We start from the raw sequence: 55,668 nt of genomic DNA, 5'->3' as shown, positions 1-55,668 counted from the left end.
GCCGCCGCGACGATGACGGTGAAGAACCTGCTCAACCACACCTCCGGGCTGGGTGTCCGGCTGGTCGTGGAGACCGGCGACGGCGACGACGCGCTGGCCGGATTCGTGGCCCGGATGCCGGAGCTGGAGCAGATCGCGCCGGTCGGCGAGCGCGCCTCCTACAGCCAGGCCGCGTACAACCTGCTCGGCCGGGTCGTGGAGAAGGTCACCGGGCTGACCTTCGAGGAGGCCGTGCGCACCCTCGCGCTGGAGCCCGCCGGCCTGCGGCAGACCTTCTACTCGCTCGATCACGTCATCAGCCGGCGCTTCGCCGTGGGGCACAACCCGGGTGAGCAGGAGGGCGAGCTGGTCGTGGCCCGGCAGTGGAAGGACACCCGCGGCAACAACCCGGGCGGCGACATCGCCTCCACCGCCACCGATCTCCTGCGCTGGGGGCGTATGCATCTGCGCAACGGGCGCAACGACGACGGCGTGCAGGCACTGCCCGCGAAAGAGCTGGAGCTGATGAAGCAGCAGACCGTCGAGCTCGTCGGCAGCTCGCTCGGCGACGGGTTCGGCCTGTGCTGGTTCCTGCGCGACATCCCCGCCACCGACGACGGCGGCCCGGTCCGCACCGTCGCACACGGCGGCTCGACCAACGGCCAGTTCGCGGACCTACTGCTGGTGCCCGAGCGCAACTTCGCGATCGCCGTGATGTCCAACGGCCCGGACAGCATCGCCTGCGACCAGGCCATCATCCGCTGGGCGCTCGAGCACTATTTGGGCGTGATCGACCGCGATCCCGAGCCGCTGCCCTACGACGCGGAATCCGATCAGCAGTACGTCGGGCATTACGAGGTCGACGTGATGGACCTGGACATCACCGTCGGCGAGTCCGGCCTGCTGCTGAAGGTCACGCTCAAGCCCGAGATCCGCGCCGCGTCGGAGAAGGAGATCCCGGCGGACTACCCGGCCTTCGAGTTCGGCCTGCTGCCGGGCGAGGGCGAGAACTACATCATCACCAGCGGGGCATTCGTCGGCCAGCGCGGCTTCTTCAGCCGCGCCGAGTCGGGCGCGATCAAGGGCGTCGACCTCGCGGGCCGCATCTTCACCCGGATCGCCGATTGATCAAACCCCACAACTTCACACGCGAAATGCACCGGCTGGCCGAATGTTTCGGACGGCCGGTGCTTTGCGATGGTTCGACCGTCGGTGATCGCCAGTGAAGGACGGCGAATTGCGCGGGGCGACCCGTTAATTCGGCCAGGCAGCGCCGGAAATCAGACCGTGGCAGATCATTTCCGCGCCTATATGCGGCCAGTCGGACATCTGGGGTCGCGATCGAGAGCGCCCGAGTCAATGCGTAGGACAGTGGACTACGCGGCCCGACCTCTCAATTCGGCAGGCAGCGCCGGGCGTCGGTTCATGGCAGATCTTTTCCGCACCGTAGGCGGCCACGCGGGCGAGACGTCGGCGGTCACGATCGAGAGCCCTCGAGTCAATGCATAGGACAGTGGACTTACGCGGGCCAACTCGTTGAGTCGGCAGGGCGGCGCCGGGCATCGATTCTGCGTAGGACAGTGGATTACGCAGATTGATCCGTCATTTCGGCCAGTCTGCGCAAAGCCTTGGCCCTGGGTAGATCTCTTCCGCGGCCGTAGGCGGCACTGTAGTCGGTGTCGTCGAGTTTCCCTCCGAGTGTGGAGAGCAGGGCGCGCAGGCCCGGGTCGCCGTCGTCGAATCGGCCGCGGATCGCCTCGCTCATGCCCAGGGCGACTGCCGCGTTCTCCGGATCCTTCTCCAGCGCAAGCAGTTCGGCCACCTGCTCGGCGGCCTGCGCGAGTGCTTCGGCGTGCCCCTGGGCGAAGGAACCTCGGGCCGCGCGCGGCAGGAGTTCGCGGGCGCCGGCAGCGTCGCGTTGCGCCAGGCGGATCGCCATGCGGGCGCCCGTGATCAGGTCCGCGGCGATGGTCTCGGGGTACGGCAGTCGCCGAACCTGGGTTGCCAGCAGGTCGAGAGTTTCGGCGGCCGCGGTGAAGTCGCCTCGGCGGCGGTGCAATTCGGCCAGGGGCAGCAGCAGGCCTGCGCCCAGCCGGGCCAGCCCGCGCTCGGCCGCCTCGCGCCGGGTCTCCTCGATGTCCGCCGCGGCGCGGTCGTTGTCGCCGCCGCGCATCCGCTCACGCACCGTCGCGGTGCGGGCCTCGGTGATGTCGTCCTCGGTGCCGAGTTCGGCGGCCACCCGCGCCGCGCGTTCGAATAACGCGGTGGCGGCGGCGTGATCGCCATGGAGCGAATGGTCCCGGCCGATTGCGAGCAGGGCCATGCGCAGGCCCCAGCGATCGCCCACGATCTCGAACTCGCGTAGTGCCTCCCGCCGCGCGTGCGCGCCGACGGGCTGTTCGCCGTCCTCGGTGAGCGCGAAATCCTGCATCAGGTACACGCTGGCCCGCACCCAGGGATCGGGCCCGCTGAGTGCGCGCTCGACCTGGGCCTGCGCGAGATCGGAATTGCCGGTGCGGTACGCCAGCAGCAGCACCCACACCGGCAGGACGGGATGGTATTCCTGCGCCCGCCCGGCCAGGCAATCCTGCAGTAGTGTTCGCGCCGAATCGGATTCGAGGACCGGGCTGCCCGCCATCAGCCGCACCACGCGCAGCGCGTTGCGGTCGTCCTCGGGCAGTGCGTCGCCCGAACGGAGGGCGGCATCGACGAAGGCCTCGAACTGGCCACTCATGCCGCGAATCCCCCAATACCAGAACATCGCGGCGACGAAGCGGGACAGCAACGCGGGATCCCGCGCGACGGGCTGTGCCCGCAGCGCGGAAACCATGTTCTCGTGCTCGGCGTCGAATACCGCTATGGCGCCGAGCTGTTCGCCGGCGCGCAGCTTCGGCTCGTAGCGTTGTGCCACCGAAAGGTAGTGTGCGGCAAATCGATCCGACAGCTCGTCGCCGGACCGTTCGAGCCGGTCGGCCGCATACGCGCGGATCGTCTCCAGCATCCCGTACCGGGGCGACTCGCCGCCGGTGGACCGCACGAGGGACTTCTCGACCAGGGTGCCGGCGAGATCGAGAATATCGGCGGCGGGCAGCGAGTCGTCGGCGCAGATCGCCTCCAGCGCCTCGAGATTCGCCCCGCCCGGAAAGGCCGAGAGGCGGCGGGCCAGCGTGGCCTCGGGCTCGGTGAGCAGGTCCCAGCTCCATTCGACCAGCGCCTCGAGCGTGCGCTGCCGCGGCAGCGCGGTGCGGCTACCGGACGTGAGCAGCCGGAATCGATCGCCGAGCCGCTGGGCGATCTGCTCGACACTCATCCCCCGCAGCCGCGCCGCGGCGAGCTCGAGGGCCAGCGGTATGCCGTCGAGCTGGCGGCAGATCTCTGCGACGGGAGCCAGGGTGTGCGCATCCAGGACGAAGTCCGGGCGTACGGCGGCGGCCCGGTCGAGGAACAGCCGCACGGCCGGGTTCTGCGCCGCCTGCGCGAGATCCGCGGTGTCCGCCGGTACCTCGAGCGGACCCAGGTGGCACAGCACCTCGCCGCCGATGGCCAACGGCTCGCGGCTGGTCGCGAGGATCCGCAACAGCGGCAGCCGGTCGAGCAGTTCCTCGGCCAGCTCGGCGACCGGCTGGATCAGGTGTTCGCAGTTGTCCAGCAACAGAATTGCCGCCCCGACGTCCAGGAGCCCGGCCAGCCGGTCGATCGGGTCGGCCGCGCCCGCCGGTGCGCCGGACAGGCTGTGCAGCGCCCCCGCGACGGCGTCGGTCAGCTGCTCGGGCGCGCTCACCCCGGCCAGCGGCACGAACCAGACCCGTTCGTGGCCGGATCGGGAGATCGCCTCCAGGGACAGGCGCGTCTTCCCGGCACCGCCGGGCCCCACAATCGTCACCAGCCGCGAGTCCGCCAGTTGCGTTGCCAGACGGCGCAATTCGTCCGATCGGCCGACGAAGCTGGTCCGCTGCGCCGGGAGCCTGCGGGCAGGCGGCTCGACGCGGGCCCGCGGGCGCTCGAATTCGCCGCGCAGCAGCGCCATATGGGTCTCGCGCAGCTCGGCCGAGGGATCGATGCCCAGCTCGTCGCCGAGCCGGGCGCGGATCGCCTCGTAGGCCTCCAGGGCGCCGGCCTGACGCCCGGCCGCGGCCAGCGCACGCATCCGCAGGGCCGCCAGGCGCTCGCTCAACGGCTGCTCGGCCGCGGCCGCCTCGAGATCCGGCAGCACCTCGTCGTGGTGGCCCAGGCGCAGTTCGGCATCGAAGCGGTCCGCGGCCGCCGCCGCGCGCAGCTCGTCCAGCCGGGTGGCGGCGTCGCGCGCGAACGGCGCCTCGCGCACATCGGCCAGCGCCGGGCCCTGCCACAACCGCAGTGCGGCATCGAGATTCGCCGCCGCGGCGGTATGGTCATCCGCGGCCAGCTCGCGGCGGCCCCGGCGGACCAGGTCCTCGAAGCGCTCGGCATCGAGCTCGACGGCGCCGCCCGTGTCCCCCGGGCCCGCCCCGAGCCGGTATCCCCCGCCGACCCGCTCGACGGCACCCACCGCACCCAGCGCCCGCCGCAGCCGCGAGACGAGCGCCTGCAGCGCGCCGGGAGCCTCCGCGGGTGGATCCTCGCCCCACAGACCGTCGATCAGCGAATCCACCGAGACCGCGCGCCGATGTTCCAGCGCGAGCCGCGCCAGCAGCATCCGCAGCCGCACGCCTCCGATATCCACGACCGTCCCGTCCTCGGAACGGACCCGCACCGGCCCCAGCACACTCACCTGCACCAGAGGAATCCTCCCGGACCCGGCACCCGCGCGCCACCGCCCCCTCCCACCCGGCGCTACCCGGCACCGGGTGCGCGCTAATGTGCAGGCGTGGCGAAGACAGAGTCGTTTCGGGCCTCGTTGGACAAGCAGCCGCAGGAGGTCGCGTCGATGTTCGACGGGGTCGCTAAGCGGTACGACCTGACCAACACCGTGATCTCCGGCGGGCAGGACAGGTACTGGCGGTGGGCCACCCGCAGGGCGCTGGCGCTGCGGCCGGGCGAGCGGGTGCTCGATCTGGCGGCCGGGACGGGGGTGTCGACCCTGGAGTTCGCCAAGTCCGGCGCCTGGTGCGTGGCCGCGGACTTCTCCCGCGGCATGCTGAGCGAGGGGCGGTTCCGCCGGGTGCCGATGGTCGCCGCGGACGGCATGGCGCTGCCCTTCGCCGACGACTCGTTCGACGCGGTGACCATTTCCTATGGGCTGCGCAACATTTCCGATCCCGATCTGGCGCTGCGGGAGCTGTATCGGGTGACCAAGCCGGGCGGGCGGCTCGTGGTGGCGGAGTTCTCCACGCCGGTCTTCGGGCCGTTCCGCACCCTGTACATGGAGTACCTGATGCGGGCGCTGCCGCGGGTGGCGCGCGCGGTCAGCAGCAATCCGGACGCCTACGTCTATCTGGCCGAGTCCGTCCGCGCCTGGCCCAACCAGCCGCAGCTGGCGCTGCGGGTCGCGGACGCGGGCTGGTCCGCGGTGAAGTGGCGGAATCTGACCGGTGGCGTCGTCGCGCTACACCGGGGCTACAAGCTCGACTAGCACGCTCGCGCGCGGACTTTTGAGCACTGTTTGCGCTGCTACGACGGGTTTTCGGTGATCTCCATCACTCCTCACAGCCCGAATTCGCGGCGGTGCGGAGATTCGTCACCTGGCGATAACGTTCGGTAAATCCGGCGAAATCGCGAGCCGCGATGATCGGCTCATGACGGAACTACCCGCGGCACCGGCGACCGTCGGCACCACGTGCTCGTACTGCGGCGTGGGCTGTGGAATCACCGTCGAGACCACCCTCGGCCCGGACGGCGCGCCGATAATCGCGAAGGTCCGCGGGACCAAGCCGCACCCGGTCAATGCCGGACGGCTGTGCACCAAGGGCGCCACCCACGCCGAACTCATGCGGGCCTCCGGCCGGATGACCACTGCCCTGCGGCGCGCCGAACGAGGCGCGGGGCCCGAGGCGGTCGACATCGACGCGGGCGTGCGCGAGGCCGCCGCCCGGCTGCGGGCGATCCTGGACGAGCACGGACCCGACGCGATCGCGCTCTATGTGTCCGGGCAGATGACGCTCGAGGCGCAATACCTGGCGACCAAGCTGGCCAAGGGGTACCTGCGCACCGTTCACATCGAATCCAACTCGCGACTGTGCATGGCCAGCGCGGGCACCGGATACAAGCAGTCCCTCGGCGCTGACGGGCCGCCCGGATCCTACGACGACCTGGATCGGGCCGATCTGTTCCTCGTGATCGGCGCGAATATGGCCGACTGCCACCCGATTCTGCATCTGCGCATGGCCGACCGCCGCAAGAGCGGCGGCGCCAAACTCATCGTCGTCGACCCGCGCCGCACCGAAACCGCCAAGGACGCAGACCTTTTCCTGCAGATCGCCCCGGGCACCGACCTGGCGCTGCTGAACGGCCTGCTGCGGCTGCTGGTCGACAACGGCGACATCGACGCCGAATTCATCGCCGCGCACACCCAGGGCTGGGAGGCGATGGCGGAATTTCTCGCCGACTATCCGCCGGAACGGGTTTCGGAGATCACCGGCCTGCCCGAGGACGACATCCGCACGGCCGCACGGTGGATCGGCGAGGCGGGCGAGTGGATGTCGCTGTGGACGATGGGCCTGAACCAGTCCACGCACGGCACCTGGAACACCAATGCCCTGTGCAATCTGCACCTGGCCACCGGCGCCATCTGCCGACCGGGCAGCGGGCCGTTCTCGCTGACCGGGCAGCCGAACGCCATGGGCGGCAGGGAAATGGGCTACATGGGTCCCGGACTCCCCGGTCAGCGCACCGTGCTGTCCGAGGCCGATCGCACCTTCGTCGAAACCGCCTGGGACCTCGAACCGGGCACCATCCGGCCCGACGTCGGGCCCGGCACGATCGAGATGTTCCGGGGCCTGGCCGACGGACGGATCCGGGCCTGCTGGATCATCTGCAGCAATCCCGTTGCCTCGGTGGCGAATCGCAAGACGGTGATCGCCGGGCTGGAGGCCGCCGAGCTGGTGATCACGCAGGACGTGTATGCGGAGACGGCCACCAACGCCTACGCCGACCTGCAGCTGCCCGCCACGCTGTGGGCCGAGGCCGACGGGGTGATGGTGAATTCGGAACGGAGCGTGAGCCTGCTGCAGCGCTCGGTGCCACCGGTCGGCGACGCACGACCGGACTGGCAGCTGATCGCGCAGGTGGCCACCGCGATGGGATTCCCGGGATTCGATTTCGCCTCGAGCGCCGAGGTATTCGACGAGATCCGCCGGTTCGCGAACCCCGCCACCGGATACGACCTGCGCGGCATCACCTACGACGGGCTGCGCGAGGGACCCGTGCAGTGGCCGTGCCCCGATCCGGCCCAGCGGCGCAACCCGATTCGCTACCGCAACGACGGGATCAGCCAGCATCCGTTCGCCGACGAGTCCGGGCACCGGCCCGAGCTGGCGTTCGCGACGCCGAGCCGGCGGGCGGTGTTCTGGCCGCGCCCGCACCTGATGCCCGCCGAAATGCCGGACGACGATTACCCGTTCGTGCTGAACACCGGCCGCCTGCAGCATCAGTGGCACACCATGACCAAGACCGGCAAGATCGCGAAACTGGCCAAGCTGACCGGGGATCCGTTCGTCGAGGTGCATCCCGACGACGCGGAACGGCTCGGTCTGCGGCCGCCGGATCAGCTCGAAATCACCTCGCGCCGTGGGCGTGCGGTGCTGCCCGTGCGGATCACCGATCGGGTGCTGCCTGGAATGTGTTTCGCACCGTTCCACTGGAACGACGAGCACGGTGAATATCTGACGATCAACGCCGTCACCAACGATGCGGTCGATGCCGATTCGCTGCAGCCCGAATTCAAGGCGTGCGCGGTCGCGTTGCGGCGCATCGCGGTCGAGCCCGCCGCGGCCGGGCAGGTCCCGCAGCCCGGCCGAGTTCCGCGGCCTGCAGCGTTGGTTGAGGGCGGGACGCATCCGCTTGCCCGCATGCTCGGCCTGGACACCTTCGCCGCGCCGATGCTGAGCGATACCGAGCGCATCTACCTCGGCGGCTATCTAGCGGCGCTGGTCACGCTTCCGGTGGAGGGGCAGCCGGTGATGCCGGAGTCCGCGCCACTGTCCCCGCAGAGCCGATTGTGGGTCGACGGGATGCTTGCGGGGATGTACTCCCGCTCCGGCAGCGCGGCCCCAGCGGCCGAATTTCTCGGTGAGACACCAGCTCCGGCCCCGCGCGCGATCACCGTGCTGTGGGCCTCGCAGACCGGCACCGCGGAGGAGTTCGCGGCGGCGGCCGCACAACGCCTCACCGAATCCGGTTACGCACCACGGCTGGTGGAGATGAACTCGTGTGAGCTCACGGAGCTGACCGGCGACGCGCTGGTCGTCACCAGCACATTCGGCGACGGCGGTCCCCCGGACGGCGGCGCGGATTTCTGGGAGCGCCTGTCGGACAGCGAGATCCGGTTGAATTCGCTGCGGTACGCGGTCTTCGCCCTCGGCGACTCGTCCTACGACGACTTCTGCGGTCACGGCCGCAAGCTCGACGAGCTGCTCGCGAAGTCCGGCGCCACCCGACTGCTCCCGCGGGTCGACAGCGAGCCCGACCATTCGCCGCGGTCGGATGAATGGCTCGACGAGGTGCTGACCGCACTTGCGGAGGGCAACGGCGTTGGGCCACAGCCCGATCGGAGCGATGGCCGGGGCGGGAACGATTCCACAGTGGGCTCCAACGGCCGAGCCGGTGCCGAACCCGGCCGAGTGTCCGTATCCGCCTACGCAACCCCTCGACCCGGCATCACACTGCCGGGCAACGGATTCGGCTCATCCGGCGCAACCGTTCGCCCGGCTGTCGGGTCCCCGCTGACGGTCGCCCCTCGGCCCCAACCGGTTTCCACCGGCGCCGCTCGCGCCAATCGCCGGCAAGCGACCGTCCCCGCCTTCACCCGCAACGCCCCCACCCCCGCCCCGCTCGTGCGCAACGAACTACTGTCCCGCCCCGGCGCCGCGAAGGAGGTGCGACAGTTCGGATTCGACCTGCGCGATGCCGAGGCGACCTACGAGGCCGGCGATTCGCTCGGCGTCTGGCCCTCGAACGACGAGGCGCTGGTGCGCGAATGGCTGGAGGTCACCGGCCTGGACGGGGACCGCATCGTGGACCTCGACGATCGGGAATTGCCGCTGGCCCACGCGCTGCGCACCCGCTACGACATCACCCGGGTCAGCACCGACCTACTGAATTTCATTGCCACACACAATCCGAGCCAGCAGCTGGCCAAGCTGCAGCGCCGTGACAACCGGCTCGAGCTCGACCGCTACCTCTGGGATCGGCAGGCCGTGGACGTGCTGCGCGACTTCCCGGTGCACACGGATCTGATCGACTGGCTGGGCACGCTGAAACGGCTGCAGCCGCGCCAGTATTCGATCTCGTCGAGTCCGAAGGTCAGCCCGCACGAGGTGCAGTTGACCGTCGGGGTGGTGCGCTACGGCGGATCCGGCGCCCGGCGCGGCGGGGTCTGCTCGACCTTCCTGGCGGACCGTGGCCACGAGGCGCCGGTGCCGGTATTCCTGCAGCGCGCACCGCATTTCCGGCCGCCGCTGGATCCGAACGCGCCGATGATCATGGTCGGTCCGGGCACCGGTATCGCCCCGTTCCGCGGATTCCTGCACGAGCGGCGCGCGCTGGGCTGCCGCGGCCGCAACTGGCTGCTGTTCGGCGATCAGCACGCCGCGGACAACTTCTACTATCGAGCCGAACTCGAGGAGCTGTTCCGCGACGGCTTCCTCACCCGCCTGGACGTGGCGTTCTCCCGCGACCAGCGCGAGCGGATCTACGTGCAGCACCGGATGCTCGAACACGGCGCCGAACTGTGGTCGTGGCTGCAATCCGGCGCCCACCTGTACGTGTGCGGCGACGCGACCCGCATGGCCCGCGACGTCGACGAGACCCTGCTGACCGTCGCCCGGATCCACGGCAACCTCTCCCCGGAGGCCGCCACCGCCTACCGCAAGCAACTGGTCGCCGAGAAGCGATACGTCCGCGACATCTACTGAGCCGCATCGCCCCCGGACCGGCCTGTCACCCGGACCGAGCCACCACCCGGCCGAACCCCACGGCCACCGAGCCGACGGCGACCCGTGACGTCCGCCGCAGCTTCGAAGCCCTCGCACCGGTGTGTGATCAGACCGCGGGCGGGTTGAGCCGGGTGAAGCCCGGCAGGCGGTAGTAGGCGTAGTACGGGTAGGGCGGGGTGAGGGCACTCGCCTTGTCCAGCCGGGCGATCTGGTGCGCGTCGAGTTCCCAGCCGACCGCGCCGAGGTTCTGACGCAGCTGATCCTCGTTGCGGGCGCCGACGATGACCGTGGCGACCGTGGGCCGTCGCAGCAGCCAGTTCAGGGCGATCTGCGGGACGGTCCGGCCGGTCTCGGCGGCGATCTCGTCGAGCGCGTCGACCACCGTGTACAGCAATTCGTCCTCGACCGGCGGGCCCGCCTCGGCCGTCTTGTGCAGACGGCTGCCGTCCGGAATCGGCTGTCCGCGACGGATCTTCCCGGTGAGCCGGCCCCAGCCCAGCGGGCTCCACACCACCGCGCCGACGCCCTGATCGATGCCCAGGGGCATCAGCTCCCACTCGTAGTCGCGGCCCACGAGCGAGTAGTACACCTGGTGCGCGACATAGCGCGGCAGCCCCTGCCGATCCGCGGCCGCAAGGGATTTCATCAGCTGCCAGCCGGAGAAGTTGGAGGCGCCGACGTATCGGATCTTGCCCGCGCGCACCAGCTCGTCCAGGGCCGAAAGCACCTCCTGAACCGGGGTCCGGGCATCGAAGGCGTGCAGCTGGAACAGGTCGATGTAGTCGGTGCCCAGCCGACGCAGCGCGGCCTCGACCGCGGTGATCAACCGGGACCGGCCCGATCCGGCATCGTTCGGACCGTCGCCCACGGGCAGGGCGGCCTTGGTGGACAACAGCACTCGATCGCGCCGCCCCCGGATCGCCTCGCCCAGTACCTCTTCCGAGGCGCCGTCGGAGTACACGTCCGCGGTGTCGAACATCGTGACGCCCGCCTCGAGCGCGATGTCGACCAGCCCGCGCGCGGCGCGCGCGTCGGTATCGCCCCACGCGCCGAACAGCTCGCCGCGACCACCGAACGTGCCCGCACCGAAGCTCAACGCCGGAACCATCAGACCCGAGGCGCCCAGCCGACGATATTCCATAACAACCCCTAACGGAACCAGAGTTTCATTAACATCCGACACGCTACACTCATCCGAGCATTAACGGAACTGGAGGCCCGTTATGAATCCGGACACAGCCGCACCGGGCCTGGCGCGCCCCGGCGGGCGCACCGCCCGCGTGCGCGAATCCGTCCTGCGCGCGGCGGGCGATCTGCTCGCCGAATACGGCCTCGCCGGGCTGGACCTGGCCGAGGTCGCGGCCCGCGCGGGCGTGGGCAAGACGACGGTCTACCGCCGCTGGCGCACCCCGGCCGGACTGGTCGCGGACCTGCTGGCGGAGATGGCCGAGACGTCGCTGCCGCACTCCGACACCGGTTCCCTGCGCGGCGATCTGGTGGACAACGCGCGCCTCGTCGCGCGCACGCTCAACGATCCCCGCCAGGGCCCGCTGTTCAAATCCCTGCTCGCGGCGGCCGTCTCGGATCCCGCGGCCACCTCGGCCCTGCACCACTTCTACGACGTCCGGCTCACCGAATGGGCGCCGTGCATCGACGCGGCGGTGGCCCGGGGCGAGCTTGCACCCGAAACCGATGCCCGCGCAGTCCTTTCCGCGGTTTCGGCCCCGCTCTACTACCGCCTACTCGCCACTGGCGACCTCATCGACGACGACACCGCGGTCACCGCCGCCGAGGCGGCCGCCTTGGGCGCCCGGGCCGGATTGTTCACCCGCAACGCCTGATTCACTCGAGGTCGATGCGGATCGTCATCAGGTCGGTGCCGAGCATGCGCACATTCCAGCTGTTGAAGCGGGGCAGCTCGCGCAGCCGGGCGCGGGCGTCGTCGTCGGGCAGCAGGTGCGCGGTGCCGGTATGCCAGCGCGAGCGAATCTGCACGCGCACCCGGGGATCCGCCGCGATATTGCGCACATAGGCCGCCGCGAGCCCGTGGTTGCTGACCATCCAGAACGAACCCCCGACCACCCGGCCGCCCACCGGGGTCCGGCGCGGCAGGCCGCTGCGCCGGCCCGTGGTCTCGAGCAGGGCCTGCCCGGGCATATGCCCGACCAGCCGGCGCATGAGGGGATTGGCGATGCGCCGGTGATACCAGCTCACGCGCCGCCGCTTGGCCGCCGCCGAATCCGCGGTCTTCGAAGTCATTCGTGCCACCACCTTGTGAGTACCAACAGTCTCGATAAATTTTATCCGTACCGTCGGTTCCGTCAACCGTTAGTGTTGACCCGTGCCGAATCCGCTGCCCCGCCCACACACCGGCCGCCGCCGTAACGACGCCGCCCGTCGGGCAGTCCTGGACGTGACCGCCGAACTCCTGGGCCGGGCGGGCCCCACCGTCACGGTCGCCGACATCGCCGCTGCCGCCGGTGTGAGCAAGCAGACGATCTACCGCTGGTGGCCGTCCAAGGGCGCGGTGCTGCTGGAGACGATGACCGAGTGGGCGCGCAGCACCGCGCCCGATCGCGATACCGGCGCGGTTCGCGAGGATCTGCGGATCTTCCTGACCGCGACATTTACCGCCGCGACGGGATCGTCCTCGGGCTCGCTGCTGCGCGCGGTGCTGGCCGAGGCCCAGACGGATGCGGCCACGGCCGAGCTGCTCGCCGCCTTCACCGCCGACCGCCACGCGATTCTGTATCGCATCCTCGAGCGCGGCCGCGAACGCGGCGAACTACCGGCCGACGCCGACCTGGACCTGCTGACCGACCAGGCATTCGGCCTGCTGTGGTACCGCCTCGCCGTGGCCCACACCCCGCTGGACGCGCAGGTCGCCGCCCGCCTCACCGATTCGCTGTGCGGGCGCGAAACGGCCGACGGCCCCCGCTGATGCACATGCACGCGCGGTCCGCAACCCGCTGGTCAGCCGCGGAAAGTGCTGGTAACGGCCCGCGATCGGTCAGGGCCGCCAGGCGGGGTCACGGCCGGTGAGACCCAGCACACGATCCAGCGCTGGCGCATCGGCGGCGACGGCGACCCGGGGACCGAACAGGCCCGGAACCCCCTCCGCGGGAGTGTCGGCGAGCATCTCCAGCAGGATCACCAGGTCTTCCTCGCGGGGTGCGAATGATTGCCCGGTCGCGCGAGCCAGATCCCAGCCGTGCACGATCACCTCGTCGAGCGCGAACCGCGCCATCTGCGGGGCCGGGCCGGTCGCGCCGCCGACCTCGGTCTCGCCCTCCCAGGCCGCGGGTTCCCGCCAGGCCTCGACCAGCGACTTCGATTGCACCGCTGTACGAGACCGCCAGTCGCCCGGCAGGGCGTCGGGCGCGGGCGCGGCGGGCGGCACCGAGCGGCCGATCGACTCCTTGGTGGCGCCCTGCCGGAACGCCTCGGTGAAGCCGAGCACGTGCCCCACCAGCACGCCCACCGTCATGCCGGTGGGCGTGGGGGCGGCGAGCTGATCGTCGGAGATCCCGGCGACCACCTCCTCCAGCAACGTCGCGGCATGCTCGAGATCGAACATCGATGCGGTCACGGCTCTCCTCGAAAATCCATGGCCCGGAACGCACCCGGGCCCCTGCGAATGCAGACGATCCGGGCCCGCCGAATTCATCGCCGCGCTTGCCGCTGCACGTGCGGGCTGGTTCCGCAACCCACTCGTTAGCGGCGGAAAGCGCTGGCAGCGAGGATAATTGGGGGATGAAGGGTGATCGTGTGGAGATCGTCGTCGATATCGGCGGCGGCTCGCGAAATTACGAAATTGCCGCGACCCGGGCGGGGCGCCGGGTCGAGGTCCGCATCGCGCGCGGCGTGGTCGAGGTCAGCGAGGTCACGAGGTCGGGCACCGCCGTGCGCACGGCTCGCTTCATGGCCGGTCGGACGCTCGCGCTGGTAGAATTCCCGGCAGATAAGGGCCCACTTGCGGGCGAATGAAAATTGGCTCCAGGAAGCGTCAGCGAACCGCAGGCCGCCGATTCGAGTCTCCCGGCACTTTCTGGTGCGATGCCACCGCGACAACTGATTTCGCTAGCACATGGGTAACTCACCGGGTACGCCCACAACTGGACGCGCCGTCAACCGCCGGCCCGAAACGCAAGCCTCCCGGCACGCTGAGGCGCGGGGAGGCGGAGGAGTGCACCGGATGTCCGACAACACCATCGTCACCATCGACGCGGTCCCGGAAGCCGATCTCGCGGAACAGTCCATAGCCGCCTACCCCAACGACGACGAGCTCGAGCCGGAACTCCCCATCGCGGCGGATCGTGAGGCCGCCGAGGCCGACGTGCTCGAACAGTCCATCGCCGTCCCCTACGAGGACGACTACGCCGAGCCCACCGACTACTGAACCGGCTCGCCGGCCGATTCCCCTACCCGGTAATCCCCGCCCGGACCGTGCCGTGCAGCTCACGCAGGCTCGAACGCTCGGTGGCGACCTCGAGCACCCGCATGCCGTGCGCGTCCCTGCCCAGCTCCCGCGCGAGTTCGGCCGGATCGACCTGGCGGTGCGGCACCCGGTAGGCCGCGCACATGGCGGCCAGGTCCATGCCGTGCGGTGTGCCGAACACCCGCTCGAACACCCCGGCGTACTGCGGATCGCCCTGTTCCAGCAGCTCGAAGATGCCGCCGCCGTCGTCGTTGGCGACCACGATCGTCAGGTTCTCCGGACGCGGCTCACCCGGGCCGATCAGCAGCCCGGACGCGTCGTGCAGGAAGGTCAGGTCGCCGATCAGCGCGACGGTGCGGCCCGGATGGCTCAGCGCGGCGCCGACCGCGGAGGACACCGTGCCGTCGATACCGGCGACGCCGCGATTGGAGAGCACCCTGATTCCGGGGCGCGGATGGGACACGAGTGCCGCGTCCCGCACCGGATTCGACGCGCCCAGCAGCAGCTGATCGCCCTCGCCCAGCGCGTCCATGACCACCGCGGCGACGTGCAGGCCGGTCGGCTTGGGGTGCCGGGCCAGCTCGTCGCGCACGACGCGGGTGGCCTTGGCGTTCATCTCGGCGCAGTGCTCGAGCCATTCGGCGCGCGGGGCGCCGCTGACGATCGCGCGGGTGCCGGTGCCGACGACATTGCCCGAGACGTCGGGCCAGCGCGGACCGGTCGTCAGCGCGTAGACGGTCACCTCGGGATCGGCGAGCACGCTGGACACCTGACGGTGCAAGGTGGGCCGTCCGGTAATGATGGCCTGGCGCGGCTTCAGCAGCGGCAGCGCCAGCGGGTGCAGCGCCGGGCCGTGCATCGGCGCGGTCGGCTCGGCCACGGTCGGTAGCGCGGCGAGCTCGGGCCGATGCCCGGCGCCGTGCCCGGACACGACCACGGTGTCGAGGGTCAGATCGATCTCCAGCGGCACGTCCAGCGTCGCGTATTGGCTTGCGGTCCAAGGCATTCCACCCTCACGCCCGGCCGGGATATACTCCCCCGCCGCGAGATCGGGCACGAGCGGCTCGCGCAGCGGGATATCCAGCTGCACCGGCCCGGCATTCCCGGACCGGGTGCCGCGCGCCGCGGCCAGCACCCGGCACACCGCCGCCCGCCAGACGCTGTTCTGGCGCCGGTAGCCATCCTCCCGCTCGGCCAGGCCCAGGCTGTTGGCGAGCCGCACCTGGCTGCCGAACAGGCCGAACTGCTCGACGGTCTGATTGGCGCCGCTGCCCAGCATCTCGTAGGGCCGGTTCGCGCTCAGCACGATCAGCGGCTGCCGCGCGTAGTTCGCTTCCAGCACGGCCGGGCCCAGGTTGGCCACGGCGGTGCCCGAGGTCATGACCACGGGCACGGGCCGCCCGCTGGCGACGGCCAGGCCGATCGCCAGGAAGCCCGCGGTGCGCTCGTCGACCCGCATGTGCAGCCGCAACCGGCCCGCGGCATCGGCGGCCTGCAGCGCGAACGCCAGGGGCGCATTACGCGAGCCCGGACACAGGACGACGTCCTGCACACCCCCGCGCGCCAGCTCGTCGACGACGACGTGCGCCTGTGCTGTCGAAGGATTCACACCCCCACCCTGTCAGACAGCGGGAGGCAGTGGGGCGTCGCCCCGCTCACACTCCGCAAGCACATCAACTTAGGGTTTACTAACCAAACCCGCGCCGAGGTCGTGGCCACCCAGCGGATCGGCCCGAGCTTCGTCCGCGACTTCCGGGACGCCGGGGTCTACGGTCGGCCTGCTGGACGAGAGGATCATGCATCAAGCGCCACAACACAGTTCGCGGTTGCTGCTGGTGGCCGACGAGCGCGCGCTGGGCGCCGTCGCGGGCGTCCTGCGTTCGACCCCAAGTGATCTGCGTGGTGCGGCATTCCTGGAGGTCGCGCATCCGGCTCCGCGCAGGAGCCGGGGCAACCCGACGGCATGCGGGTGCACCGGCTCACGCGCGCGGACCATCAGATCGGGAGCCTGGCTCCGAATGCGGTGCGCGCGGCCGAACTTCCCGCCGCGGGGTCCATGCCTTCGTCGCCGGCGAGCGGAAACTCGCCGCGGGCCCGCGCCATCCGGTCACCGAGCGCGGAATCGCGACGGGCGATGTGACTTTCACCGGTTACCGGCGAGTCGGCAAGGCGCAGGGCTGAATTCGCTCGGAACCGAATTCGTTCGGCGGCCGAATCACGACCCGGCCGCCGAACGTCGAACCTCTTACTCCGCGTGACGCTGGACCAGGTCGGCGACCCGGGGAAGGGCCTCGACAACATGCTTCTTGGCCGAGGAGCGCAGCGAGGAGTAGACCTTCTGCAGGGCGGGACGAGAGGAGCTCTCGGCCCGGGCGTCGGTAACCGACAGCAGCGCCTCGGCGACCTCGTCCTGCTTGGCGGCCAGAACGTCCGCGAAGCTCCCCTGACCCGAGCCCTTGAACTCGTTCCAGTACGGCTCGAGCTTCTCGACGAACTTGGGCACGAACGAGGACAGCGCGTCGGCGATGATCGTCGGGCTGACCTTCTTCACCGCGGCGTAACCGCCCTTCACGGCCAGGCCCGACGCACCCCCCTTATCCGACACCTCTGCATCCAGAACCTTCTGGGCATCGGCCAGGAAGGCCTCCCGCTTGGTATCGTCGAGCAGGGATTCAGACAGTGCTGCAACCACTTTCAGGTTCCTCCGGATAGATTTTCGATGAGCGAGCGGACGCAACTATACGCACCGGACGATACCGGCACACGTCGCTGGCACAACTAGGGCTGCCAAGGCAGTAATTGCACCATAAGCCCTTCACATTCGGCGAGCAGTGTTTCGGATTCGTCACGCAGCCTTGCACTTACGAAAGTCTTGCGTCCCTCGACGCGATCAACGGTGCCGTCGACCACAAGCGGAGTGTGCAGCGGAGTGATCCGACGGTAGTTGACGTGCAGAAACGCGGTGCGGCTGATCGGCCGGCCGGAGTAGTGCACCAGCGAGCCGAACAGATCGTCGAACAGCAGCGGCAGCACCCCGCCGTGCACCGCCCCGTTGCCGCCGAGGTGATAGCGGCGGAATTCGCCACGCATCGTCACACCGGTCGGCCCCGCGGTCACGGTTCGCCACGGCGGCATCAGCAGGCTGCCGCGGCCCGGCAGCGTCGGCACCCGTCCCGCGGGGCCCTGCATCTCCGGCGCCCGGTACGGCTCGAGCAGCTCGATCAGTCCCCGGGCCTGCGCCAGCGCCCACCCGAACACCTCGTCGGGGCAGTCCACCGACACCGTCAGGTCCTGCAGGGTGCGCATGGCCTCGACGAACGGCGCGAATTCCGGACCGGGCACGGCATCCTCGGCCTTGGGAAATCCGCCATGCTTGTCGTATCGATCCTCGTCGATCGCACTCCGATCGATGACGGGCTCCGCACTCTCGCTCATCCCTGCACGTTAACTCGGGTTCTTACGCCGTCAAACCCAACCGGCCGGTAGCCGGGCGTCACCGACACATCACGCGAATATCACGCTGCACCGGATCCGTTGGGCGAAGGTGGCATTCGCGTGGTACCACGCACCCGCACACGGGTGGGAATGAAGGACGGGGAAGATGGCTCGGGTGACGTTCAATCCGAAACTGTGGGAGCCCGTGGCGGGTTTCGAGGACCTGACCGACATCACCTATCACCGGCACCTCGAGCAGGGCACCGTGCGGGTGGCGTTCGACCGGCCCGAGGTGCGCAACGCGTTCCGCCCGCACACCGTCGACGAGCTGTATCGCGCCCTCGACCACGCGCGGATGACCTCCGATGTCGGCGCGGTCCTGCTCACCGGCAACGGGCCGAGCCCCAAGGACGGCGGGTGGGCGTTCTGCTCGGGTGGCGATCAGCGCATTCGCGGGCGCAGCGGCTACCAGTACGCGTCCGGGGAGACCGCCGAGACCGTCGACAAGGCCCGCGCGGGGCGGCTGCACATCCTCGAGGTGCAGCGGCTGATCCGGTTCATGCCCAAGGTGGTCATCGCGCTGGTCAACGGCTGGGCCGCGGGCGGCGGGCACAGCCTGCACGTGGTGTGCGATCTCACCCTCGCCAGCCGCGAGCACGCGCGCTTCAAGCAGACCGACGCCGATGTGGGCAGCTTCGATGCCGGCTACGGCAGCGCCTACCTGGCCAAGATGGTCGGGCAGAAGTTCGCCCGCGAGATCTTCTTCCTCGGCCGCCCCTACACCGCCGAGCAGATGCACGCGATGGGTGCGGTGAACGCCGTCGTCGACCACGACCGGCTCGAGGACGAGGCGCTGGAGTGGACCGCCGACATCCTCGGCAAATCGCCGCAGGCGCAACGCATGCTGAAGTACGCGTTCAACCTGACCGACGACGGCCTGGTCGGCCAGCAGCTGTTCGCCGGGGAGGCCACGCGCCTGGCGTACATGACCGACGAGGCCGTCGAGGGCCGCGACGCGTTCCTGGAGAAGCGCGCGCCGGACTGGAGCCCGTACCCCTGGTACTTCTGACGCGGTGCTGGTGGCCGGAACCGGCGGCGCGGGTTCCGGCCATGAGCGCGCCGAAGTGAGGGAAGCGTGGCGACTACCCTGTGCCGGGTGGAGATCCTGAGCGCCCGAACCCTGCTGCGCCCCGTGGACTACGAGCGCACGCTGGCGTTCTATCGCGACGGGCTGGGGTTGGCGATCGCCCGCGAATATCCGGGCGGCACCGTGTTCTTCGCCGGGCAGGCACTGCTCGAGGTCGCCGGGCACGGCCGCGGAGACGATGCCCCCGCGGGATTCTCCGGCGCGCTGTGGCTGCAGGTACGCGATGCCGCGGCCGCCGCGGCCGAGCTGACCTCGCGCGGCATCCCGATCGATCGGCCGCCGGTGCGCGAGCCCTGGGGGCTGATCGAGATGTGGCTGCGCGATCCCGACGGGGTGCCGATCGTGCTGGTCGAGGTTCCCGCGGACCATCCGATCCGGCGCGATCTCCGCTGAGCGTCGCCCCGGGGCACGACGCGCCTTACCACTCGGCGCACTCGCGCCATGCGGCGACCTACCGGTCTGTTTTACGGGTCCATAACGCACACTGAGGGTGTGACCGCCGAACTAGCCGTTCTGCTCATCGTTATCGTCACCGCACTGGTCTTCGACTTCACCAACGGTTTTCACGACACCGCCAACGCGATGGCCACCTCCATCGCCACCGGCGCCCTCGGACCCCGCACCGCCGTCGCACTGTCGGGCGTGCTGAATCTGCTCGGTGCGTTCCTGAGCGTCCAGGTGGCCGCGACCGTGGCCGAGGGGATTGTCCGGCTCAACAGCGTGAGCGGCAGCGAACTGCTGGCCATCGTGTTCGCCGGCCTGGTCGGCGGCATCCTGTGGAATCTACTGACCTGGCTGCTCGGGTTGCCATCGAGTTCCTCGCACGCGCTGTTCGGCGGCCTCATCGGCGCCACCATCGCCGCCCTGGGCTGGAACGGGGTGATCTGGACCGCCGGCAAGCAGGGCGTGCTGACCAAGATCGTGGTGCCGGCCGTGCTGGCGCCCGTGGTGGCCGCGCTGGTCGCGGCGATCGGCACCTGGCTGGTGTATCGCATCACCCGCGGCAGCGAGCAACGCGTGGTCGACCGCGGATTCCGCTGGGGCCAGATCGGCTCGGCCTCGCTGGTCTCGCTCGCGCACGGCACCAACGACGCGCAGAAGACGATGGGCATCATCTTCCTGGCCCTGATCGCCCACGGCACCAGCAAGCCGGGCCAGGAGATCCCGCTGTGGGTGATCGTGGCCTGTGCGCTGGCCATGGCGACCGGCACCGCGCTCGGCGGCTGGCGCATCATCCGCACCCTGGGCAAGGGCCTGGTCGACATCACCCCGCCGCAGGGCCTGGCCGCCGAATCCACCAGTGCCGCAATCATCCTCACCTCCGCCCACTTCGGCCTGCCGCTCTCGACGACGCAGACGGTGACCGGCGCGATCCTGGGCACCGGCCTGGGCCGTCCGGGCGCCGAGGTGCGCTGGAGCGTGCTGGGCCGGATGGCCGTGGCATGGCTGGTCACCCTGCCGCTGGCCGGACTCGCCGGTGCGGGTTGCTGGGCGCTCGCACACGCGATCGGCGGGCTGCCGGGAGTGCTCGTGGTGTTGGCCGTGCTGATCGCGCTGTCGGGGTACATGTATCTGCGCTCGCGCCGGACGCCGGTGAGCGCGAGCAATGTCAACGACGCGTGGGACGAGCCGCGCGGCACCGTGGCTGCGGACGGCTCGGGACACACCACCACGGGTGCGAAATCTCCATTCATCATCGAACCGGTGGACGACCCTGCGGTGCGCGATCCGAAATCGGCGGAGAGGGCCTGATGCACACCGTGATCATGGATTTGCAGCAGCTGTGGCGGGTCACGCTGGCCGCCCTCGTCTTCGGCGCCGGGCTGCCCCTGACCTTCGCCGTCGGCGTCCGCTACCAGTCCGCCGGACGCGCCGGGACGCTATCGCTCACCCGGCGGCGCACCGCACTCGCGATCGCCGCACTGTGCTACGCCATCGTGCTGGCCGTGGTCGTGGCCGGAGTGCTGTACGTCGCCAAGGATTTTCTCGCCACCCGTCTCGGCATCCACCTGTTCTGACCAGCCCGCGCCGCCGAAAGGACGACCCGTGACACAACCGCCGCCACCCCGGCGACAACCGGCGCCCGCCGACTCCGCGGCGTCGCAGTCGATACTGCGCACAGTGCTCGGCTGGCTCCGGGCGGGCTACCCGCAGGGCGTGCCGCAATCGGACTACGTCGCGCTGCTGGCGGTGCTGCACCGCCGGCTCACCGACTACGAGGTGCGCATTGTCGTCGACGAGCTGGTACGCGAGCGTACGGGTGACGACGAGATCGCCCGCCACGAGATCGAGGAGGCGATCAGCCGAGTTGCCAAAGAGCTGCCGGGCGAGGACGATATCGCTCGAGTGACCTCCCGGCTCACGGCTGGTGGCTGGCCACTGGCGACACCGACGTCCGATTGACCCCGACCCCCGAGTTGACCGAAGGAGGCGCGGGGACCCGTTCGCGGGTCGTCGGCGCGGACATGACACGATCGCGAACTGTGAGTGGAGCGAAGCTGAGCGAACCGCTGGTACAGCGCGCTTCGCGCACGACGGATCCGAGCGTCGGCGAGGTGGAGTCGTGACCACTCTGCGCACCCTCCCCATGCCGACCGGCGCATCGGTGGGCGATGTGCTGCCGCACCTGCGCGGCGCCCTCGAGGGCAGCGGTCCGGCCTGGCTGCCGGTACCCGGCGGCGACCGCCGCGAATCGCACCGGCTCTCCAGCGCCCTGCGCCCGGGCGAACCGATCGACGACGACATCGTCCTGGTCGTCACCACCTCCGGCACCACCGGCGTGCCCAAGGGCGCCATGCTCACCGCGGCCGCGTTGCGCGCCAGCGGCGAGGCCACTCACGAGCGCCTGGGTGGCCCCGGCCAGTGGCTGCTGGCGCTGCCGACCTATCACATCGCGGGTCTGCAGGTGCTCATGCGCGGCATCCTCGCCGGCACCGAACCGGCCGTGCTCGACGTCTCGGACGGCTTCCTGACCAGCGGCCTGACCAGCGCGATCACCGGTATGACCGGCCCGCGGCGGTACACCTCGCTGGTCCCGACCCAGCTGATCAAATCGCTGGACGACCCGGCCTGCGCCGAGGCCCTGGCGTCACTGGACGCGGTGCTGGTCGGCGGCGCCGCCACCCCCCTGCCGGTGCTCGAGCGGGCCCGCGCGGCCGGAATCACCGTCGTGCGCACCTACGGCATGAGCGAGACCTGCGGCGGCTCGGTCTACGACGGGGTGCCGCTGACCGGGACCACCGTGCGCATCGAGGACGGCCGGGTCCTGCTCGGCGGCGCCATGCTCGCCCGCGGCTATCGCGGCCTGCCCGATCATCCGGCCTTCGCCGAGCCGGGCTGGTTCCGCACCGACGACGCCGGTGTGTTCGAGGACGGCGTGCTCAGGATCACCGGCCGCCTCGACGAGGCCATCACCACCGGCGGGCTGCTGGTGCTCCCGCAGGTCGTGGAGGCCGTGCTGATCGAGCACCCGGCGGTGCAGGAGTGCGCCGTACTGGGCCTGCCCGACGAGCGCCTGGGCCAGCGCGTCGTGGCCGCCGTCGTCCCGGTCGCCGGCGCGACACCGACCCTGGACGAGCTACGCGCCTACGTCACCACGGAGCTCGATTCCACCGCGGCACCGCGCGAACTGGCCCTCGTCGAGGAGATACCGCTCCGCGGCCCCGGCAAGCCCAACCGCACCGCCCTGCGCGAGTACTTCCTCACCGCCACCCCCTGACGCCGGTCTTGCGCCGCGACGCAACGACGGCGCAAGGCGCGTGCAAGACGGGCGCCGCACAGTAGCGGCATGACTTCTTACACACCCGCCGATGCCCTCGCGATCGAGGCGGACGGGCTGGTCAAGGTCTTCGGGGAGCAGCGGGCCGTCGACGGCGTGAGCCTGGCGGTGCCGCGGGGCGCCGTCTACGGCGTGCTGGGCCCCAACGGAGCCGGTAAGACCACCACCATCCGCATGCTCGCCACCCTGCTGCGCCCGGACGGCGGCAGCGCCCGGATCTTCGGCCACGACGTGGTCGCCGAGCCCACCGCCGTGCGATCCCTCATCGGGGTCACCGGACAGTACGCGTCGGTCGACGAAAAGCTCACCGCCACCGAGAATCTCGTGATCTTCTCGCGCCTGCTGGGCCTGAGCCGGGCCGAGTCCCGGCGCAAGGCCGGCGAACTGCTCGAGGAGTTCGGGCTGACCGAGGCCGCGAACAAGGCGCTGGAGAACTTCTCCGGCGGCATGCGCCGGCGCCTCGACCTGGCCGCCAGCCTGATCGCCACGCCGCCGCTGCTGTTCCTGGACGAGCCCACCACCGGCCTGGACCCGCGCACCCGCGCCCAGATGTGGGAGACGATCCGCCGCCTGGTCCGCGAGGGCGCGACGGTGCTGCTGACCACGCAGTACCTTGACGAGGCCGATCAGCTGGCCGACCGGATCGCGGTCATCGACCACGGCAGGGTCATCGCCGACGGCACCTCCGACGAGCTGAAGTCCTCGGTGGGCCTGTCCGCCCTGCAGCTCACCGTCGCCGATCGCGACCGCCTCGAGCAGGCCCGCACCCTGATCGGCGAATTCCTCTCCCGCGCGGCCGGCCGCCTGGTCGAGGCGACCATCACTCCGGAGGCGGGCCGGGTCACCGTGCCGCTGGACGATCCGAGCCTCACCACCGATCTGCTGATCCGGTTGCGCGACAGCGACATCCGGATCGATGAGATCAATGTCAGCAAGCCCAGCCTGGACGAGGTGTTCTTCGCGCTCACCGGGCATGGCGCCGAATCCGATTCCCCCACCGACTCTCAGGAGAGTGCGGCATGACCACCACCATCACCGCGCCCGCGACCAGCGGGCGGCACGCGGCCAAGGCCGCGATCCCCGAGGTGAGCAATCACATCGGACTCCGCCAGGCCGTGGCGAATTCGCTCACCATGGCCTACCGCGGGATTCTGAAGATCAAGCACAATCCCGAGCAGCTGTTCGACGTGACGATCCAGCCGGTGCTGTTCACCGCGCTGTTCGCCTACATCTTCGGCGGCGCGATCGGCGGCAGCGTGCACAACTACCTGCCCGTGCTGATTCCCGGCATCCTGGTGCAGACCGTCGTGCTGACCTCGGTCGTCACCGGCACCCAGCTGCGCGAGGACATGGACAAGGGCGTGTTCGACCGCTTCAAATCCCTTCCCATCGCCCGTGTTTCGGCCCTGGCGGGTGCGCTGCTCGCCGACATGGTCCGCTACGGCATCGCCACGACGCTGACCGTCGTCGTGGGCCTGATCCTGGGCTACCGGCCGGGCGGCGGTGTCGTGGGCGTGGTCGCCGCGGGCCTGATCGTGGTGTTCTGCTCGTTCGCGATCAGCTGGATCTGGGCGCTGGTCGGCGTCACCGGCAAGAGCGCCGCGTCGGTGCAGGGCATCTCGATGATGATCATGTTCCCGCTGACGTTCATGTCCGGCGCGTTCGCCCTGGTGAAGACGATGCCGGGTTGGATGCAGGCAATCGACAAGGCCAATCCCGTTTACTACATGGTGAATTCGTGCCGCGAGCTGATGAACGGCAACGTCTACACCAGCAATATCGCGTGGTGCCTGATCGGTTCGGCCGTCGTGATCGCGATCTTCGCGCCGCTGGCGATCCGGGCCTACATGCGCCGGGCGTAACTCGCTCCCGCACTGTGATTTCCGCAGACAGAGCCCGTCGGACAACCGGTCCGGCGGGCTCTGCCGTTCACTCCCGGTTGCCTCGTCGTCACAGCGGGACGCCGTGCGACCTATTGGACCTGCCCCGAAATCTGCTCCAGGAGAGCCATGATTCGCCTTCCGGCTGCGCGACGCCCGATCTTCGCCGCACGTCGACGCGGCTCGGCCATCAGATCGTCCGCGACCACCGCGCCGTGATGCGCCAGATGCCGCTCGATCCGCATCGACGGACTGTCCTGCCGGGCGGTCGTCTTGGGCGCGAGCGCGATCAGCTCCCGGGCGAGGTCCGGAAAGCGGTCGGTGGCAAGCAGATACGAGCCGAGGGCCAGCGCGACCGAACCGATCTGCGGCAGGTCGATGTACTGAGCGAGCTGGTCGCGGGTGATATCGACGAGTTCCTGCGGCAGCGACGGCACCGCATCCAGGCCGCCGTACAGCACATGCGAATCCAGCACCCCGGCGGCGACCATGACCATGCCCGGACCGGCGAACTGCGCCCGGACCGGCCACGCATACAGCTCGAGCACCTGGCGCGCGCGCCGCAGTCCGGCCTCGATCTCCCCCTGCGCCAGAGCCAATTCGGACCAGCCGACCTGCACCGCGGCCCGTCGGTGGTTCGGGCGCAGCACCGGATCGTCCGGTCCCGCATCGCCATCGATGTATCCCGCAGCCATCTCGAGTTCCCACCGGGCCTGCTCCAGATCGCCCGCCCCGATCAGCGAAACGGCCATGTACGCGGCGAATTCGGAAATCTCGTCGAAGGAGCGCAGCTGCTGCAGGGCATCCACCGCCCGCCGGTAGTGCGCCGCCGCCTCGCGATAGTGCGCGATCTGCGAGGTCAGCTGAGCCATGTGCTGGAACAGCATCGCGGTACCCCAGACATCGCCGGGATCCAGTTCGCGCATGGCGGACTGCGCATCTCGCATCGAACCGCGCACGTCGCCACCGTTCTCGCGGATGTTGGCGCGCAAAAGCAGTGCGGTCCACCGGATGTCGTGGTCGTCGGATCGGACGCCCTCGGCGAGCTTGCGCGTCACCCGCGCCGGGGTCGGCTCGGCGCACATCAACTCGCCGACGAAGCGCGATCCCCGCGACAGCGCCGTCGACGTGCGCAGCAGCCGCCGAAGCCGGATCCGAAGCGTGGCGATCTCACGCATGCCGGCGTTGGCGAACATCAGATGCAAGCCCAGCATCGCATGCGCACCCAGCTGCAGATTGTCGAAGGGCTCGGCGGCGCGCGCGGGCGGCGGCGGCACCGCGGAAACCCTGGGCAGCCAGCCGATCAGCTCCGCGTGCGCCCCGCGGATGGCCCACAGCACCGCGGGCAGCGGGAAGACCGTGTAGACGGTCTCGGCGTCGTCGGTGTCGCAGGCCTGCCGCAGCACCGCGAGCAGGTTGTCCAGCTCGGTGGCCACCGAAAACACGACCCCGACCTGTTCCCGCGCCGTGTACCGGCAATACGCGTCAACCGCGAAATCCCTGGCCCACCGGGCCATCCGGTCCATCACCAGCTCCGCCTCACCGGCGGCGGCGAGCTGCTCCTCGCCGAATTCCCGCACCGTTTCCAGCATTCGGTAGCGGGTGCCGCCGAGCTCGTCCTCGAGCACCGACAGCAGCGACTGGCTCACCAATCCGTCCACGGCGGCGGCAATGTCGCCGACCTCGGGGCCGTCGGCCACGATCTGCGCGGCGGCGAAGGTGAAACCGGCCGGGAAGCGGCACAGCCGCCGCAGCGCGATGCGCTGCGGCTCGCCGAGCAGATTCCAGCTCCACTCGATCACCGCGTGCAGGGTGCGGTGGCGCTGCGGCGACGTGCGATCCCCACTGCGCAACAACGTGAATCGATGCTCGAGGCGCGCGTCGATCTCCTCCACGCTCATGGTGCGCGCCCGCGCCGCGGCCAGTTCGATCGCCAGCGGCAGCCCGTCCAGGGTGCGGCACAGCCGGGCCACCACCACCGGGTCCAGGCGCACCGACGGCCGCACCGCGCGGGCCCGCGATTCGAACAGTTCGGTGGCAGGCGAGCCGTGCGCGTCGATCGCCAACGGCGGCAACGGATATACCGTCTCCGCGGTGATCTCGAGCGGCGCGCGGCTGGTCGTGAGCACCGTCAGCCGGTCGCAGGCTCCGATGAGATCGGCGACCACCTCGGCGACGCCGTCGATGAGGTGCTCGCAGTTGTCCAGGATCAGCAGCATGGGGCGCGCGGCCACGGCATCACGCAGGCGCTGGCGCCCGTCGATCTTGCGCGACCGCAGACCGGTGGCGTCGCGGACGACCTCGGCGACGCCCAGCGCGGCGCTGATGGCGGCCTCCACCTCGACGCGGGCATCCTCGGGCGCGGCGCGCACCGACGCCAGCTCGATCAGCGCCACCGCCGCCCCGGCCGCCGCCCGCAGCCCCAATTCGTTTGCCACCCTGGTCTTTCCGGTGCCGCCCGGCCCCAGCACGGTCGTCACCCGGGAGGCGTGCAGCAGATCCAGCAGCGCGCCCAGGTCAGCATCGCGACCCAGTAGCGGATTGGGTGCGGCCCGCAGGCCGATCGCCGCTGGCGCAGAAACGTTGGTGGACAGGGTATTCGGGGATGGCGCTGCGGAGCTCGTGGTCCCGCCGTGCCAGGGAGCGCCCGTTTGCCACATCTCGGCATCGGCGGAGCTACCCTGCGTGGCACCGGTATTCGGGGCCCAGGTCTGCCAGGTCTCAGCACTCATGGACCCGCCCTGGGCGGAACCGGTGTTCGACGATCCACCCTGCTGGGCCTCGGGATTCTCGGCCCCTCCTTGCACAGGACCGGGACTCGACGCCCCAGCCTGTCGAGATCCGGCATTCGACAGTCCAGCGTGCGGGAATCCCGGCCGCGGGGGCTCGGACGCCGCCCGATGCGCGGTCCCCGGGGGTCGCGGCGCGGTCATCGGCTCGCCGCGCAGGATCGCGGCGTTGAGCTCGATCAGCGCCGGCCCGGGGTCCGCGCCGAGTTCATCGGCCAACCGTGCCCGCATGGCCGCGAAGATCTCCAGCGCCTCGTTGCCGCGCCCGGAGGCCGCGAGCAGCCGCATCAGCAGGCCGTGCGCAGGCTCGTCCAGCGGCCGCGCCGCGGCGATACGGCGCGCCATCCGCACCGCGCCGTCCAGATCGCCGGACGCCTCGCGGGAGGCCAGCTCCAGTTCATCCAGTGCGGCCCAGCGGGTCGCGGCCAGGTCGGCCAGTTCCTCGGCGACCGGGCCGGGCGGCAGATCGGCGGCGGGCTCGCCGCGCCACAGCGATCGGGCGCGGTCCACCAGGTCCAGGCAGGCCCGGTCGTCGCCGGCGGCGTGCAGCTCGCGGGCCCGGCGTTCGAGGCGGCGGGCCAGCGTCAGGTCGATCTGCTCTTCGGCCAGGATCAGGCGATACCCGGCCGGACCGGCCTCGAGCGCGCCCTCCGGCAGCGCCGAACGCAACCGCGAGACCTGGGTGTGCAGGGCGTTCATCGGTACGCGCGGCGGCTGATCGCCCCAGACTTCCCCGATGAGCGCCTGGGCGCTGCGGCTGCGGCCAGGATGGGTGGCGAGGGCCGCGATCAGCAGCCGGGCCCGAGCGCCGGGCACCGCCGCACGCCCCGCGACGCCGTCGCGACTCAGCGCGATCTCACCCAGCAGCGACACGCACACCGTTGCACCGACGGGATTTTCGGCCCCGGACGGCGGGCCCGCGAACGAACTCGCGACCCGGGAGGACGGCGCCGCCTCCTGGTCCGCGGCCGACCGGGCGTGCGACATCCGGTTGCCGGTCGTCCCGGCGCCCGCGGAACCGCTGTGATCAGGAATCATGCCGTACGCCATCGTATGTGAGCGGTCCATTGATTATCGGGCACGCGGCGCCCGGACCACCCCTCACGGATCCGCGTCACGTTCACCACACAATACTCCGATATATCGACATAATGCTACCGATAATGATCCGTCCCGGCCACGCGAAGTGTGGAGCACAGCACTAGGCTTCGAGCATGGCTAGTGCAGCACAGTGGCTCGAAGGCGCGCGTCCGCGGACCCTTCCCAATGCCATCGCCCCGATCCTCGTCGGCACCGGCGCAGCCGCCTCGCTCGGCGCCGCCGTGTGGTGGAAAGCGCTGTTGTCGCTGCTGGTCTCGCTGGCCCTGATCATCGGGGTCAACTACGCGAACGACTACTCCGACGGCATCCGCGGCACCGACGACGAGCGGGTCGGCCCGCTGCGACTGGTCGGGTCCGGGCTGGCCTCGCCGAAGGCCGTGCGCGCCGCGGCATTCGCCTGCCTGGGCCTCGGCGCCGTCTTCGGCCTGGTGCTGGCGATCACGACCGCGTGGTGGCTGCTGCTGGTCGGCGTCCTGTGCCTGGCCGGGGCCTGGTTCTACACCGGCGGTAGTAAGCCGTACGGCTACAGCGGTTTCGGTGAGGTCGCGGTCTTCGTCTTCTTCGGGCTGATCGCGGTGCTCGGCACCGAATTCGTGCAGGCGCGGCGGATCGACTGGGTCGGCCTGGCCGGCGCGGTGGCGGTCGGCGCGTTCTCCAGCGCGGTGCTGGTGACCAACAATCTGCGCGATATCCCCACCGATTCGGTGACCGGCAAGACCACGCTGGCCGTCCGCCTCGGCGACGCCCGTACCCGCACACTGCATCTGGTGCTGATGGTGGTGCCGTTCGTGGCCACGCTGGCCCTGGCCGCTCGCACCCCGTGGACGCTGCTCGCCCTGCTGGCCATCCCGCTCGCCGCGCGCTCGAACACGCCGGTGCGCGGCGGGCAGCAGGGTCCGGGATTGATTCCGTCGCTGCGCGATACGGGCCTGGCGATGCTGCTCTGGTCGCTGCTGACCGGCCTGGCCCTGACCCTGTTCTGAGCCGGCTACTTCCGGCCGCCCTCGGGCACGAAGATGCCCAGTACCCAGTTGACGACGGTGATGATGATGGCGCCGAGCACCGCGGCGCCGAAGCCGTGGACCCGCAGACCATAGGAGGTGGTCTCGGTGATCACGGCGGTCAGCCACAGCATCAGGGCGTTGATGACCAGCAGGAACAGCCCCAGGGTCAGCACCACCAGCGGCAGCGACAGCATCTTGACCAGCGGCTTGACCAGCGCGTTCACCAGGCCGAAGATCAGCGCGACGACGAGCACCACGATGATCTTCCCGGTGTTGCCCTTGTCGGCAGGGCTGATCAGCTCGATGTGGTGCACCCAGTGCGAGGCGAGCCAGATCGCGACGGCGTTGATGATCAGGCGTAGGAGGAAGGCCATGGCGTCATGTTAACCGTCACCACGCCCCGGCACCGGACATAACGTGCGCCGTTCGCGCCGAATTCAGGCGGCGCGATCCAGCAGATCGTGCGCCGATCGGCGCAGTGTCTCGATGCCCGCGTCGCCGCCGAGCAGCTCCCGGGTCCGCGGGTTGACCGCGCGCAGCACGCCGAGCAGCACGTGCGCGGCCTCGATGCGATCGTCACCGCGCGAAATCGCCTCGCGCAGTGATAATTCCAGGGTCTTCTTGGCATCCCTGGTGAACGGGATGTGGCCGGATTTCATGCCGCCGCCGAATCCGAACCGCCCGCGCGGCTTCTCCGGCGCCACGGCCCGGTCCAGGGCGTCGGCGCCGAACGTGGCCTCCAGGCTCTCCCGCACGGCGTCCAGATCGATGCCGATGGATCGCAGCGCCGCGGCATCGTCGTCACCCAGCGGCTGCCCGGACCGACCGGTCGACAACGATTCCCGAATACCTGCCACAGTAATTCCGTTGTCCTGCAGTATCTTCCGCACGTCCTCGTCCGGACTCGCGGCGAGACCGAGCAGCACGTGCTCGACATCTATTTCCGGCGAACGCAATTCGCGGGCCTCCTCCTGCGCGACCACGATCGCGTAACGCGGCGCCTTGGCAAATCTCTCGAACATCAGCGGATCCCGCCTCTCCGGTTGTACTTCTGGTGGACCGCCTGCCGGCTGACCTCGAGCGCATCGGCGATCGCCTGCCAGGACCAGCCCTGCGTGCGGGCATTGGCCACCTGGATCGCCTCGAGACGCTCGAGCAACCGCCGCAGTGCCAGCACCGCGCGCAGGCCGACCGTGGGGTCGGGACTGCCGGCGGCGGCCGCCAGGGTCGTTGCTTCACTCATGCATGTCAATTTACGTTGACATCGACGGGTCGTCAACAAAAATTGACATCACGGCCGCACGGGTTCACCGCGGGCGAAAATTGATCTCGGCGGCTACTCGCCGCGCATCCGCGCGCGCAGCTGCGCCTTGTTGGTGCGACGCTTCTCGTCCACCGCGGCAATGTCCCGATTCACCCGGGACCGCAGACGCTTGAACAGCACCAGAGACAGCGGCAACGCGACGATCAGTGCGAACAGCAGGGCCACGACCACCGGGATCTGCACATTCAGCAAATGCGCGACCACCACGATGACAGCGGCGATCACCGCGACCAGCGCCAGCCGGGCAACGGTGTACAGGATCAGGTTGCGCGCCAGCCGCCGGCCCGCCGAGCCGGTGGCCCCGGCAGCGGGAACGTCGTCCGGTCGGGATGCCTCACTCACGCCTACCAGCCTAAGCGACGCGCCCGGGCGGACTCGACCCGCCGCCCGTCACCACCCCCCGAAGATCGCTGAATATTCGCCAGCGGGCGGTTTCGGGCACGTCACGAAGCCGTACGCTTATCCGATTTGTCTATTACTTCCCCTTTACCATTGTTAGATCATTCGAGTACGTGGGGGGTCCGGTGCAACGATGTCGCTATCTGATGAGGGACTGTCGATTACGGAAAGGTTTGCGAATGACTGCGATCACCGCGGCGAGCCGCACGTTTGGTTCCGTCAACGGCCAGGAGGCCCTCCTGACCCCCGGCCAAGTAGCGGCGTTGTTTCACGTAGATCCCAAAACAGTCACCCGCTGGGCACACGCCGGGCGACTGGGCTCATTGCGTACCCCAGGCGGCCACCGGCGTTTCCGTGAGACCGAGGTGATGCAGCTTCTCCGGTCGCTGACCACCGAGGCAACTCGGGTGTAGTCCCTATTTCCGCGTAGGCGGTGCCGCAGGTACGTACACGGATTACCCTCGAAGACAGGAGGTGAGCGACGTGACGTACCTGTTGGCACTCATCGCGGTGGTGGCCGTTGCGATGCTGTGCTGGAAGGCGTTCGGGCCGCAGCGGCCGAACAAGATCGGCGCCGGTCGTACGGCATCGCAACGCAGGCCCATCAAAGGCCCCGACGACGATCCGGAATTTCTCTGGCGCATCTCGCGCCACCAGCATCGTGACGGCGATCCCGGCGCCGGTGAATGATCCGGCCTGCGGTGCCGGCCGCAGACCGTCCACTTCAACGATTTGCTGGGGATATTCCGTCCCACGCCGCCAGCGCGGATTCTGTCGCGGTATCGCTGGCAGGCAGTAGAGGCAGGCGTACAGCCGCGCTCGAAATCAGGCCCTGCGAGGCCAAAATTGCTTTGATCACAACGGGATTGGACTCGGCGAACAGCGCCGCGGCCAGGGGCGCCAGTCGGTTGCCAAGTTCGCGAGCACGCGCGATCGCACCCCCGCGCCAGGCCTCGATCAGCTCGGCATACGCCCCGGGCGCCACATTCGCGCAGGCCAGAATCGCACCGGCGGCGCCGAGTGCGAGCAGCGGCGCCGCGTAGAGATCGTCGCCGGACAGCACCGCGACATCGGCCGGGACCCGGGCCAGGAAAGCGATCGTGGCCTCGTCTATCCCGCCCACCGCGTGTTTGAATCCGGCCACGTTCGGCAGTTCCGCCAGTCGGCACAGTGTCTCGGCGCTCAGCGGGCGTCCGGTGCGCTGCGGAACGTTGTAGACCAGCACCGGGACCGGCGATACCGCCGCGAGCCGGCGAAAGTGTTCGACCACGCCGTCCTCCGAGGGGCGGGTGTAGTACGGGACCACCACCAGCGCGGCAGCGACGACCCCGGCATCGAGGGCGGCCAGCGCCCGCTGGGAGTCGGCGGTCGAATTCGAGCCCGTCCCGGCGATCAGCGCCGCCCCACGCTCGCGGCAGACGGCCGCGCAGATTTCCAGTACCCGCCCGCGCTCCGGCCCGGTCAGCGTCGCGGGCTCCCCCGTCGTTCCGAGGGCGACTATCCCCGCAGCCCCCCGATCCAGGACCCGGTGGGCCAGGCCCTCCAGGTCGTCGGCGGCGAGTTCGCCGGATCGGGTAAAGGGGGTGATCAGCGGAACGTAGAGGCCCTGGAGTGTCATGTTCCTAGAGTGCGGGCTCGAATACATTACGTCTATTTCACGTTTATTCCGAGAAGCATAAGCTGATCTGATGCTCGATGTGCGACGACTGCGGCTGCTGCGCGAACTGGCCCGGCGCGGGACCATCGCGGCGGTCGCCGATGCCCTGTCCTATACCCCCTCGGCCGTCTCGCAGCAGCTGGCCTCGCTCGAGCGCGAGGCCGGGGTGCCGTTGCTCGAGCGGACCGGGCGCAGCGTCGGGCTCACCCCGGCGGCCCTGCGGCTGACCGAGCATGCCGACACGATTCTGGCGGTGCTCGAACAGGCCGCGGCCGAACTCGCCACCGCCAGTGCCGATCTCACCGGCACGCTGCGAATTGGGGCCTTCCCCACCGCGGTTCACGCCGTACTGTCCCCCGCGCTGGTGCGCCTGAGCCGCGACCATCCCCGGCTGGAACTGTTCGTCACCGAACTCGATCCGGCGAACGCTCCCGACGCGCTGCGCGCCCACGCCCTCGACATCGCGCTGGTACAGGAATACGACTACGTACCGCGCGAGCCCGAATCCGGCCTGGACACTGAGGAATTCCTCACCGAAACGGTCTACCTGGCAACGCTGAGCTCACCCACCCCGCCGCCTCCGCAAGCTCCGCCGGCTCACCATCCCCAGTGCCCACCCACCCCGCCGCCTCACCATCCCCGGGACACCGAACCCCTGACCGCACACCGCGATTCGACCTGGATCGCCGGAACCCCGGGCACTTTGTGCCACAGCATGACCGTGCGCGCCTGCCAGGCAGCGGGATTCACGCCGCACATCCGCCACCACGCCGACGACTTCGGCACCGTATTGGCGCTCGTCGCCGCCGGTCAGGGCGTGGCGCTGGTACCGGAATTGGGCGCACTGTCGGTCCCGGACCCGGTCCGCCTCGTCCCCCTGTCCGCCCGCCGCCGCACCCACCTGGCCTATCGCCGCGGGCACGGCGATCATCCGATCGTCGCTGCCGCCCGCGCCGCATTACATGCCGCCGCAGCCGAACAACCGAGCGCGACAGATCCGCCCGCGAGATAGGCGTCAATGATCGAGACCCTTCAGGAGAAGGGGTTCCGGTAGTAATCGCCGAAAATCCAACCGGTCATCGGTCCGGAACAGCTCACCTTCGAGATCGCCATCGTGGAACGTCCTGAGACATCGACGCGCCGGCGTCGACGCCGGCGCTTGTGGGAGGACCTTCTGCCGCTGCTGCTGTTGCTCGTGACCGTCGTCGCGCTCGTGGGCTGGTGTCACGCCAGCCCCTACGCCGTGGTCGCGGCCGGGATGTTCCTCACCGCCGCAGTAGGCGCCTGGCAGAAACTCCGGGCGAGCTAGAAGTAGATGGTCTCGGCGTATTGCCCTGAATTCCATGGGCGGACAGCGGGTCGGGGGTCCGCGGCACCCCCTGATCGGATCGTCGGTGAAGGCCCCTATTGCATCCCGCCCCGAATTTCCCGGTCTCGTGGCGCCGGTGCGGGGGCCATAGCCTGAGCGATGAACTACTTCCGATCGAAGGAAAACCCTTGCCTATCAAGCGATTCGCGGTCTACTCCCTGCTGGCGGCAGCGGCCGTGGTGACCCTCGGTACCAGTACCGCCACCGCGGGTATTCCCCTGCGGTCCGTACCGCCGGTCAATGCCCCAGCCCCTACGGACGATTCGCCGCATGCCCGCCCGTCGGCGCCCCGGCTGATCGTCGGCAGCAACCCCGTCTGCCTGCCCGACAGCGGGTCCTCGGACCCGTGTCTGTTCTCGGACCTGCTCTCGGGCCTGTCGTCCACGCTGTAACCCCTCGGGTTCCTCCCGCGGCCCGCGGCTCAGCCCACGCCGACGGAGGCCTGCTGAATCAGGTGCTCCACCAGGGTCATCAGCACCGTCTTGGGGTCCCGGTAGTAATCGAGTGTCATACTCCGCGCGACAAGGTCTCGGCGGATGTGTTGCGGAACAAGGGAGTACCTATGAAAATTCTGAAGCTGCGGGCACGACTGGCCGTGGGGTTCGCGGCGGCTGTCTTCTTTGGTGCGTCGGTAGCGGCGGCCGGGCCCGCGGCGGCAGCCTCTTCGCCTGAAGCAGCTTGCGGCGCAGGGTATTACGCGATCGACCACGGGAACATCGAAGCGAATGCGACCGTCTGGTTGATGTACAACGGTTCCACCGATTGCGTTGTCACATGGAAGACGGCACAGATCGGGACGCCGACAGCGCTGGTGGCAACGGTGGGTACCGGGGGTCTCGATCACGGCCTCCCTGGGTTTCCGTTCCACGGTGTGAGCAACAATATGGACATCGACGCGGGCTTGTACTCGTACCTTGCAGGCCCTGTCTACTGGTACGCCCCGCACACTTGCATCTACTGGTACGGCTCATTCGGAGGCGCCAATAACGGCGGCTCCGCTGGTGGTGGCCCATCGCACTGCGGCTGACCGATTCGGAAGGTCACGGCAGATCAGCAGCCGCCGGTCCGGAGGGAGCCCAGGGTGAGTTCGAGACCGGACGGGGACAGGGAGAGTGCCCCTGACATGCGGTGGAAGCCGCAATGGTCAGGGACGCTTTCGGTTCGGGACCGGGTTGTCCGGTTGTTGCTGTCCAGATACGTTCTTGGGCTCAAGTTCGTTCGCGAGACACCCTCAGCTGCAGTAGGTTTCCGCAGGCCAGATCTGTAAAGGTTGCCGTGTACGCGCCAACGTCAACCTGTCGGGGGTTCGCAATACACTCCGCGCCATGCGAATCGGCTACGGACGCGTCTCTACCCGCGACCAACACCCCGAAGCCCAACTCGACGCTCTCGCCGCAGCCGGATGCGAGCAGATCTTCATCGACAAGGCATCCGGCAAGCTCGCCTCGCGGCCCGAGCTGAGCAAGGCGCTGCTGGTGGCCAACCGACCCACAGACCAACTAGTGGTGACCAAACTCGATCGGCTCGGCCGGTCCCTCGAGCACCTGATCGAGCTGTCCAGGACGCTGCAGGACCGCAAGGTGATGGACAGCCAGCTCACGCGGCATTTCCGCCTATCGGCACCGGCGGTGAAGCGAAGACCACCCATGCCCCCGGAAGAGCGAATCGAACTGCTCGGGCGAATTCTGACAGCCTCCGACCAGCCATTACGCTCACGCGCGGCGGCCGCGATCGTGCTGCTCTACGCCCAACCGCTCACCCGCGTCGTCCGGCTCACCATCGACGATGTCAAATAGGCGACCTCACCAGTCCGGGACCCCGTCTTGCACGAGCCGCGGTCGCGGGCGTCGCACAGCACTACCGGTTGGTGCCCGTCCAGGTCGAGGGCCTCGCGGACCTCGTCGGGGGTCCGGAACAACTGGCCTTCGATATCGCCCTCGTGGAACCATGGATTCGAGACAGCATGGGGGTGCAATTGCCTTCGCTCCGAAGTCGCCTGTGGGCTGGTCTCGGAATCTGGTCTCGTTCCGGGCTGCGGCCGGTTCAGGATGCCTTGGAACACTGACGAGTTCGGCTCGTACTTTGCGGCCGCACGGACGAAGCGCATCATCGACACCGACAGCGGTACAACCTGTTGGAAGGGTGGGTTCGAATGGCAACTGGGGGAAGACCGCACCTGCGGCGACAGCGGCTGGTCGCGGGCAGGGGCCGATCACTGCACCGACCCGCACCTCAAGCTCCTGCGGCCCCTCCGGAACCAGCCCCACCACCAGAACCTACGGTGGCACAGCAGGATCCGCCGTCCGAGGCCGCAGACACGCCTGCTTCGACGGCGACTTCGGGGTGGGCGAGGGTGACCGCCTTGGCAAGCGCGGCCGGCACACTGCTGGCGGCCTCGGCGGCCACCGGGGCCCTGTGGTTCACCGGGCAATCGCTGCACGCCAACAACATCCAGCTCGGCATGTCCCAGCAGACCGCGATCACCGACCGATTCCGCTTGGCCGCCGAACAACTCTCCTCGGACAAGATCGATGTCCGGATCTCTGGTATCTACCTGTTCGAACGCCTGGCCAAAGACTCCCCAGCAGACCACGTAACCGTGTACTCGGTCCTCTCGGCATTCGTACGCACCCAGGCCCCCGCAACCAACTGCCCCACACCACCAGAACCTGGCGTGGCTCCTGTCGACATCCAGACCGCGATGACTGTGATCGGCCGACGAGACGCCTCCCGGGAACAGCCAGCAGACAAACCAGACCTCGGCCAAACCTGCCTCCGCGGCGCGGGCCTGGGCCGCATGAACCTGGCCGGCGCGGACCTGGAGGGCGCGAACCTGACCGACGCGAGCGTGACCTACGCGGACCTGACCGACGCGAACCTGTACGGCGCGAACCTGACTGGTATGCGGTACGAGCTACACACGCGATGGCCGAAGGGTTTCACGCCTCCTCCTCTACCACGCTGATGCGTTGTGCGAGGTGTTGAGAATTGATCGGTTTCACGACGCCCAACACGATCACGATGAACTCCCGCTCGGTCGACCCGTGCAGTGTCGATCAATCGTGTCGAAAGCTGTTGGGGTCCCGGTAGTAATCGCCGAAAATCCAACGAAGTTCTCGTAGTGACTGGTCAGCAGCGGTGCGGCGAGGCTATTAGGTTGGATTGGCGAGGTGCCGGTAGATGGTGGGTCGGGTGACGCCGAATTCGGCGGCGATCTGGCCGACGGTGTAGCGGCGCTTGCCGTGTTCGTCGAGTTCGTCGTACATCTGCCGTGCCAGCGCCACCTGCCGTGGTCCGAGTTTGGGTTTCTGGCCGCCGGTGCGTCCGCGGGCGCGGGCTGCCGCGAGTCCGTCGCGGGTGCGTTCGGACATCAAAGCGTGCTCGAATTCGGCTATTGCGCCGAGGATTTGGAAGAACATGCGGCCCACGGCGGTGGAGGTGTCGATGCCCTGATCGAGGACCACCAGGTCCACACCGCGGTCCTGCAACGTGTTGGACAGTCGTGACGGAGACCTCGTCCCCTTCAGATCAAGTGGCGTAGGTATCGGTCTGGGTCGGAAAGGAAGTCTCTGGTCAACCGGACCGGCAGGGCGTTGTCGTAGGCGACGATGCTGATCGTGCCGTCATCGGCGATCTCGTAGATGCTGGCGCCGGGTAGGGCGAGCAGGATCGGCGAGTGGGTGGCCACCACGATCTGGCAGCGTTGTTCGACCAGTTCGGCCAGTCGGCTCAATACCGCCAGACAACCTTGGGGAGACAATGCGGCTTCGGGCTCGTCCAGCAGGTAGAGCCCGTTGGGGTGGAAGCGATGGCTCATCAGGTCGATGAACGACTCACCGTGAGACCGGTGATGCGGTGACACTCCGCCGAACGCGGCCACTTGTTCGGGTCCGAGCCGCTCGGTCTCAGTGGCGACGTTGTAGTAGGTCTCGGCACGCAGGAAGAACCGGGTCCGCGGTTTGGCAGTGCCCCATCTGAGCACCAAATGCTCACCCAGCGGGGATTCGGTGGAGCGAGTGGTGAAGCGGTAGTTTTGGCTGCCTCCTTCGGGGTTCATGCCGGTCGCGACGGCGATTGCCTCGAGAATCGTCGATTTGCCGCTGCCGTTCTCTCCTACGAGGAATGTCACGCCTCCCGCTAACGGCAGGCTCCCGTAGTGGGCCAGGTAGGTCACCGCGGGCAGGCTGAATGGGTAATCGCTGGGATGCGGTCCGGGCGACATCCGGATTTCGCGAATGTAGCCGTTCGTCACCGGTTGTATGCCTTCGCTGGGTCGGTCGGCGGGCTCGCTCATCGCGGCGGGGAAAAGATTCGGCACTCTCCCATGATCGTGGGATCGCCGTCTGCGGTGAGGCGGCCGGTGTGGATCATCTCGATGAGCCTTCGATGTAGAACGTAATCGGTGACGGGCCGCTGCTGCGCTCCCATCGTGTCCGCGATCACCCGGGCCATCGGTGTCGGCGTCGCGGGGATGTGGGTCAGCAGCGATTGAGCTGCGGCGCTGGTGGTAACTGTGCCCTGTCCCTGTCTTGAAACCTTGGCTTCGAGACGATGGGGAGTAGGCGGTGCGTCTGGCCGAGCACCGAGGTCGCCGGGTCCCAGAATCTGATCGGCAATGAACTGTCGGTTTGGGGTACACCCCTGGGCCCGGCTCAGCCTGTGACGGTCTCGGTCCGCAGGTAGCTGTAGACGGTTTCCCGGCTGATCCCGAACTCCTTGGCAAGCACCGATTTCCGCTCCCCCGCCGCGGCGCGCTCGCGCAGCCGACCGGCCTGTTCGTCGGTGAGTGCAGGTTTGCGGCCGGTATAGGCGCCCCGGGTCTTGGCTGCGGCGATACCCTCGCGCTGGCGCTCGAGGATCAGCGCGCGTTCGAACTCGGCGAAGGCGCCCATCACCGACAGCAGCAGCGTCGCCATCGGTGAGTCCTCCCCGGTGAAGGTCAGGTTCTCCTTGACGAATTCCACCCGCACGCCCTTGTCGGTCAGGATCCGCACCAGCCGGCGTAGGTCGTCGAGGTTGCGGGCGAGCCGGTCCATCGAGTGCACGAGCACGGTGTCGCCGTCGCGTACGTAGGCGATCAGCTCGTCGAGCTTGGGCCGGGCGGTGTCCTTGCCGGAGGCCTTGTCGGTGAAGGTGCGTTCGACCTCGATGCCATCGAGCTGGCGGACGGTGTTCTGATCGACCGTACTGACCCGGATATAACCGACTCGCATCGCCGAATCCTTTCTCGCACACCAAATGTCAGGATGGACTTCAAGAACCCACCAGACATGTGTCAAGAAACGCGGATTCTGACTCTAATCCGACGCCGTTGATCCCGGTGGCGGGTGTGGTGTTGGGGTGTACCCCAGATCAACACATCACCTGGGAAGCAAACGGCTTCCGCTGGGTTCACCGGCCACCCTCCTGCGCGGCGGTGGACGCCGCGGCCAGATTGCCGCGCACCCTCGTGGTCAGCGGGTGGTCGGGCCCGAGCACCCGCTCGTAATCGGTGAGGGTCCGCTCGAACAGGGGGATCGCCTCATCCAGCCGTCCCGCCGACTCGTAGGCGTAGGCGAGGTTGTTGCGGGAGGTCAGGGTGTCGGGGTGGTCGCCGCCGAGCACCCGCTCGCAATCGGTGAGGGCCTGTTCGTACAGCGCGATCGCCTCATCCAGCCGGCCCGCCGACCGGTAGGTGTAGGCGAGGTTGTTGCGGGAGGTCAGGGTGTGGGGGTGGTCGCTGCCGAGCACCTGCTCGCGTTCGGTGAGGGTCCGCTCGAACAGGGGGATCGCCTCATCCGACCGGCCCGCCGACTGATAGGCGGAGGCGAGGTTGTTGCGGGAGGTCAGGGTGTCGGGGTGGTCGGGCCCGAGCACCCGCTCGCGTTCGGTGAGGGTCCGCTCGAACAGGGGGATCGCCTCATCCGACCGGCCCGCCGACTGATAGGCGTAGGCGAGGTTGTTGCGGGAGGTCAGGGTGTCGGGGTGGTCGGGCCCGAGCACCCGCTCGCGTTCGGTGAGGGTCCGCTCGAACAGGGGGATCGCCTCACCCAGCCGCCCCGCCGACTCGTAGGCGTAGGCGAGGTTGTTGCGGGAGCCCAGGGTGTCGGGGTGGTCGCCGCCGAGCACCCGCTCGTAATCGGTGAGGGTCCGCTCGGACAGGGGGATCGCCTCACTCAGCCGCCCCGCCGACTCGTAGGCGCCGGCGAGGTTGCCGCGGGAGGTCAGAGTGTCGGGGTGGTCGGGCCCGAGCACCCGCTCCCGCTCGGTGAGGGTCCGCTCGAACAGCGCGATCGCCTCATCCAGCCGCCCCGCCGACTGATAGGCGTAGGCGAGGTTGTTGCGGGAGCCCAGGGTGTCGGGGTGGTCGCTGCCGAGCACCCGCTCACGTTCGGTGAGGGTCCGCTCGAACAGGGGGATCGCCTCACCCAGCCGCCCCGCCGACTCGTAGGCGCCGGCGAGGTTGCCGCGGGAGGTCAGGGTGTCGGGGTGGTCGCCGCCGAGCACCCGCTCGCAATCGGTGAGGGCCTGTTCGAACAGGGGGATCGCCTCATCCAACCGCCCCGCCGACTCGTAGGTGTAGGCGAGGTTGCCGCGGGAGCCCAGGGTGTCGGGGTGGTCGCTGCCGAGCACCCGCTCGCGTTCGGTGAGGGCGCGCTCGAACAGCGCGATCGCCTCATCCAACCGCCCCGCCGACTCGTAGGTGTAGGCGAGGTTGTTGCGGGAGGTCAGGGTGTCGGGGTGGTCGCCGCCGAGCACCCGCTCGCGTTCGGTGAGGGCTCGCTGCAGCATCGGGATGGCGCGCCCGGGCAAGCCTTGATTGACGAGGAACAGTGCGACGTCGTTGAGGACGGCTGCCAGGGTGGTGCCGGTGTCGGGTCGGGCGTGGTCGGCGAGGGCTTCAATGTGGGGCAGCAGGGTCCGCCACACCGGCCAGGTCACCGGATCATCCCGGGTGCTGGGAAGCGCGCCCGCCAGGGTGGTGGCGGCGCGGTCGCGGGCCCGTGCCACCACTGTGGGGGTGCGGTGTGGGTCGGTGGGGTCGGGGGTGCGGGTGACCGCTTGCACCAGCCGGTGCACCGACACCGCACCCGTGCCCGGATCGACACCGATCATGCTGTAGGCGGCCAGCACCCCCACCGCCGCGTTCACCGTGGGCGGATCAGCCAGCCCGTCGGTCAGCGCGGCGGGGATACTGTCGGGGGCATACCACGCCAGAACCGCCAGCAACTCGACCGCGAACGGTTCCAGAGCGGCGATGCGGTCCACGGTGACCCGCCAGATCCGCGCCACAGTCCGCTCCGGATCGGTGGCCACCCCGCCGCGCTGGTGCATCGCGGCCGGATACCCGGCCAACAAGGCCAGGTAGGCGCGGGGAGTGGTGGCCGGGTTCTGGGTCAGGTAGGCGCCGGCCTGCTCGATCGCCAGGGGCAGATGCCCCAGCACGGCACACAGCTCGCCGGCCCCGTCCAGATCCCGGGGTCCGCCGGCGGTAACGAGTCCGGTGAACAGGTCGAGGGATTCAGCGGGGGCGAGCACGTCCACGCGTACCACGGCCGTCGCGTGCTGCCAGCCGGTGGCCAGGCGGCTGGTGATCACCACGAGCCCCCCGGAACGGTGGGTGCGGGCCAGCACGGTGTCGATGTCGTGCGGGTCGCCGGCGTTGTCCAACACCACAAGCCACCCGTCGTGGCAGGCCAGCCACTGCAACCCCCGCTCGGCGAGCTGTTCGACCGCCAGCGTCCGAGCCAGCACCGGCTCCAGCGCGGCCGCCAGATCCGCCAAGCCCTGCTCGACGGCGATCACGCTGTCGGCGGTGATCCACCACACCGGCGAGTACCCGTGGGCGCGGGTGGCGGCCCACTGCGCGACCAGGGTGGTTTTGCCGATTCCACCCAACCCGTGGACCGCGGCCACCACCACCGGTCCCGGCGCGGCCAGCACCGTGTCCAGGCGGTCGAGGTGCTCGGCACGGCCCACGAACCGGGCCGCGGGCAGGCGAGGATTGCCCAGCCCGGGCGGTGCGGTCACCTCGGCCACCGGTACCAGCACCTCCGGCGGTACAACCACCACATCCCGGCCGGCCTGCACGGCGTAGTTGCCGTCCCCGGTCACCGACGCCCACTGATTCACCACCGTCCCAGGCGGCACCGTGCTGGCGGCGGGGTCGGGGTCGCTTTCGGTTGTCACGGATTCGGCAGCCCGTGGATGTCGCGGCCGGCCTGGATGGTGGTGTTGCGGTTGCCGTCGACAGTGGCGGTCTGGGTGAGCGTCGTGGTCTGGTGCGTGCGGCCCAGCAGCGGGGTCAGCTGCTCGGTCAGCAACCTGTGAAGTTCCACCGCCAGGTCGGGATTCGCGGCCACCAGCCGCCGTAGCCGGGCCTGCCACTCCCCGGCCAGCGCCTCCCGCACCTCGGTGTCGGCGCCGGCATCGACGACCTCGGCGTGCAACTGGTCCAGATCGGCACCGACCTGCTCGGCCTGATCGGGATGGTGTTTACCCCACCAGCCGACCACGAGATCTTTCGCGCCGGTCCACACGTCGGTGGCCATCAACTTCACCAACGCCGTGCCCGCCTGCACCACAACAGGATCCACTACCCCACCCTCACATGTTCTCCGCGATCCGGACCCAGCCATCGTAGAACCCATGGAGCCGTCGTCGTCGCAGAACGATCGTTCGCGACGGAACCGAATCACCCAGTGCACCAAGCCCACCCGCGCGCAGAGGACTTCGAACAACGTGCAGTCGGCTTCGAAAAGCGACAGGAATCCCTGGTCGGCCACGCCGGACCACTGTCGGAAAAACGTTACGAGAACTTCGTTGTTTTCTGCGCCATTACTACCTGGACCCCGAGAAGGCCGCCACCACCAGCTGCCGAAGCTCCATCTCTCCCCAAAACCCCCGCACGCCAGGCAGTCCGGCGAGATAGGCGTGGATCCGATTCGCCGACCACCCGTGCGACTCCCGAAGTCCCGCCGCGAGCATGCCCAGGTATCGCGGCCCGGGCCTGCCGATTTCGACGGTTGCCGGATCCCACGGCGCGGTAAATGTCACCGCGGGAAATCCATCCACATCACCGACATACCGGAGGGTTTCGTACCGGCCCTCCCCCAACCGCACGACGCCCTCGCGAACCACCCTGTCCAGATCCACCCCCGTACCGGCCCCGGGCACTCGATACATTTCCTGCGCCAGCAGATCCTCGAACTGTCCCGCGGACAACAGATATCCGCGCGCCGCGGCCCCGCGCGGCCAATCATCCACGGCCCGTTCGGCATAGAACGCCACCGCCCCGCCCCACACCGGACTCTCCCACGCAAAATACACGGTGCCCGGCAACATCAGCGCCCGCCGATCCCGCGGCGGCGTCCGATCCCGAAACCCCGGATACGTCCGCGCCGCCCCCGCCGGACGCCCACCCTCGACGTAGTAATTCAACCGCCCCGCAAGCAGATTCGACCCGTAGGCCACGTACCAGACGGCTGACGCCGCGCCCGCCCCTGACATCTCGACGTCAGTCCTGGGCCAGTTCTTCCAGGACAATCCATTTCGCCCGCACCGCCAAGTCCGGCTCCCCGCTGAACAACCCTACAGAACGGAACTCACGACGAACGGTCAAACCTTCCAACTGAGGCGGAAGTTCCGTCGCAGCCGGAATTCGACTCTCGGGTATGGCTGTGACCGAGTCGAGGAGTTCCTCGCGACTGGTGTGCATGATCGCAGTCTATGGCGTGGTGGCCGACAGGCATCTGTATGACAATGTCATACGCTCGCGCTACGATGTCCGACATGAGCAAGATGATCAGTTTTCGGGCTACCGGAGTGGATGGCGAGCGGATCGCCCGCCTCACCCATAACCAGGAAACCGCTACGGATGTCATCCGGCGTGCACTGGAAACGCTGGACAAGCTGGAGGCCGGCCGGAGTCGAAACCGTGACATCCTCGCCGGCCCGGTCGCTGGCGCCGGTTCACAAACCACACTGCAAGAACTTGCGGACATCGCCCGTGAGGCGCGTCCCGAGTGAGGCTGATTGTCGCCGACGCGAACGTATTCGTCCGAGCACTCACAGGACCCGTGGACGAACGGCAGGCGGAAGCTTGCCGCGCCGAACTTCGCAGCGCGGATGCCCTGCTGGTACCCACGCATACACCGTTAGAGGTCATGCACGTGCTGAACCGGGAAGCGTTGCGCAGCGCGATCACGCAACGCGTCGCCGAAGCGGCATACGGGGCGTTCCGCCAGCTGGACATCCGCACATACGAGCCGCCGTCCACCATGGTGTGGGCATGGAGGCACAATGTGAACCCCTATGACGGCGCATACCTGGCCGTTGCACTGGAACATGAAGCGTGCGTCGTGACCGGCGATGCCAAGCTCGCGCGGGCGTGCAAGATGCTCGCCATACCGGACTTGGACCTTCACTTGATCGGCTAGCTCACAACGGTCGAAGCCCTCAGTTCAGCCCGGCGTACGAGTGCAGGCCGCTCACCACGATGTTGATGATGAAGAGGTTGAACAGCATCGCGACGAAGCCTGCGATGTTGATCCAGGCGGCCTTGGTTTCGCGCCAGCCGGAGGTGGCGCGGGCGTGGAGGTAGGCGGCGTAGATGACCCAGGCGATGAAGGAGACCGTTTCCTTCGGGTCCCAGCCCCAGAAGCGACCCCAGGCCGATTCGGCCCAGATCGCGCCCAGGATGATGCCGGTGCCGAAGATCGGGAAGCCGATGATGGTGGTGCGGTAGGCCAGGCGGTCCAGGGTGCGGGCGTCGGGCAGGCGACGGGCGACGGCGCCGAGGATGTTGTCCGACTCCGCGCCGGCGGGCTGCACCAGCCGCAGCAGGAACAGCAGGCTCGCGACGCCGGCCACCAGGAACACGCCACTGCCGATGCTGACGACCGTCACGTGAATGGGCAGCCAGTACGACTTCAGCGCCGGAACCACCGGGGCCGCATCGGCATACAGCACGGTCCCGGCCAGGAACATCAGGATCAGCACGGGCACCAGCAGGAAGGCCCACATGCCGCGGTAGCGCTCGTTCCGCAGCAGCACCACGCCCAGCGTGACGGCGGCGCCGGTGGCCATCGTCACGAATTCGTACATGTTGCCCAGCGGGAAGCGGTGAGTCGCGAAACCCCGCAACACGATCGAGAGAATGTGCAGCCCCAGCGCCACGAAAAGCACGGCGAAGGCCATATTTCCGACGCGCTCGGACATCGGCTTGCTCGGCGGCAGCGTCACGCGGCCCGGAACGTCCGGCGCCGGCGGCGTACCGGCGCCCGCGCCCACCAGGACCGGCTCGCGCTGTTCGGCCTTGCGGGTGTAGGCCGAGGCGTACTGCACCAGCAGCATCACGAAGACCAAGGCGTACACCACGATCGCCGACTTGAACGCGAGATCACTGTAGGACGCGATGGTCTCGTCGATCGGCATTGCTACTCTCCCGGGTTCTCGGAGTCGCCAAGCAGGCGGGCGCGCAGGCGGTCGAACTCGCCGCCCCATCCGGCCTGATCGGTTCGGGCCAGACCACCCATCTCTACTACGGTACGTCGTTTATCGTCCGCGGTCTCGTCGGGGTCCGGATAGGCGCGCAGCCAGATGCGCCGCCGCTTCACGAGCAGCGATACCAGCAGCCCCGCCATCATCGTCACCGCGAACACCAGCACCCAGCCCTGCGCGGGGTCGTGGGACACCTGCAGGTTCGCGAACTGCTTGGCGCCGTCGAAGGTGATCTTGGTGCCGTCGGCCAGCGTCGTGGACTGACCGGGCTTCAGATTCACCCGCGCCTGCTTCATCAGCCGCCCCTGCTTGATCATCTCCGGATCCAGCGAGAACAGCGACTGCGGGCGGCCGGTGTCCAGGCCGGTCTCACCCTGATAGATGTCGATCGCGACCGCCGGATCGGTCAGCGCCGGATACGACGAGGTCAGCAGGCTCCCGTGCAGGAACGCGGTGGGCGCGAACAGCCCCTCGATCGCGATCTGATGCTGGCGCTGCTCGGCATCGGAGGAATACATGCCCGCCGGCGGATCGAAGCGCATGGCGCCGCTGGACAGGAAGGTCGCGCCGTCGTCCGGGCGCCACTGCTGGGATTCGGTGCGGGTCTGGCCGTTGGGGTAGGTGACCGTGAAGGTCGGCGCGTAGCCGTGGCCCTGCACGTACACCCGATCCCCGGACACCCGCAGCGGGTGATTCACCTGGATGGCGGTGTCGCGCCAGGTGTTCGTCGTCAGATCCTTGCCGGACTGGTACGAAAGGTCCGCGGTGAACATCTGCGCCTCGCCGCTGGGCAGGTAGTCGGCCCGGAAGTCCTTGACGCGCACGCACAGCGGGGCCAGCCCGGTGCCGTCGATGAGATTGCCCGCCTTGAAGGAGTCGAAGGCCGCGATCGAGCTCGTGCAGAAGCCCGGGCCGTCGTCCGCGATGACGACGACGTTGCCCTCGTAGCCGAGCAGCTTTCCGATCGCGACCGAGACCAGCAGCCCGACCAACGCCAGATGGAAGACCAGATTGCCGAATTCGCGGAAATAGCCCTTCTCCGCGGACAGCGTGACCTCGTCGCCGTTGACCCGCTCGACCGCGCGCCACCCGCGAAGCTGCTTGCGCGCCTTGGCAATCTGTTCCACGGGCGACTCGGTGACGGCCGTCGAGGCGTGGTGCGGCAGCCGGGACAGGTTGCGCGGCACCGCGACCGGGGGCGTACGCAGCGCCCTGTAGTGATCGAATACGCGCGGCACGATGCAGCCGACCAGCGAGATGAATAGCAGCGCATAGATCGCGGTGAACCAGAAGCTGGAGAACACGTCGAACAGCTGCACCCGGTCCATCAGGTGCCCCAGCGTCGGGCGGTCCGCGATGTACTTGTCGACCTTCTGCGCATTCAGGCTGCGCTGCGGCAGCAGGGCGCCCGGAATCGCCGCGAGCGCCAGCAGGAACAGCAGGATCAGCGCGGTGCGCATGCTGGTCAGCCCACGCCAGGTGTTGCGGAGCATCGCCAGGATGCGGCGCACGGGCGATTGGCGGGGCGGGCGGGCGGAGGCCTCGGGGGCGGTGATGGTTGCAGTCATAAGTCAGATCGGGAGGGTCGTTTGGGAGACGAAGACATTGCGGACCCATCCCACGAACTGGTCCCACATGCCGGTGACCAGGGCAATGCCGACGGCGACGAGCAGGATTCCGCCGATCACCTGGATGGTGCGCGAATTGCGGCGCAGCCAGCCCACCCCGCGCAGCGCGCTGGCCGAGCCGAACGCCAGGATCACGAACGGCAGGCCCAGGCCCAGGCAGTAGGCGATGGTCAGCACCACCCCGCGCACGGCGGTGGCGCCCTCGGTCCCGGCGGAGACCGCCATCACCCCGGACAGCGTGGGCCCGAGGCAGGGCGTCCAGCCCAGCGCGAAGACCGCGCCCAGCAGCGGCGCGCCGACCAGGCCGGTCAGGCGCCGGGGATGCATCCGGGTGTCGCGCTGCAGCGCGGGCACCAGGCCCAGGAACACCAGCCCCATCAGGATGGTGACCACGCCGCCGATGCGTTGCAGCAGTTCACGATTCACGTTGAGCGTCTGAATGACGCCGAAGACGGTCACCGAGGCCAGCACGAACACGACCGTGAATCCGGCCACGAACAGGCCCGCCGCCCCGGCCACGCGCGCCCGGCCGCCGCGTTCGGCGGTCGCGGTCCCCGAGCGTCGGGGCCGCTTGCTGCCCGTCGCCTCGGCCACGGTCACCGGCGGCGCCTCGGCCCCGACCAGACCCGCCAGATACGACAGATATCCGGGCACCAGCGGCACCACGCACGGCGAGGCGAACGACACCAGCCCCGCCAGCAGGCACGCGCCGAGCGCCATGAGCAGCGGACCCGTCGCGGCGGCCTGCTGGAACGAATCCCCCACGGACGCGAGCACGGTCACGGTCATCGCCACTCACCTCGGCTGCGCCCCCGAACCACCTCGGCGTCCCGGCCGGGCGTCTGCTCGTCCCGGCACGCCAGGGGTCCGCACGGGGATCCCGCGAGATTCCGGCCGCAAGCACGCCGGAACGACGGGAGCGCGCGCGGGACGGAGGCGCCCGCCCGAGTGCGGCGATCCCTGCGTGCGGCCGGGCGGGTGCTCACTGCGGCTCCGCGGCGACGCGGTCGACGACCGGCTGCAGGTCGGTGGCCAGCAGCGAACGCAGGAAGACCGCGGCCACCCGGTGGTGCCGGTCCAGGACCAGGGTGGTCGGGATGACGCTGGTGGGGAACTTGCCGCCGAGGGCCAGCAGACTACGCATCTCGGGGTCGTAGATCGACTGGTAGCCAACGTGATTCGAGGTGACGAAATCCTGCGCCTTGTCCTGCTGCGGATCACGCACATTGATCCCCAGGAAGGTCACCCCGCGCGCCTTGGACGCCTCGTAGACCTTCTCCAGCTCGGGCGCCTCGGCCCGGCAGGGCCCGCACCACTGCCCCCAGAGATTCAGCACCACAACCTGATTCGGGAAGTCCGCCACCGAAACGGCCTTGTTGGTCAGCAGATCGGGACCGGACAGATTGCCGATGGTGCCGCGCTTGGCGGGCGGATCGTAGAAGATATCGGTCTTGCCGCCGGGCGAGACGAACTGGAACGTACCGCCGGTCGCCACGGCATCGCTGCCCGTCGAGCAGCCCACGAGCGCGGCGACCAACGCCACACAGGCCAGCAGGACCGGCATTACCCTCCGGATCGGCCTGCGAGACACAGTCGCTTGCACGCCGCGGGCGCAATCGCCCGCGGTCACATCGAATTCCGTGCCGTTCACGCTCCCGTCACCCGTGGGTCCGACTCCCCCGCGGGCTCGGAATAGACGATGTCGATCAACGTATCCCCCTGATACACAAGGGAAGTCAGCGAGGCCAGCGAGCACTGCCGGTTGCGCGGATCGTGCCACAGGCGCTTGCCCTCGAGGAATCGGCGCAGCGTCCAGACGGGCAGCTGGTGCGACACCACCACCGCCTCGTGACCGGCGGCCTCCACCCGCGCCTTGTTCACCGCGGCCAGCATGCGGTGCGCGATCTGCAGATACGGCTCGCCCCACGACGGGGTGAACGGATCGCGCAGCTTCCACCAGTGCCGCGGCTTGCGCAGCGCGCCGTCGCCGACCGAGACCCGCAGGCCCTCGAAGGTGTTGCCGGCCTCGATGAGGTTGTCGTCGGTACGCACGATCAGCCCGTGCGGTGCGGCGATCGGCGCCGCGGTCTCCTGCGCGCGCTGCAGCGGCGAGGCCACCACCAGCGAGATGTCGTGGTCGGCCAGCGCCCGCCCGACCGTCACGGCCTGCGCGCGTCCGGTCACCGACAGGCTGAACCCGGGCAGACGGCCGTACAGGATGCCCTTCGGGTTGTGCACCTCGCCGTGCCGCATGACGTGCACGATCGTCTCGGTGTCCGAGGCGACCTCACCGGGCAGGGTCAGCGCGGGGTAGGCGCCGGCCCCCTCGAGACCGGCCGGTTCCACCGGGGCAGTGGGAAGGGTTGGGGCGGAGGGGGATTCGTACTGATCCTGGGCGCTCTCGTTCACGCGTCGGTTCCTTCGGGTGTGGCGGCCGCTGCGGCCGCAGCGGCGGCGGGCATCGCCGCGGCGATCCGGTCGAATGCGTCGTCGTCGAGCGCGGCGGAGACGAACCAGGTCTCGAACGCACTGGGCGGCGGGTAGACGCCGCGGTCGAGCAGCGCGTGGAAGAACGCCGGGAAACGCCAGGTCTGACTGGCCTTCGCGGCGGCGTAGTCGGTGACCGGCTGGTCGGCGAAGAACACGTTCACCATATTGCCCGCGAACTGCACCTGATGGGCGACTCCGGCCGCGCTCAGCGCGTCGGACATCAGCCCGCCCAGCCGCTCGGCGTTCCGGTCCAGGGCGGCGTACACCTCGGCGTCCGCGGCACGCAGCGTGGCCAGCCCGGCCGCGACGGCGACCGGATTGCCCGACAGCGTGCCGGCCTGGTACACGGGCCCGATCGGCGCGAGCCGGTTCATGATCTCGGCGCGGCCGCCGAACGCCGCGGCGGGCAGGCCACCGCTCATCACCTTGCCGAAGGTGTACAGATCGCCGGCGACGCCGTCGCGGCCGAACCACCCGGACGGGCTGACCCGGAATCCGGTCATCACCTCGTCCATGATCAGCAGCGCGCCGTGCTCCTGGGTGAGCCGGCGCAGGCCCGCGTTGTATCCCGGCAGCGGCGCGACCGTGCCCATGTTCCCTGCCGCGGCCTCGGTGATCACGCAGGCGATCTGGCCGGGATGCGCGGCGAAGGCCGCGGCCACCGCATCCAGATCGTTGTACGGCAGCACCAGCGTGTCGGCGGCCTGGGCGCCGGTGACGCCGGGCGAGGTCGGCAGGCCGAGCGTCGCCACGCCCGAGCCCGCGTCGGCCAGCAGCGCGTCCACGTGCCCGTGGTAGCAGCCCGAGAATTTGATGATCTTGCTGCGGCCGGTGAAGCCTCGAGCCAGCCGCACCGCGCTCATGGTCGCCTCGGTGCCCGAGTTGACCAGCCGCACCCGCTCCACGGGCTCGACCCGCCCGGCGATCGCCTCGGCCAGCTCGATCTCCGCCTCGGTCGGCGCCCCGAACGACAGACCGCCGGTCGCGACCCGCCGCACCGCCTCGACGACGGCCGGATGGGCGTGGCCCAGGATCATCGGGCCCCACGAGCAGACCAGGTCGACATAGTCGTTGCCGTCGGCGTCGGTGAGCGTGTAGCCGCGCGCCGAGGCGATGAATCGCGGTGTGCCCCCGACCGAATGGAACGCGCGGACGGGCGAGTTCACGCCGCCGGGGATGATCGCGGCGGCGCGGTCGAAGAGCTGCGCCGAGATCGGGACATTGACCTGAGTGGCGCGCGGAGAAGAACTCACGACTGCACCTCGCTGGCGCTCGGCTCCGTCGTGAGCTCCGCACGCTGTGTCACTGGTTCGCTCGCACGCTCGCTCACGACCTCCAGTGTCGCAGCCCGCCCCACCCTCGTCGACGACAGGGTGTAGTGGGGTGAGCCACCCCACATCCAGGCGCCCGAAATGCCGCAACACGCCGGAATGCCCTTTCGCCCAATATCGATCGCTAGATGATTGCTGCTGCGTACCCTCGGTCCGTCAACCACATCCGGCCGGGAGAGATCTCATGCGAATCCTGATGTTCGGCGCAGTCCTTGCCGGCGCCCTGAGCGGCGCCGCGCTGACCGCGACGGCCGCGGCGGCCACGCCGGTCGACCAGGGCCGGGCGGTCGCACTGCCGCTGGTCCAGCCCAATCAGGGCCGCCTCGGGGTGAGCCTGTCACACGACGAGACCGCCACCCTGGCCGACGGGCCGGTTCCGGCGCTGGTCAGCAAGGTCCTGCCGGTGAGCCTGATGGGTGCGGGGCTGCGGCCGGACAGCCGCATCTACCGCGACGAGCGCGGCGGCGTGCACGCCTCGCTGCGGGATCTGCTGCTCGAATCGGCCGACCACCCGGACGGCAACGTGATCGTCTACCTGGATGCCCCGGGCACGCACGGGTCGCGGGTGCTCGATATCTACGAGCACTGGCACTGAGCCGCCTCAGGACCGCGATCCCCCCAGGCAGGATAGCGCAAAACCGCTGGTCAGCAGGCAATCCAGCGGGGCCGGGACGAGCTCGAGCACGGGCGCGTGCACAATGGGCGCGGGTGCGGGGCCGGCATCCTTCGCCGTCATGACGTCCAGGGCCGCGGTGGCGGTACCGATGACCCCCGTGGTGAGCACCGCGATCATGGTGCTGCGCACGGGATGCGTGCGGGTCATCTCACCAGTGTGAGCGCGTTCGGCGTCCGATGACATACCGATTGTGGTTGCAGTTTTTGCGATGGTTTGCCGAAAGTTGGCCGAACCGGTACGCCCGAATCCCGCGGGTCAGTGCGCCCGGCCCGCGCAGCGCGCCACCAGATCGATGACCGCCAGTCCGGCCACCGCGACCAGCACGGCGGCCAGCCCCAGCCACGGCCCCGAATAGCGGGTCGCCTCGAAGGCGGGTTGATCGGCGGACGCGGCGAATCCGATCGATTCGACACCGGTGCGCCAGCTCGGGACGGCCGCTCCGATGCACACGAGCAGTGCGACGACGTCCAGGACTATCCACATCCGCCGCATCATCGTGAACTCTCCTCGCTGTCGGGGGTCGCGTCGCCGGAATCCGCACCGCGCTCGGGCAGCCGTTCCAGGGCCGCGGTCAGCTCCGCGCGCAGGCGCTGGTGATCCCGGGCCCAGGCCTGCAGCAGGTGGCCGTCGCGCAGCTTCAGCCCGATGCCCTTGCGCCGTCGCGGCACCCCGGTCAGCTCGCCCAGCGCCCGCGCGGACTGCCAATCCTCGTCGTCCCAGGACTCCTCGTCGGGCTCCGGAAAGACCGTCGCGATCGCGTCGAGCGACACGGTCTCGGTGCCCTCGCGCAGCGACGTGTCGGTGAGTTCGACGCTGACATGCCGCTTACCGGCTACCACCTGCAGCGCTACGAAGCCCGCCAGCAGCGCGGCGCAGAACACGAGCCCGAACCAGTGCACCGGACCGCGCCTGATGACCAGCTCCACAACGAGAATGACCAGACACAGCAGGGGCCCGTAGGAGACCGAGCGCCAACGTGCGCCGGGCTCGGAAAACCGCACGGTGGGTGCGGCTTCGGTATCAGTCACCACGAACCTCTGTCTCATCGGCGGCGCTTCCGAGGGCGCTTGCGCTTACCCACCCCGCCGGCTCCGCAAGCTCACCGTCCCCGAGGTGGTTACGCAAGCTGCCTCCTCCGGGCCCGCCGCGAGCCGTCTCGCGTGCCGCACGCAGCCCATACACCGCATCAGCGCGAAGCAGATGCAGCGTATCCGGAGATCGTGCGCGGGATTCAGCCGACCTTTCCTGGCAGCAGCAGCACCGCGAGGGTGAGCAGGCCGAACAGCAGCAACAGGCTCAGCACCAGCACGTCGCGCCGAAGGCTTTGCGGTTGTTGAATCACGACTCGCATCTATGCCTCCGCTCCACCGGAACGATTCCCGCGATCCGAAGCGGAACGCTGAACCAACAACCCCGGTTCCCAAATCCTCTGTGACAACCCTCACCATACATCCTGAGCTGTCCGCGACAAATTCACCGCGGCAACCGATTTCCGTTCATTCGGAAGTAAATGGTGGATTCTGCCCTGTGACAGAGGAATACCGCAAACCCGGCGAGCACCGCCTGCAGGATCGCGGCCGCACCGGCGAGCATGTCCCAGGTGCCCGCGACCATGCCCAGCCCGAACATGGCATTGACCCCGCCCAGCACCAGCACCACGGTCGCGACGTCGAACAACGTACGCGCCCACAGTCTTCCGCGGCGCAGCTGATACGCCACGGCCACCGCCGCGGCCGCGATCCCCAGCCCGAACACGACGCTGAGCACGACCAGCAGCGTGACCATCAGCTCGTAGGTCGACAGCGGCGTCCGGGGCTGCTGGGCGTGCAGCTGGTCGTACATGTTCCGCGCGATGGTGTGCCGATGCCCGTACCGGCCCACCGACCCGACGATCAGCCGCAGCACGCCCAGGACGACCACGCCCCACCACAACTGCCATGCGGTGCGGACGTCGACCGGCGTCGCCTCATCGGGGATCGGCTGCCCCGGGGGAGTCCACTGATTCACGACGGCCAGTGTGCTGCCTTACGCACGGCCACGATTTCCGCACTCACGACAGCCAATGCGCGACCGCGGTCGCCCGAATACGCACAGCCACGATCTCCCACACTCGCGACGACAGCCAATGCACAGCCACGATCTCCCGCACTCACGAGGACAACCAATGCGCGGCTTCGGTCGCCCAGTACGTCAGCACGATGTCCGCACCCGCGCGGCGGATGCCCATGAGCGACTCCAGGATCGCGCCGCGGCGATCGATCCAGCCGTTCTGGGCCGCGGCGGTGATCATCGAGTACTCGCCGGAGATTTGGTAGGCGGCCACCGGCACGGTCGAGCGGTCGGCGACCTCGCGCAGGATGTCCAGGTACGACATGGCCGGCTTGACCATGACGATGTCGGCGCCCTCCTCCAGGTCCAGGTCCAGCTCGCGGGCGGCCTCCCGGCGGTTCGCCGGATCCTGCTGGTAGGTGCGGCGATCGCCCTGCAGCGAGGAGGCCACCGCCTCGCGGAAGGGGCCGTAGAACGCGGAGGCGTATTTCGCGGCGTACGCCAGGATGGCGGTGTCCACCCGCCCGGCGGCGTCCAGGCCGGCCCGGATGGCGCCCACCTGACCGTCCATCATGCCGCTGGTGCCCAGCAGGTCCGCGCCCGCCTCGGCCTGAGCCAGGCTCATCGCGATGTAGCGCTCGAGGGTCGCGTCGTTGTCGACCGAGCCGTCCGCGGCCAGCACACCGCAGTGCCCGTGGTCGGTGAACTCGTCCAGGCACGTGTCGGCCATGACCACGGTCGCATCGCCCACCTCGTCGGCCAGCGCGCGCAGGCCGCGGTTCAGGATGCCCTGGGGATCGCTGGCCAGGCTGCCGGTCGGATCCTTGTCCTCCGGACGCGGCACCCCGAACAGCATCAGCCCGCCCACCCCGGCGGTGACGGCCTCGACGGCCGCCTTGCGCAGCGAATCCATCGAATGCTGGTACACCCCGGGCATCGAGCCGATCTCGCGCGCTTCGTCGAGCCCGTCGGCGACGAACATCGGAAGCACCAAATGCCTTGGTTCGAGTGTGGTTTCGGCGACGAGGCGACGCAGGGCGGGGGTACGACGCAACCGCCGCGGGCGGTCCATTCCGGTCATGATCCGCACGATACGCCGCACTCCCGGGCCGTGCCGCATCGGATCGGTCACATCCGCGAGCAACCGCGCAGCACCCCGGCGCGATGCCGCGAAAGCGGTTCTGGGCAGCGGTTTTTGTCAGTGCCACGAGGTAGAATCGAAGATGTGTTCGAACGATCTTCGTATCCGCTCGGCACGGTTTCGCTCGGCAAGGGGAGGTTCTCGTGGCCACAAATTCGGCAATCCAGCTCGCGCTCATCGAGGGGCCGTACGTGCCGCTGGCCAAGCGGCGGCTGCCGCCGGGGCGGCCGCGGTCCTGGTACGTCACGCACAACCGCCGGCTCAAGGCGATGCGGCTGGCCATCGCGCTGCTGGATTCGGGCGTTTACCGCGCAAGCCTGGCCGACAACGAAAAGATCAGGCGCACAGCCGATCTCGTCGGCATTCGCCCGCCCTCGGACAAGACCTGCCGCCTCGTCCGCGACATGATGCGGACCCGCCGCTGAGCGCACACCCGTCGTGGGGGGGGGGCCGGGCGGCGGGCGGGGGCGCGCGGGGGGCCGGGGCGGGGGGGGCGGGGGCG

60 protein-coding genes (1 of these 60 running past the window's edge) are annotated in these 55,668 nt (G+C 69.2%); 28 read left to right on the top strand and 32 right to left on the bottom strand.

The window, feature by feature from the left end; genetic code table 11:
• Positions 1-1,107: the 3' portion of a serine hydrolase domain-containing protein gene (locus tag KO481_RS04935; protein WP_215915661.1), read on the top strand. 303 nt of this gene lie to the left of the window's left edge; only the last 1,107 of its 1,410 coding nucleotides appear in the window; the start codon falls outside the window, past its left edge; it ends in the stop codon at positions 1,105-1,107.
• Between the two features lie 457 nt (positions 1,108-1,564).
• On the opposite strand, the gene KO481_RS04930 is transcribed toward KO481_RS04935, so the two are convergent.
• Positions 1,565-4,735: an AfsR/SARP family transcriptional regulator gene (locus KO481_RS04930; RefSeq protein ID WP_215915660.1), complete on the bottom strand. Its 3,171-nt coding sequence runs from the start codon at positions 4,733-4,735 to the stop codon at positions 1,565-1,567.
• A 90-nt stretch (positions 4,736-4,825) separates the two neighbouring features.
• Between KO481_RS04930 and KO481_RS04925 the strand changes: the two genes are divergently transcribed.
• Both KO481_RS04925 and KO481_RS04920 read left to right on the top strand, forming a co-directional pair.
• Positions 4,826-5,530 carry a demethylmenaquinone methyltransferase gene (locus KO481_RS04925; RefSeq protein ID WP_215915659.1) on the top strand — a complete coding sequence of 235 codons (705 nt, stop codon included), beginning with the start codon at positions 4,826-4,828 and terminating at the stop codon, positions 5,528-5,530.
• 163 nt (positions 5,531-5,693) lie between these two features.
• Positions 5,694-10,028 carry a bifunctional nitrate reductase/sulfite reductase flavoprotein subunit alpha gene (locus KO481_RS04920; RefSeq protein ID WP_215915658.1) on the top strand — a complete coding sequence of 1,445 codons (4,335 nt, stop codon included), beginning with the start codon at positions 5,694-5,696 and terminating at the stop codon, positions 10,026-10,028.
• A 127-nt stretch (positions 10,029-10,155) separates the two neighbouring features.
• Here the strand turns inward: KO481_RS04920 and KO481_RS04915 are convergent, their stop codons facing one another.
• Positions 10,156-11,190 (bottom strand): aldo/keto reductase, encoded by a 1,035-nt coding sequence (locus KO481_RS04915; RefSeq protein ID WP_215915657.1) that lies wholly within the window; start codon positions 11,188-11,190, stop codon positions 10,156-10,158.
• Positions 11,191-11,272: 82 nt separating this feature from the next.
• Between KO481_RS04915 and KO481_RS04910 the strand changes: the two genes are divergently transcribed.
• A complete protein-coding gene (locus tag KO481_RS04910; protein WP_215915656.1) occupies positions 11,273-11,890 on the top strand; it encodes a TetR/AcrR family transcriptional regulator in 618 nt (205 codons plus the stop codon).
• 1 nt (position 11,891) lies between these two features.
• On the opposite strand, the gene KO481_RS04905 is transcribed toward KO481_RS04910, so the two are convergent.
• Positions 11,892-12,308, bottom strand: coding sequence for a nitroreductase/quinone reductase family protein (locus KO481_RS04905; protein WP_215915655.1), 417 nt, complete (start codon positions 12,306-12,308; stop codon positions 11,892-11,894).
• 82 nt (positions 12,309-12,390) lie between these two features.
• On the opposite strand from KO481_RS04905, the gene KO481_RS04900 reads away from it, so the two are divergent.
• The gene (locus KO481_RS04900) at positions 12,391-12,990 is read left to right on the top strand and encodes a TetR/AcrR family transcriptional regulator (RefSeq protein WP_215915654.1); all 600 of its coding nucleotides are present in this window, start codon (positions 12,391-12,393) and stop codon (positions 12,988-12,990) included.
• Between the two features lie 69 nt (positions 12,991-13,059).
• Here the strand turns inward: KO481_RS04900 and KO481_RS04895 are convergent, their stop codons facing one another.
• Entirely contained in the window at positions 13,060-13,638 is a 579-nt protein-coding gene (locus KO481_RS04895) for a TIGR03086 family metal-binding protein (protein WP_308166320.1), read from the bottom strand.
• A gap of 179 nt (positions 13,639-13,817) precedes the next feature.
• Between KO481_RS04895 and KO481_RS04890 the strand changes: the two genes are divergently transcribed.
• Positions 13,818-14,036, top strand: a complete 219-nt coding sequence (locus tag KO481_RS04890) for a DUF8836 family protein (protein WP_308166318.1) — start codon at positions 13,818-13,820, stop codon at positions 14,034-14,036.
• A gap of 208 nt (positions 14,037-14,244) precedes the next feature.
• Entirely contained in the window at positions 14,245-14,448 is a 204-nt protein-coding gene (locus KO481_RS04885) for an Rv3202a family protein (RefSeq protein WP_215915652.1), read from the top strand.
• Between the two features lie 22 nt (positions 14,449-14,470).
• On the opposite strand, the gene menD is transcribed toward KO481_RS04885, so the two are convergent.
• The 3 genes from menD to KO481_RS04865 form a co-directional block, all read right to left on the bottom strand.
• Entirely contained in the window at positions 14,471-16,096 is a 1,626-nt protein-coding gene (menD, locus tag KO481_RS04880; protein ID WP_215915651.1) for a 2-succinyl-5-enolpyruvyl-6-hydroxy-3-cyclohexene-1-carboxylic-acid synthase, read from the bottom strand.
• A gap of 636 nt (positions 16,097-16,732) precedes the next feature.
• A complete protein-coding gene (locus KO481_RS04870) occupies positions 16,733-17,179 on the bottom strand; it encodes a DUF6918 family protein (RefSeq protein WP_215915649.1) in 447 nt (148 codons plus the stop codon).
• Between the two features lie 86 nt (positions 17,180-17,265).
• Positions 17,266-17,922, bottom strand: coding sequence for a PaaI family thioesterase (locus KO481_RS04865; protein ID WP_215915648.1), 657 nt, complete (start codon positions 17,920-17,922; stop codon positions 17,266-17,268).
• Positions 17,923-18,088: 166 nt separating this feature from the next.
• Between KO481_RS04865 and KO481_RS04860 the strand changes: the two genes are divergently transcribed.
• The 8 genes from KO481_RS04860 (at position 18,089) to KO481_RS04825 (ending at position 24,709) form a co-directional block, all read left to right on the top strand.
• Positions 18,089-18,991, top strand: coding sequence for a 1,4-dihydroxy-2-naphthoyl-CoA synthase (locus KO481_RS04860; protein ID WP_215915647.1), 903 nt, complete (start codon positions 18,089-18,091; stop codon positions 18,989-18,991).
• 87 nt (positions 18,992-19,078) lie between these two features.
• The gene (locus KO481_RS04855) at positions 19,079-19,462 is read left to right on the top strand and encodes a VOC family protein (protein ID WP_215915966.1); all 384 of its coding nucleotides are present in this window, start codon (positions 19,079-19,081) and stop codon (positions 19,460-19,462) included.
• Between the two features lie 99 nt (positions 19,463-19,561).
• The gene (locus tag KO481_RS04850) at positions 19,562-20,821 is read left to right on the top strand and encodes an inorganic phosphate transporter (RefSeq protein ID WP_215915646.1); all 1,260 of its coding nucleotides are present in this window, start codon (positions 19,562-19,564) and stop codon (positions 20,819-20,821) included.
• Entirely contained in the window at positions 20,821-21,087 is a 267-nt protein-coding gene (locus KO481_RS04845) for a hypothetical protein (RefSeq protein ID WP_215915645.1), read from the top strand. Before KO481_RS04850 ends, KO481_RS04845 begins: the two co-directional genes overlap by 1 nt.
• A 91-nt stretch (positions 21,088-21,178) precedes the next feature.
• Entirely contained in the window at positions 21,179-21,472 is a 294-nt protein-coding gene (locus tag KO481_RS04840) for a DUF3349 domain-containing protein (protein ID WP_308166355.1), read from the top strand.
• 184 nt (positions 21,473-21,656) lie between these two features.
• Complete coding sequence (menE, locus tag KO481_RS04835) at positions 21,657-22,787, top strand: o-succinylbenzoate--CoA ligase (protein ID WP_245400485.1); 1,131 nt, start codon at positions 21,657-21,659, stop codon at positions 22,785-22,787.
• A 69-nt stretch (positions 22,788-22,856) separates the two neighbouring features.
• Positions 22,857-23,870: an ATP-binding cassette domain-containing protein gene (locus tag KO481_RS04830; RefSeq protein WP_215915642.1), complete on the top strand. Its 1,014-nt coding sequence runs from the start codon at positions 22,857-22,859 to the stop codon at positions 23,868-23,870.
• On the top strand, positions 23,867-24,709 hold the full coding sequence (locus KO481_RS04825; RefSeq protein WP_215915641.1) for an ABC transporter permease: 843 nt from the start codon (positions 23,867-23,869) through the stop codon (positions 24,707-24,709). The genes KO481_RS04830 and KO481_RS04825 overlap by 4 nt, the downstream gene beginning before the upstream one ends.
• 110 nt (positions 24,710-24,819) lie before the next feature.
• On the opposite strand, the gene KO481_RS04820 is transcribed toward KO481_RS04825, so the two are convergent.
• Positions 24,820-28,554: an AfsR/SARP family transcriptional regulator gene (locus tag KO481_RS04820; protein WP_245400265.1), complete on the bottom strand. Its 3,735-nt coding sequence runs from the start codon at positions 28,552-28,554 to the stop codon at positions 24,820-24,822.
• Positions 28,555-28,730: 176 nt separating this feature from the next.
• Between KO481_RS04820 and KO481_RS04815 the strand changes: the two genes are divergently transcribed.
• Positions 28,731-29,600: a 1,4-dihydroxy-2-naphthoate polyprenyltransferase gene (locus KO481_RS04815; RefSeq protein WP_215915640.1), complete on the top strand. Its 870-nt coding sequence runs from the start codon at positions 28,731-28,733 to the stop codon at positions 29,598-29,600.
• 5 nt (positions 29,601-29,605) lie between these two features.
• On the opposite strand, the gene KO481_RS04810 is transcribed toward KO481_RS04815, so the two are convergent.
• The 4 genes from KO481_RS04810 to KO481_RS04795 all read right to left on the bottom strand — a co-directional run bounded on the left by KO481_RS04810 (position 29,606) and on the right by KO481_RS04795 (position 31,287).
• On the bottom strand, positions 29,606-29,995 hold the full coding sequence (locus KO481_RS04810; protein WP_215915639.1) for a phage holin family protein: 390 nt from the start codon (positions 29,993-29,995) through the stop codon (positions 29,606-29,608).
• 63 nt (positions 29,996-30,058) lie between these two features.
• Positions 30,059-30,643, bottom strand: coding sequence for a Clp protease N-terminal domain-containing protein (locus KO481_RS04805; protein WP_215915638.1), 585 nt, complete (start codon positions 30,641-30,643; stop codon positions 30,059-30,061).
• Entirely contained in the window at positions 30,643-30,864 is a 222-nt protein-coding gene (locus KO481_RS04800) for a helix-turn-helix domain-containing protein (protein WP_215915637.1), read from the bottom strand. Before KO481_RS04800 ends, KO481_RS04805 begins: the two co-directional genes overlap by 1 nt.
• A 93-nt stretch (positions 30,865-30,957) precedes the next feature.
• Positions 30,958-31,287: a DUF4229 domain-containing protein gene (locus KO481_RS04795; RefSeq protein WP_215915636.1), complete on the bottom strand. Its 330-nt coding sequence runs from the start codon at positions 31,285-31,287 to the stop codon at positions 30,958-30,960.
• Positions 31,288-31,523: 236 nt separating this feature from the next.
• Between KO481_RS04795 and KO481_RS04790 the strand changes: the two genes are divergently transcribed.
• Positions 31,524-31,757 (top strand): BldC family transcriptional regulator, encoded by a 234-nt coding sequence (locus KO481_RS04790; protein WP_040828156.1) that lies wholly within the window; start codon positions 31,524-31,526, stop codon positions 31,755-31,757.
• Positions 31,758-31,827: 70 nt separating this feature from the next.
• Entirely contained in the window at positions 31,828-32,034 is a 207-nt protein-coding gene (locus tag KO481_RS04785; protein WP_215915964.1) for a hypothetical protein, read from the top strand.
• A gap of 34 nt (positions 32,035-32,068) precedes the next feature.
• Here KO481_RS04785 and dapA read toward each other — a convergent pair whose 3' ends face one another.
• Positions 32,069-32,962, bottom strand: coding sequence for a 4-hydroxy-tetrahydrodipicolinate synthase (gene dapA / locus KO481_RS04780; protein WP_215915635.1), 894 nt, complete (start codon positions 32,960-32,962; stop codon positions 32,069-32,071).
• A 70-nt stretch (positions 32,963-33,032) separates the two neighbouring features.
• Between dapA and KO481_RS04775 the strand changes: the two genes are divergently transcribed.
• The 6 genes from KO481_RS04775 (at position 33,033) to KO481_RS43845 (ending at position 37,335) form a co-directional block, all read left to right on the top strand.
• A complete protein-coding gene (locus tag KO481_RS04775) occupies positions 33,033-34,013 on the top strand; it encodes a LysR family transcriptional regulator (protein WP_215915634.1) in 981 nt (326 codons plus the stop codon).
• A gap of 147 nt (positions 34,014-34,160) precedes the next feature.
• On the top strand, positions 34,161-34,310 hold the full coding sequence (locus tag KO481_RS04770; RefSeq protein WP_215915633.1) for a hypothetical protein: 150 nt from the start codon (positions 34,161-34,163) through the stop codon (positions 34,308-34,310).
• Positions 34,311-34,498: 188 nt separating this feature from the next.
• Complete coding sequence (locus KO481_RS04765) at positions 34,499-34,762, top strand: hypothetical protein (RefSeq protein WP_215915632.1); 264 nt, start codon at positions 34,499-34,501, stop codon at positions 34,760-34,762.
• Between the two features lie 170 nt (positions 34,763-34,932).
• A complete protein-coding gene (locus KO481_RS04760) occupies positions 34,933-35,397 on the top strand; it encodes a hypothetical protein (protein ID WP_215915631.1) in 465 nt (154 codons plus the stop codon).
• Positions 35,398-35,695: 298 nt separating this feature from the next.
• Positions 35,696-36,166, top strand: coding sequence for a recombinase family protein (locus tag KO481_RS04755; protein ID WP_215915630.1), 471 nt, complete (start codon positions 35,696-35,698; stop codon positions 36,164-36,166).
• A gap of 557 nt (positions 36,167-36,723) precedes the next feature.
• The gene (locus KO481_RS43845; protein WP_308166315.1) at positions 36,724-37,335 is read left to right on the top strand and encodes a pentapeptide repeat-containing protein; all 612 of its coding nucleotides are present in this window, start codon (positions 36,724-36,726) and stop codon (positions 37,333-37,335) included.
• A gap of 187 nt (positions 37,336-37,522) precedes the next feature.
• Here the strand turns inward: KO481_RS43845 and KO481_RS04745 are convergent, their stop codons facing one another.
• The 8 genes from KO481_RS04745 to KO481_RS04710 all read right to left on the bottom strand — a co-directional run bounded on the left by KO481_RS04745 (position 37,523) and on the right by KO481_RS04710 (position 44,067).
• Positions 37,523-37,870: a recombinase family protein gene (locus KO481_RS04745; protein WP_281066026.1), complete on the bottom strand. Its 348-nt coding sequence runs from the start codon at positions 37,868-37,870 to the stop codon at positions 37,523-37,525.
• A gap of 23 nt (positions 37,871-37,893) precedes the next feature.
• Positions 37,894-38,688 (bottom strand): AAA family ATPase, encoded by a 795-nt coding sequence (locus KO481_RS04740; protein ID WP_308166314.1) that lies wholly within the window; start codon positions 38,686-38,688, stop codon positions 37,894-37,896.
• Positions 38,661-38,798: a hypothetical protein gene (locus KO481_RS44660; protein ID WP_372451920.1), complete on the bottom strand. Its 138-nt coding sequence runs from the start codon at positions 38,796-38,798 to the stop codon at positions 38,661-38,663. The genes KO481_RS04740 and KO481_RS44660 overlap by 28 nt, the downstream gene beginning before the upstream one ends.
• A gap of 224 nt (positions 38,799-39,022) precedes the next feature.
• Positions 39,023-39,583, bottom strand: coding sequence for a recombinase family protein (locus tag KO481_RS04730; protein ID WP_215915626.1), 561 nt, complete (start codon positions 39,581-39,583; stop codon positions 39,023-39,025).
• A 178-nt stretch (positions 39,584-39,761) separates the two neighbouring features.
• The gene (locus KO481_RS04725) at positions 39,762-42,539 is read right to left on the bottom strand and encodes a tetratricopeptide repeat protein (protein ID WP_215915625.1); all 2,778 of its coding nucleotides are present in this window, start codon (positions 42,537-42,539) and stop codon (positions 39,762-39,764) included.
• Positions 42,536-42,946, bottom strand: coding sequence for a hypothetical protein (locus KO481_RS04720; RefSeq protein WP_215915624.1), 411 nt, complete (start codon positions 42,944-42,946; stop codon positions 42,536-42,538). Before KO481_RS04720 ends, KO481_RS04725 begins: the two co-directional genes overlap by 4 nt.
• Before the next feature lie 244 nt (positions 42,947-43,190).
• Positions 43,191-43,859 carry a histone deacetylase gene (locus tag KO481_RS04715; RefSeq protein ID WP_215915623.1) on the bottom strand — a complete coding sequence of 223 codons (669 nt, stop codon included), beginning with the start codon at positions 43,857-43,859 and terminating at the stop codon, positions 43,191-43,193.
• A gap of 7 nt (positions 43,860-43,866) precedes the next feature.
• Positions 43,867-44,067, bottom strand: a complete 201-nt coding sequence (locus KO481_RS04710) for a hypothetical protein (RefSeq protein WP_215915622.1) — start codon at positions 44,065-44,067, stop codon at positions 43,867-43,869.
• 74 nt (positions 44,068-44,141) lie between these two features.
• Here KO481_RS04710 and KO481_RS04705 point away from each other — a divergent pair, with 74 nt between their 5' ends.
• Both KO481_RS04705 and KO481_RS04700 read left to right on the top strand, forming a co-directional pair.
• Positions 44,142-44,378 carry a hypothetical protein gene (locus KO481_RS04705; protein ID WP_215915621.1) on the top strand — a complete coding sequence of 79 codons (237 nt, stop codon included), beginning with the start codon at positions 44,142-44,144 and terminating at the stop codon, positions 44,376-44,378.
• Positions 44,375-44,788, top strand: a complete 414-nt coding sequence (locus KO481_RS04700) for a type II toxin-antitoxin system VapC family toxin (RefSeq protein ID WP_215915620.1) — start codon at positions 44,375-44,377, stop codon at positions 44,786-44,788. Before KO481_RS04705 ends, KO481_RS04700 begins: the two co-directional genes overlap by 4 nt.
• A gap of 19 nt (positions 44,789-44,807) precedes the next feature.
• Here KO481_RS04700 and ccsB read toward each other — a convergent pair whose 3' ends face one another.
• From ccsB to hemL, 6 genes are all read right to left on the bottom strand, one after another.
• Positions 44,808-45,785, bottom strand: coding sequence for a c-type cytochrome biogenesis protein CcsB (ccsB, locus tag KO481_RS04695; RefSeq protein WP_215915619.1), 978 nt, complete (start codon positions 45,783-45,785; stop codon positions 44,808-44,810).
• 2 nt (positions 45,786-45,787) lie between these two features.
• Complete coding sequence (gene resB / locus KO481_RS04690) at positions 45,788-47,419, bottom strand: cytochrome c biogenesis protein ResB (protein WP_215915618.1); 1,632 nt, start codon at positions 47,417-47,419, stop codon at positions 45,788-45,790.
• A 3-nt stretch (positions 47,420-47,422) separates the two neighbouring features.
• Positions 47,423-48,268 (bottom strand): cytochrome c biogenesis CcdA family protein, encoded by an 846-nt coding sequence (locus tag KO481_RS04685; protein ID WP_215915617.1) that lies wholly within the window; start codon positions 48,266-48,268, stop codon positions 47,423-47,425.
• Between the two features lie 193 nt (positions 48,269-48,461).
• A complete protein-coding gene (locus KO481_RS04680; RefSeq protein WP_215915616.1) occupies positions 48,462-49,043 on the bottom strand; it encodes a TlpA disulfide reductase family protein in 582 nt (193 codons plus the stop codon).
• A gap of 83 nt (positions 49,044-49,126) precedes the next feature.
• Positions 49,127-49,732 (bottom strand): histidine phosphatase family protein, encoded by a 606-nt coding sequence (locus KO481_RS04675; protein WP_215915962.1) that lies wholly within the window; start codon positions 49,730-49,732, stop codon positions 49,127-49,129.
• 152 nt (positions 49,733-49,884) lie between these two features.
• Positions 49,885-51,222 (bottom strand): glutamate-1-semialdehyde 2,1-aminomutase, encoded by a 1,338-nt coding sequence (gene hemL, locus KO481_RS04670; RefSeq protein ID WP_215915615.1) that lies wholly within the window; start codon positions 51,220-51,222, stop codon positions 49,885-49,887.
• A 262-nt stretch (positions 51,223-51,484) separates the two neighbouring features.
• Here hemL and KO481_RS04665 point away from each other — a divergent pair, with 262 nt between their 5' ends.
• Positions 51,485-51,895 carry a hypothetical protein gene (locus KO481_RS04665; protein WP_245400264.1) on the top strand — a complete coding sequence of 137 codons (411 nt, stop codon included), beginning with the start codon at positions 51,485-51,487 and terminating at the stop codon, positions 51,893-51,895.
• 6 nt (positions 51,896-51,901) lie between these two features.
• On the opposite strand, the gene KO481_RS04660 is transcribed toward KO481_RS04665, so the two are convergent.
• The 5 genes from KO481_RS04660 to hemB all read right to left on the bottom strand — a co-directional run bounded on the left by KO481_RS04660 (position 51,902) and on the right by hemB (position 55,106).
• Positions 51,902-52,123 (bottom strand): hypothetical protein, encoded by a 222-nt coding sequence (locus KO481_RS04660; RefSeq protein ID WP_215915614.1) that lies wholly within the window; start codon positions 52,121-52,123, stop codon positions 51,902-51,904.
• Between the two features lie 108 nt (positions 52,124-52,231).
• The gene (locus tag KO481_RS04655) at positions 52,232-52,471 is read right to left on the bottom strand and encodes a hypothetical protein (RefSeq protein WP_215915613.1); all 240 of its coding nucleotides are present in this window, start codon (positions 52,469-52,471) and stop codon (positions 52,232-52,234) included.
• Positions 52,468-53,004, bottom strand: coding sequence for a transport-regulating membrane protein Mce1N (gene mce1N, locus KO481_RS04650; protein ID WP_308166313.1), 537 nt, complete (start codon positions 53,002-53,004; stop codon positions 52,468-52,470). Before mce1N ends, KO481_RS04655 begins: the two co-directional genes overlap by 4 nt.
• A gap of 445 nt (positions 53,005-53,449) precedes the next feature.
• Entirely contained in the window at positions 53,450-53,983 is a 534-nt protein-coding gene (locus tag KO481_RS04645) for a hypothetical protein (protein ID WP_215915611.1), read from the bottom strand.
• A gap of 142 nt (positions 53,984-54,125) precedes the next feature.
• Positions 54,126-55,106 (bottom strand): porphobilinogen synthase, encoded by a 981-nt coding sequence (gene hemB / locus KO481_RS04640; protein WP_215915610.1) that lies wholly within the window; start codon positions 55,104-55,106, stop codon positions 54,126-54,128.
• 203 nt (positions 55,107-55,309) lie between these two features.
• Between hemB and KO481_RS04635 the strand changes: the two genes are divergently transcribed.
• On the top strand, positions 55,310-55,591 hold the full coding sequence (locus tag KO481_RS04635) for a hypothetical protein (RefSeq protein ID WP_308166312.1): 282 nt from the start codon (positions 55,310-55,312) through the stop codon (positions 55,589-55,591).
• The last annotated feature ends 77 nt before the right edge of the window (positions 55,592-55,668 follow it).

Source organism: Nocardia albiluteola, assembly GCF_018860155.1.
Lineage (GTDB): Bacteria > Actinomycetota > Actinomycetes > Mycobacteriales > Mycobacteriaceae > Nocardia > Nocardia albiluteola.
The sequence above is the reverse complement of the archived record's forward strand: the minus strand, read 5'-3'. Positions and strand labels throughout refer to the sequence as shown.

Excerpts from the sequence above, each read along its gene's own strand:
- KO481_RS04910 (WP_215915656.1), top strand. The coding sequence starts at position 11,273 with ATGAATCCGGACACAGCCGCACCGGGCCTGGCGCGCCCCGGCGGGCGC.
- KO481_RS04810 (WP_215915639.1), bottom strand. The coding sequence starts at position 29,995 with ATGGCCTTCCTCCTACGCCTGATCATCAACGCCGTCGCGATCTGGCTC.
- KO481_RS04730 (WP_215915626.1), bottom strand. The coding sequence starts at position 39,583 with ATGCGAGTCGGTTATATCCGGGTCAGTACGGTCGATCAGAACACCGTC.
- KO481_RS04665 (WP_245400264.1), top strand. The coding sequence starts at position 51,485 with ATGCGAATCCTGATGTTCGGCGCAGTCCTTGCCGGCGCCCTGAGCGGC.
- KO481_RS44660 (WP_372451920.1), bottom strand. The coding sequence starts at position 38,798 with ATGGGAGCGCAGCAGCGGCCCGTCACCGATTACGTTCTACATCGAAGG.
- KO481_RS04805 (WP_215915638.1), bottom strand. The coding sequence starts at position 30,643 with ATGTTCGAGAGATTTGCCAAGGCGCCGCGTTACGCGATCGTGGTCGCG.
- KO481_RS04755 (WP_215915630.1), top strand. The coding sequence starts at position 35,696 with ATGCGAATCGGCTACGGACGCGTCTCTACCCGCGACCAACACCCCGAA.
- dapA (WP_215915635.1), bottom strand. The coding sequence starts at position 32,962 with ATGACACTCCAGGGCCTCTACGTTCCGCTGATCACCCCCTTTACCCGA.
- KO481_RS04715 (WP_215915623.1), bottom strand. The coding sequence starts at position 43,859 with ATGTCAGGGGCGGGCGCGGCGTCAGCCGTCTGGTACGTGGCCTACGGG.
- KO481_RS04790 (WP_040828156.1), top strand. The coding sequence starts at position 31,524 with ATGACTGCGATCACCGCGGCGAGCCGCACGTTTGGTTCCGTCAACGGC.
- KO481_RS04675 (WP_215915962.1), bottom strand. The coding sequence starts at position 49,732 with ATGCGGCACGGCGAGGTGCACAACCCGAAGGGCATCCTGTACGGCCGT.
- hemB (WP_215915610.1), bottom strand. The coding sequence starts at position 55,106 with ATGACCGGAATGGACCGCCCGCGGCGGTTGCGTCGTACCCCCGCCCTG.
- KO481_RS04710 (WP_215915622.1), bottom strand. The coding sequence starts at position 44,067 with ATGCACACCAGTCGCGAGGAACTCCTCGACTCGGTCACAGCCATACCC.
- KO481_RS04905 (WP_215915655.1), bottom strand. The coding sequence starts at position 12,308 with ATGACTTCGAAGACCGCGGATTCGGCGGCGGCCAAGCGGCGGCGCGTG.
- KO481_RS04800 (WP_215915637.1), bottom strand. The coding sequence starts at position 30,864 with ATGAGTGAAGCAACGACCCTGGCGGCCGCCGCCGGCAGTCCCGACCCC.
- KO481_RS04825 (WP_215915641.1), top strand. The coding sequence starts at position 23,867 with ATGACCACCACCATCACCGCGCCCGCGACCAGCGGGCGGCACGCGGCC.
- KO481_RS04830 (WP_215915642.1), top strand. The coding sequence starts at position 22,857 with ATGACTTCTTACACACCCGCCGATGCCCTCGCGATCGAGGCGGACGGG.
- ccsB (WP_215915619.1), bottom strand. The coding sequence starts at position 45,785 with ATGCCGATCGACGAGACCATCGCGTCCTACAGTGATCTCGCGTTCAAG.
- KO481_RS04705 (WP_215915621.1), top strand. The coding sequence starts at position 44,142 with ATGAGCAAGATGATCAGTTTTCGGGCTACCGGAGTGGATGGCGAGCGG.
- KO481_RS04660 (WP_215915614.1), bottom strand. The coding sequence starts at position 52,123 with ATGACCCGCACGCATCCCGTGCGCAGCACCATGATCGCGGTGCTCACC.
- menE (WP_245400485.1), top strand. The coding sequence starts at position 21,657 with ATGCCGACCGGCGCATCGGTGGGCGATGTGCTGCCGCACCTGCGCGGC.
- KO481_RS04860 (WP_215915647.1), top strand. The coding sequence starts at position 18,089 with ATGGCTCGGGTGACGTTCAATCCGAAACTGTGGGAGCCCGTGGCGGGT.
- KO481_RS04685 (WP_215915617.1), bottom strand. The coding sequence starts at position 48,268 with ATGACCGTGACCGTGCTCGCGTCCGTGGGGGATTCGTTCCAGCAGGCC.
- KO481_RS04815 (WP_215915640.1), top strand. The coding sequence starts at position 28,731 with ATGGCTAGTGCAGCACAGTGGCTCGAAGGCGCGCGTCCGCGGACCCTT.
- KO481_RS04775 (WP_215915634.1), top strand. The coding sequence starts at position 33,033 with ATGCTCGATGTGCGACGACTGCGGCTGCTGCGCGAACTGGCCCGGCGC.
- KO481_RS04760 (WP_215915631.1), top strand. The coding sequence starts at position 34,933 with ATGAAAATTCTGAAGCTGCGGGCACGACTGGCCGTGGGGTTCGCGGCG.
- KO481_RS04915 (WP_215915657.1), bottom strand. The coding sequence starts at position 11,190 with ATGGAATATCGTCGGCTGGGCGCCTCGGGTCTGATGGTTCCGGCGTTG.
- KO481_RS04820 (WP_245400265.1), bottom strand. The coding sequence starts at position 28,554 with ATGATTCCTGATCACAGCGGTTCCGCGGGCGCCGGGACGACCGGCAAC.
- KO481_RS04920 (WP_215915658.1), top strand. The coding sequence starts at position 5,694 with ATGACGGAACTACCCGCGGCACCGGCGACCGTCGGCACCACGTGCTCG.
- KO481_RS04680 (WP_215915616.1), bottom strand. The coding sequence starts at position 49,043 with ATGCCGGTCCTGCTGGCCTGTGTGGCGTTGGTCGCCGCGCTCGTGGGC.
- KO481_RS04845 (WP_215915645.1), top strand. The coding sequence starts at position 20,821 with ATGCACACCGTGATCATGGATTTGCAGCAGCTGTGGCGGGTCACGCTG.
- KO481_RS04865 (WP_215915648.1), bottom strand. The coding sequence starts at position 17,922 with ATGAGCGAGAGTGCGGAGCCCGTCATCGATCGGAGTGCGATCGACGAG.
- KO481_RS04655 (WP_215915613.1), bottom strand. The coding sequence starts at position 52,471 with ATGATGCGGCGGATGTGGATAGTCCTGGACGTCGTCGCACTGCTCGTG.
- resB (WP_215915618.1), bottom strand. The coding sequence starts at position 47,419 with ATGACTGCAACCATCACCGCCCCCGAGGCCTCCGCCCGCCCGCCCCGC.
- KO481_RS04885 (WP_215915652.1), top strand. The coding sequence starts at position 14,245 with ATGTCCGACAACACCATCGTCACCATCGACGCGGTCCCGGAAGCCGAT.